This is a genomic window from Pseudomonas sp. MPB26 (assembly GCF_046605355.1).
Taxonomy (GTDB): Bacteria; Pseudomonadota; Gammaproteobacteria; order Pseudomonadales; family Pseudomonadaceae; genus Aquipseudomonas; species Aquipseudomonas cedrina.
Genome location: NZ_CP176793.1, coordinates 4,668,233 through 4,724,356, shown reverse-complemented (window position 1 = coordinate 4,724,356; position 56,124 = coordinate 4,668,233). Strand labels below are relative to the sequence as shown.

General features: G+C 60.5%; 50 protein-coding genes, 8 tRNA genes and 7 pseudogenes (2 of these 65 only partly in view). 28 read left to right on the top strand and 37 right to left on the bottom strand.

Translation table 11 applies throughout. The annotated features are described in order from the left end of the window. From ACLH0H_RS21935 to ACLH0H_RS21920, 4 genes are all read left to right on the top strand, one after another. Positions 1-502, top strand: the 3' portion of a protein-coding gene (locus tag ACLH0H_RS21935) for an ABC transporter ATP-binding protein (RefSeq protein WP_411379594.1). The gene continues 488 nt to the left of window position 1, outside the view; 502 of the gene's 990 nt are visible here — the last part of the coding sequence; its start codon lies beyond the left edge, outside the window; the stop codon is at positions 500-502. A 29-nt stretch (positions 503-531) separates the two neighbouring features. Next, positions 532-1,185, top strand: a complete 654-nt coding sequence (locus tag ACLH0H_RS21930) for an HAD family hydrolase (protein WP_411379593.1) — start codon at positions 532-534, stop codon at positions 1,183-1,185. Positions 1,186-1,535: 350 nt separating this feature from the next. Then, entirely contained in the window at positions 1,536-3,617 is a 2,082-nt protein-coding gene (locus ACLH0H_RS21925; RefSeq protein WP_411379592.1) for a carboxy terminal-processing peptidase, read from the top strand. A gap of 118 nt (positions 3,618-3,735) precedes the next feature. Then, entirely contained in the window at positions 3,736-5,505 is a 1,770-nt protein-coding gene (locus tag ACLH0H_RS21920) for a bifunctional diguanylate cyclase/phosphodiesterase (protein ID WP_411379591.1), read from the top strand. Here the strand turns inward: ACLH0H_RS21920 and ACLH0H_RS21915 are convergent. The 4 genes from ACLH0H_RS21915 to ACLH0H_RS21900 form a co-directional block, all read right to left on the bottom strand. Continuing rightward, positions 5,502-5,873, bottom strand: coding sequence for a hypothetical protein (locus tag ACLH0H_RS21915; RefSeq protein WP_005786715.1), 372 nt, complete (start codon positions 5,871-5,873; stop codon positions 5,502-5,504). The genes ACLH0H_RS21920 and ACLH0H_RS21915 overlap by 4 nt on opposite strands. Beyond that, complete coding sequence (locus ACLH0H_RS21910; RefSeq protein ID WP_411379590.1) at positions 5,870-6,211, bottom strand: helix-turn-helix domain-containing protein; 342 nt, start codon at positions 6,209-6,211, stop codon at positions 5,870-5,872. The genes ACLH0H_RS21915 and ACLH0H_RS21910 overlap by 4 nt, the downstream gene beginning before the upstream one ends. A gap of 106 nt (positions 6,212-6,317) precedes the next feature. Then, positions 6,318-6,776: a YkvA family protein gene (locus ACLH0H_RS21905; protein ID WP_411379589.1), complete on the bottom strand. Its 459-nt coding sequence runs from the start codon at positions 6,774-6,776 to the stop codon at positions 6,318-6,320. Between the two features lie 330 nt (positions 6,777-7,106). Continuing rightward, positions 7,107-7,838 (bottom strand): FKBP-type peptidyl-prolyl cis-trans isomerase, encoded by a 732-nt coding sequence (locus ACLH0H_RS21900; protein WP_076954766.1) that lies wholly within the window; start codon positions 7,836-7,838, stop codon positions 7,107-7,109. Between the two features lie 257 nt (positions 7,839-8,095). Between ACLH0H_RS21900 and ACLH0H_RS21895 the strand changes: the two genes are divergently transcribed. Together ACLH0H_RS21895 and ACLH0H_RS21890 are read left to right on the top strand one after the other, a co-directional pair. Then, positions 8,096-9,904: a di-heme-cytochrome C peroxidase gene (locus tag ACLH0H_RS21895; protein WP_411379588.1), complete on the top strand. Its 1,809-nt coding sequence runs from the start codon at positions 8,096-8,098 to the stop codon at positions 9,902-9,904. Continuing rightward, positions 9,901-11,070: a catalase family protein gene (locus ACLH0H_RS21890; RefSeq protein WP_411379587.1), complete on the top strand. Its 1,170-nt coding sequence runs from the start codon at positions 9,901-9,903 to the stop codon at positions 11,068-11,070. Before ACLH0H_RS21895 ends, ACLH0H_RS21890 begins: the two co-directional genes overlap by 4 nt. 64 nt (positions 11,071-11,134) lie before the next feature. Here ACLH0H_RS21890 and ACLH0H_RS21885 read toward each other — a convergent pair whose 3' ends face one another. Next, positions 11,135-11,290, bottom strand: coding sequence for a hypothetical protein (locus ACLH0H_RS21885; RefSeq protein ID WP_411379586.1), 156 nt, complete (start codon positions 11,288-11,290; stop codon positions 11,135-11,137). Positions 11,291-11,481: 191 nt separating this feature from the next. On the opposite strand from ACLH0H_RS21885, the pseudogene ACLH0H_RS21880 reads away from it, so the two are divergent. The 4 genes and pseudogenes from ACLH0H_RS21880 to ACLH0H_RS21865 all read left to right on the top strand — a co-directional run. Then, positions 11,482-12,504, top strand: a pseudogene (locus ACLH0H_RS21880) (PAS domain-containing protein); the annotation flags it as partial. Between the two features lie 42 nt (positions 12,505-12,546). Beyond that, positions 12,547-12,777: pseudogene (locus tag ACLH0H_RS21875) on the top strand (methyl-accepting chemotaxis protein); the annotation flags it as partial. 50 nt (positions 12,778-12,827) lie between these two features. After that, positions 12,828-14,450, top strand: coding sequence for a methyl-accepting chemotaxis protein (locus tag ACLH0H_RS21870; RefSeq protein ID WP_411379585.1), 1,623 nt, complete (start codon positions 12,828-12,830; stop codon positions 14,448-14,450). Positions 14,451-14,587: 137 nt separating this feature from the next. Further along, positions 14,588-15,469, top strand: coding sequence for an alpha/beta fold hydrolase (locus ACLH0H_RS21865; RefSeq protein WP_411379584.1), 882 nt, complete (start codon positions 14,588-14,590; stop codon positions 15,467-15,469). Between the two features lie 293 nt (positions 15,470-15,762). Here ACLH0H_RS21865 and ACLH0H_RS21860 read toward each other — a convergent pair whose 3' ends face one another. Next, positions 15,763-16,497, bottom strand: a complete 735-nt coding sequence (locus tag ACLH0H_RS21860; protein WP_411379583.1) for an SDR family oxidoreductase — start codon at positions 16,495-16,497, stop codon at positions 15,763-15,765. Positions 16,498-16,790: 293 nt separating this feature from the next. Then, positions 16,791-17,324: pseudogene (locus ACLH0H_RS21855) on the bottom strand (substrate binding domain-containing protein); the annotation flags it as partial. Between the two features lie 9 nt (positions 17,325-17,333). Between ACLH0H_RS21855 and ACLH0H_RS21850 the strand changes: the two are divergent. Then, a complete protein-coding gene (locus ACLH0H_RS21850) occupies positions 17,334-17,762 on the top strand; it encodes a TSUP family transporter (RefSeq protein WP_411379582.1) in 429 nt (142 codons plus the stop codon). Continuing rightward, positions 17,665-18,078: a YbaK/prolyl-tRNA synthetase associated domain-containing protein gene (locus tag ACLH0H_RS21845; protein WP_411379581.1), complete on the top strand. Its 414-nt coding sequence runs from the start codon at positions 17,665-17,667 to the stop codon at positions 18,076-18,078. Before ACLH0H_RS21850 ends, ACLH0H_RS21845 begins: the two co-directional genes overlap by 98 nt. 107 nt (positions 18,079-18,185) lie before the next feature. On the opposite strand, the gene ACLH0H_RS21840 is transcribed toward ACLH0H_RS21845, so the two are convergent. After that, on the bottom strand, positions 18,186-19,091 hold the full coding sequence (locus ACLH0H_RS21840) for a LysR substrate-binding domain-containing protein (RefSeq protein ID WP_411379580.1): 906 nt from the start codon (positions 19,089-19,091) through the stop codon (positions 18,186-18,188). 161 nt (positions 19,092-19,252) lie between these two features. Between ACLH0H_RS21840 and ACLH0H_RS21835 the strand changes: the two genes are divergently transcribed. The 3 genes from ACLH0H_RS21835 to ACLH0H_RS21825 all read left to right on the top strand — a co-directional run bounded on the left by ACLH0H_RS21835 (position 19,253) and on the right by ACLH0H_RS21825 (position 22,002). Then, on the top strand, positions 19,253-20,002 hold the full coding sequence (locus ACLH0H_RS21835; RefSeq protein ID WP_411379579.1) for an SDR family NAD(P)-dependent oxidoreductase: 750 nt from the start codon (positions 19,253-19,255) through the stop codon (positions 20,000-20,002). 110 nt (positions 20,003-20,112) lie between these two features. Then, positions 20,113-21,075, top strand: a complete 963-nt coding sequence (locus ACLH0H_RS21830) for a quinone oxidoreductase family protein (protein ID WP_411379578.1) — start codon at positions 20,113-20,115, stop codon at positions 21,073-21,075. 147 nt (positions 21,076-21,222) lie between these two features. Beyond that, on the top strand, positions 21,223-22,002 hold the full coding sequence (locus tag ACLH0H_RS21825; protein WP_411379577.1) for an SDR family NAD(P)-dependent oxidoreductase: 780 nt from the start codon (positions 21,223-21,225) through the stop codon (positions 22,000-22,002). A gap of 62 nt (positions 22,003-22,064) precedes the next feature. On the opposite strand, the pseudogene ACLH0H_RS21820 reads toward ACLH0H_RS21825, so the two are convergent. From ACLH0H_RS21820 to ACLH0H_RS21795, 6 genes and pseudogenes are all read right to left on the bottom strand, one after another. Then, a pseudogene (locus tag ACLH0H_RS21820) lies at positions 22,065-22,208 on the bottom strand (BCCT family transporter); the annotation flags it as partial. Positions 22,209-22,308: 100 nt separating this feature from the next. Next, positions 22,309-22,385: transfer RNA gene (locus tag ACLH0H_RS21815), tRNA-Asp, on the bottom strand. 19 nt (positions 22,386-22,404) lie between these two features. Beyond that, a tRNA-Val gene (locus ACLH0H_RS21810) sits at positions 22,405-22,480 on the bottom strand. A gap of 212 nt (positions 22,481-22,692) precedes the next feature. Continuing rightward, on the bottom strand, positions 22,693-23,562 hold the full coding sequence (locus tag ACLH0H_RS21805) for a GyrI-like domain-containing protein (protein ID WP_411379576.1): 870 nt from the start codon (positions 23,560-23,562) through the stop codon (positions 22,693-22,695). A 217-nt stretch (positions 23,563-23,779) separates the two neighbouring features. After that, positions 23,780-23,856 (bottom strand) — tRNA-Asp (locus tag ACLH0H_RS21800). Between the two features lie 19 nt (positions 23,857-23,875). Then, positions 23,876-23,951 (bottom strand) — tRNA-Val (locus tag ACLH0H_RS21795). A gap of 159 nt (positions 23,952-24,110) precedes the next feature. On the opposite strand from ACLH0H_RS21795, the gene rdgC reads away from it, so the two are divergent. From rdgC to sugE, 3 genes are all read left to right on the top strand, one after another. Continuing rightward, positions 24,111-25,031, top strand: a complete 921-nt coding sequence (gene rdgC / locus ACLH0H_RS21790) for a recombination-associated protein RdgC (RefSeq protein WP_076954793.1) — start codon at positions 24,111-24,113, stop codon at positions 25,029-25,031. Between the two features lie 183 nt (positions 25,032-25,214). Then, positions 25,215-26,180, top strand: a complete 966-nt coding sequence (locus ACLH0H_RS21785; RefSeq protein ID WP_411379575.1) for a bile acid:sodium symporter family protein — start codon at positions 25,215-25,217, stop codon at positions 26,178-26,180. A gap of 105 nt (positions 26,181-26,285) precedes the next feature. Further along, positions 26,286-26,600 carry a quaternary ammonium compound efflux SMR transporter SugE gene (sugE, locus tag ACLH0H_RS21780; RefSeq protein WP_411379574.1) on the top strand — a complete coding sequence of 105 codons (315 nt, stop codon included), beginning with the start codon at positions 26,286-26,288 and terminating at the stop codon, positions 26,598-26,600. 116 nt (positions 26,601-26,716) lie between these two features. Here the strand turns inward: sugE and ACLH0H_RS21775 are convergent, their stop codons facing one another. The 4 genes from ACLH0H_RS21775 to ACLH0H_RS21760 all read right to left on the bottom strand — a co-directional run bounded on the left by ACLH0H_RS21775 (position 26,717) and on the right by ACLH0H_RS21760 (position 31,455). Next, entirely contained in the window at positions 26,717-28,585 is a 1,869-nt protein-coding gene (locus ACLH0H_RS21775) for an MFS transporter (protein WP_411379573.1), read from the bottom strand. A 66-nt stretch (positions 28,586-28,651) separates the two neighbouring features. Then, on the bottom strand, positions 28,652-29,800 hold the full coding sequence (locus ACLH0H_RS21770) for a TDT family transporter (RefSeq protein WP_411379572.1): 1,149 nt from the start codon (positions 29,798-29,800) through the stop codon (positions 28,652-28,654). Between the two features lie 107 nt (positions 29,801-29,907). Beyond that, the gene (locus tag ACLH0H_RS21765; RefSeq protein WP_411379571.1) at positions 29,908-30,219 is read right to left on the bottom strand and encodes a cupin domain-containing protein; all 312 of its coding nucleotides are present in this window, start codon (positions 30,217-30,219) and stop codon (positions 29,908-29,910) included. Positions 30,220-30,261: 42 nt separating this feature from the next. Further along, positions 30,262-31,455, bottom strand: coding sequence for an MFS transporter (locus ACLH0H_RS21760; protein ID WP_411379570.1), 1,194 nt, complete (start codon positions 31,453-31,455; stop codon positions 30,262-30,264). 91 nt (positions 31,456-31,546) lie between these two features. Here ACLH0H_RS21760 and ACLH0H_RS21755 point away from each other — a divergent pair, with 91 nt between their 5' ends. Continuing rightward, positions 31,547-32,086 carry a TetR/AcrR family transcriptional regulator gene (locus tag ACLH0H_RS21755; RefSeq protein ID WP_411379569.1) on the top strand — a complete coding sequence of 180 codons (540 nt, stop codon included), beginning with the start codon at positions 31,547-31,549 and terminating at the stop codon, positions 32,084-32,086. Positions 32,087-32,200: 114 nt separating this feature from the next. Here the strand turns inward: ACLH0H_RS21755 and ACLH0H_RS21750 are convergent, their stop codons facing one another. From ACLH0H_RS21750 to ACLH0H_RS21735, 4 genes and pseudogenes are all read right to left on the bottom strand, one after another. Next, positions 32,201-32,980, bottom strand: coding sequence for an ABC transporter permease (locus ACLH0H_RS21750; RefSeq protein ID WP_076954801.1), 780 nt, complete (start codon positions 32,978-32,980; stop codon positions 32,201-32,203). After that, positions 32,977-33,909, bottom strand: coding sequence for an ABC transporter ATP-binding protein (locus ACLH0H_RS21745; protein WP_411379568.1), 933 nt, complete (start codon positions 33,907-33,909; stop codon positions 32,977-32,979). Before ACLH0H_RS21745 ends, ACLH0H_RS21750 begins: the two co-directional genes overlap by 4 nt. Positions 33,910-34,044: 135 nt before the next feature. Then, on the bottom strand, positions 34,045-34,662 hold the full coding sequence (locus ACLH0H_RS21740; RefSeq protein WP_411379567.1) for a glutathione S-transferase family protein: 618 nt from the start codon (positions 34,660-34,662) through the stop codon (positions 34,045-34,047). 99 nt (positions 34,663-34,761) lie between these two features. Next, positions 34,762-34,872, bottom strand: a pseudogene (locus tag ACLH0H_RS21735) (cysteine protease); the annotation flags it as partial. A 146-nt stretch (positions 34,873-35,018) separates the two neighbouring features. Here ACLH0H_RS21735 and ACLH0H_RS21730 point away from each other — a divergent pair. Both ACLH0H_RS21730 and ACLH0H_RS21725 read left to right on the top strand, forming a co-directional pair. Next, positions 35,019-37,466, top strand: coding sequence for an acyl-CoA dehydrogenase (locus tag ACLH0H_RS21730; RefSeq protein ID WP_411379566.1), 2,448 nt, complete (start codon positions 35,019-35,021; stop codon positions 37,464-37,466). A gap of 75 nt (positions 37,467-37,541) precedes the next feature. Then, a complete protein-coding gene (locus tag ACLH0H_RS21725) occupies positions 37,542-37,949 on the top strand; it encodes a PA2817 family protein (RefSeq protein ID WP_017846829.1) in 408 nt (135 codons plus the stop codon). Between the two features lie 27 nt (positions 37,950-37,976). Here the strand turns inward: ACLH0H_RS21725 and ACLH0H_RS21720 are convergent, their stop codons facing one another. After that, entirely contained in the window at positions 37,977-38,909 is a 933-nt protein-coding gene (locus ACLH0H_RS21720) for a LysR family transcriptional regulator (RefSeq protein WP_411379565.1), read from the bottom strand. An 89-nt stretch (positions 38,910-38,998) separates the two neighbouring features. Here ACLH0H_RS21720 and ACLH0H_RS21715 point away from each other — a divergent pair, with 89 nt between their 5' ends. Together ACLH0H_RS21715 and ACLH0H_RS21710 are read left to right on the top strand one after the other, a co-directional pair. Beyond that, positions 38,999-39,625, top strand: coding sequence for an alanyl-tRNA editing protein (locus tag ACLH0H_RS21715; RefSeq protein WP_411379564.1), 627 nt, complete (start codon positions 38,999-39,001; stop codon positions 39,623-39,625). Between the two features lie 194 nt (positions 39,626-39,819). Beyond that, positions 39,820-41,559, top strand: coding sequence for a dipeptidase (locus ACLH0H_RS21710; RefSeq protein WP_411379563.1), 1,740 nt, complete (start codon positions 39,820-39,822; stop codon positions 41,557-41,559). A gap of 184 nt (positions 41,560-41,743) precedes the next feature. On the opposite strand, the gene ACLH0H_RS21705 is transcribed toward ACLH0H_RS21710, so the two are convergent. The 6 genes and pseudogenes from ACLH0H_RS21705 to ACLH0H_RS21680 all read right to left on the bottom strand — a co-directional run bounded on the left by ACLH0H_RS21705 (position 41,744) and on the right by ACLH0H_RS21680 (position 43,134). Then, a complete protein-coding gene (locus ACLH0H_RS21705; RefSeq protein WP_411379562.1) occupies positions 41,744-42,298 on the bottom strand; it encodes a hypothetical protein in 555 nt (184 codons plus the stop codon). Between the two features lie 103 nt (positions 42,299-42,401). Further along, a pseudogene (locus tag ACLH0H_RS21700) lies at positions 42,402-42,566 on the bottom strand (Arm DNA-binding domain-containing protein); the annotation flags it as partial. A 153-nt stretch (positions 42,567-42,719) separates the two neighbouring features. After that, positions 42,720-42,795, bottom strand: a tRNA-Gly gene (locus tag ACLH0H_RS21695). A 3-nt stretch (positions 42,796-42,798) separates the two neighbouring features. Further along, positions 42,799-42,874, bottom strand: a tRNA-Glu gene (locus ACLH0H_RS21690). Positions 42,875-42,978: 104 nt separating this feature from the next. Further along, a tRNA-Gly gene (locus tag ACLH0H_RS21685) sits at positions 42,979-43,054 on the bottom strand. A 4-nt stretch (positions 43,055-43,058) separates the two neighbouring features. Further along, positions 43,059-43,134: transfer RNA gene (locus ACLH0H_RS21680), tRNA-Glu, on the bottom strand. Between the two features lie 359 nt (positions 43,135-43,493). Here ACLH0H_RS21680 and ACLH0H_RS21675 point away from each other — a divergent pair. Together ACLH0H_RS21675 and ACLH0H_RS21670 are read left to right on the top strand one after the other, a co-directional pair. Beyond that, complete coding sequence (locus ACLH0H_RS21675) at positions 43,494-44,264, top strand: hypothetical protein (RefSeq protein ID WP_411379561.1); 771 nt, start codon at positions 43,494-43,496, stop codon at positions 44,262-44,264. A gap of 130 nt (positions 44,265-44,394) precedes the next feature. Continuing rightward, the gene (locus tag ACLH0H_RS21670) at positions 44,395-45,207 is read left to right on the top strand and encodes an alpha/beta fold hydrolase (protein WP_411379560.1); all 813 of its coding nucleotides are present in this window, start codon (positions 44,395-44,397) and stop codon (positions 45,205-45,207) included. A gap of 36 nt (positions 45,208-45,243) precedes the next feature. Here the strand turns inward: ACLH0H_RS21670 and ACLH0H_RS21665 are convergent, their stop codons facing one another. From ACLH0H_RS21665 to ACLH0H_RS21650, 4 genes and pseudogenes are all read right to left on the bottom strand, one after another. Next, positions 45,244-45,948, bottom strand: a complete 705-nt coding sequence (locus ACLH0H_RS21665) for a methyl-accepting chemotaxis protein (protein WP_411382444.1) — start codon at positions 45,946-45,948, stop codon at positions 45,244-45,246. 201 nt (positions 45,949-46,149) lie between these two features. Beyond that, positions 46,150-46,302, bottom strand: a pseudogene (locus ACLH0H_RS21660) (HAMP domain-containing protein); the annotation flags it as partial. A 1,022-nt stretch (positions 46,303-47,324) separates the two neighbouring features. Further along, positions 47,325-48,737 (bottom strand): PLP-dependent aminotransferase family protein, encoded by a 1,413-nt coding sequence (locus tag ACLH0H_RS21655; protein ID WP_411379559.1) that lies wholly within the window; start codon positions 48,735-48,737, stop codon positions 47,325-47,327. Positions 48,738-48,941: 204 nt separating this feature from the next. Then, positions 48,942-49,703, bottom strand: coding sequence for an SDR family oxidoreductase (locus tag ACLH0H_RS21650; RefSeq protein WP_411379558.1), 762 nt, complete (start codon positions 49,701-49,703; stop codon positions 48,942-48,944). Between the two features lie 229 nt (positions 49,704-49,932). Between ACLH0H_RS21650 and ACLH0H_RS21645 the strand changes: the two genes are divergently transcribed. Beyond that, a complete protein-coding gene (locus tag ACLH0H_RS21645) occupies positions 49,933-50,940 on the top strand; it encodes an NADP-dependent oxidoreductase (RefSeq protein ID WP_411379557.1) in 1,008 nt (335 codons plus the stop codon). Positions 50,941-50,985: 45 nt separating this feature from the next. Here the strand turns inward: ACLH0H_RS21645 and pyrF are convergent, their stop codons facing one another. Then, on the bottom strand, positions 50,986-51,684 hold the full coding sequence (pyrF, locus tag ACLH0H_RS21640) for an orotidine-5'-phosphate decarboxylase (RefSeq protein WP_307385913.1): 699 nt from the start codon (positions 51,682-51,684) through the stop codon (positions 50,986-50,988). Between the two features lie 258 nt (positions 51,685-51,942). Here pyrF and ACLH0H_RS21635 point away from each other — a divergent pair, with 258 nt between their 5' ends. Both ACLH0H_RS21635 and ACLH0H_RS21630 read left to right on the top strand, forming a co-directional pair. Further along, positions 51,943-52,707: a response regulator gene (locus ACLH0H_RS21635; protein ID WP_411379556.1), complete on the top strand. Its 765-nt coding sequence runs from the start codon at positions 51,943-51,945 to the stop codon at positions 52,705-52,707. Next, the gene (locus ACLH0H_RS21630; RefSeq protein ID WP_411379555.1) at positions 52,707-53,747 is read left to right on the top strand and encodes a sensor histidine kinase; all 1,041 of its coding nucleotides are present in this window, start codon (positions 52,707-52,709) and stop codon (positions 53,745-53,747) included. The genes ACLH0H_RS21635 and ACLH0H_RS21630 overlap by 1 nt, the downstream gene beginning before the upstream one ends. A 160-nt stretch (positions 53,748-53,907) precedes the next feature. Here ACLH0H_RS21630 and ACLH0H_RS21625 read toward each other — a convergent pair whose 3' ends face one another. The 3 genes from ACLH0H_RS21625 to ACLH0H_RS21615 form a co-directional block, all read right to left on the bottom strand. After that, positions 53,908-54,969, bottom strand: a complete 1,062-nt coding sequence (locus ACLH0H_RS21625; protein WP_076954817.1) for an AI-2E family transporter — start codon at positions 54,967-54,969, stop codon at positions 53,908-53,910. Between the two features lie 72 nt (positions 54,970-55,041). Next, the gene (locus ACLH0H_RS21620) at positions 55,042-55,857 is read right to left on the bottom strand and encodes a DUF4892 domain-containing protein (RefSeq protein ID WP_411379554.1); all 816 of its coding nucleotides are present in this window, start codon (positions 55,855-55,857) and stop codon (positions 55,042-55,044) included. 102 nt (positions 55,858-55,959) lie between these two features. After that, a protein-coding gene (locus tag ACLH0H_RS21615; protein WP_411379553.1) for an alpha/beta hydrolase crosses the window boundary here: on the bottom strand, positions 55,960-56,124 show its 3' end. The gene runs 690 nt beyond the window's last position; the window shows 165 of its 855 coding nt (coding positions 691-855); the start codon falls outside the window, past its right edge; the stop codon is at positions 55,960-55,962.

Here is a 56,124-nt window from a genome sequence, read left to right as displayed (position 1 = left end):
GCTGGATGCGCGGATTCGCAAGCACTTGCGCGAGCAGATTCGCCAGATCCAGCGCGAGCTGGGGCTGACCACGATCTTCGTGACCCATGACCAGGAAGAAGCCCTGACCATGTCCGACCGCATCTTTTTGATGAACCAGGGCAAGATCGTGCAGAGCGGCGATGCCGAAACCCTCTATACCGCGCCGGTGGATGTATTTGCCGCCGGGTTTATCGGCAACTACAACCTGCTCGATGCCGACAAGGCCAGTCAGTTGCTGCAACGGCCAATCAAAGGGCGAATTGCCATTCGCCCGGAGGCCATCGAGCTGAGCCGCGAGGGCGAACTGGACGCGCTGGTGCGCAGCCACAGCCTGTTGGGCAACGTGATTCGCTACCGCATCGAAGCGCGCGGCGTTGAACTGGTGGTGGACGTACTCAACCGCTCGGCCGACGACCTGCACCCCAACGGACAGCGCCTGGCACTTTCCATCGACCCGAGCGCCCTGTGTGAAGTAGCCTGACGCAACGTTTATTTCAGAGAGCACGAAGGATGGCATTGGTAATTTTTGACCTGGACGACACCCTGATCCACGGCGACTGCGCGACCCTGTGGAGCGAGCAGATGGGCCGCCTGGGCTGGGTCGACCCGGAATCGTTCATGCGCAGGAACAATGAACTGATGGACGCCTACAGCCAGGGCCAGCTGCGCATGGAGGACTTCATGGACTTCAGCCTGGAGCCGATGATCGGCCGCACGCCGGCAGAAATCGAGCATCTGGTGGAACCGTGGGTCGAGGACGTGATCGAGCCGTTGATCTACAGCGATGCCACCAAAACCATCGCCCGTCACCGCGCAAACGGTGACCGGATCCTGGTGATCTCCGCGTCGGGCACGCACCTGGTCACGCCGATTGCAGCGCGGATCGGCATCGATGAAGTGCTGGGGATCAACCTTGACGTCAGCCATGGCGTTTACAGCGGGCGCACGGCCGGCGTACTGACCTATCGCGAAGGCAAGATCACGCGGTTGCTGGAATGGCTGGAGCAGGAAGGTGAAACGCTGGAAGGGGCGTACTTCTATTCGGACTCGCGCAATGATTTGCCGTTGCTGCTGAAGGTCGATCACCCGCAAGTGGTGAACCCTGACCCGGTGTTGCGCGAGCATGCCGAGAAAGCTGGGTGGCCCATTCACCATTGGGTCTGACTACGCCCTTGAATTGAAAACCCAATCCCTGTGAGAGCTTGCCTGCGATAGCGGCGGTTCAGATGAAATATTCTTCACGGATACACCGCCATCGCAGGCAAGCCCGATCCTACATTGACTGCATTGCAAATCGAACCTGGCCTACAGCGCAGGTAGGACCGGGTTGTTCTAACAACGTCACGTGACCGTCAACGCCTTGCAATGCTCTCACAGTGCCTCCATAGTGAGTCTGGACTGAGCCCGTCGCTGTACCGCCGGGCTTTTTGCATGTATGCGACCGGACCATATGGAACCGGCTCCCTCAAAGACGGCCTAATATGCGTTATCAATTGCCCCCGCGTCGAATCAGCATGAAGCATCTGTTCCCAAGCACCGCCCTCGCTCTTTTCATTGGTCTCGGCTTCGCGTCGATGTCGACCAATACCTTCGCAGCCAATAGCTGGGACAACCTTCAGCCGGATCGCGATGAGGTAATTGCCAGCCTCAACGTCGTCGAGTTGCTCAAGCGTCATCACTACAGCAAGCCGCCGCTGGACGACGCTCGCTCGGTGATCATCTATGACAGCTACCTCAAGCTGCTGGATCCGTCGCGCAGCTACTTCCTGGCCAGCGATATCGCTGAGTTCGACAAGTGGAAGACCCAGTTCGACGACCTCCTCAAGAGCGGCGACCTGCAGCCCGGCTTCACCATCTACAAGCGTTACCTGGACCGCGTCAAAGCGCGTCTGGACTTCGCCCTGGGTGAGCTGAACAAAGGCGTCGACAAGCTCGACTTCACCCAGAAGGAAACCCTCCTGGTGGACCGCAAGGACGCCCCTTGGCTGACCAGCAACGCCGCGCTTGACGACCTGTGGCGCAAACGCGTCAAGGATGAAGTGCTGCGCCTGAAGATCGCCGGCAAAGAGCCCAAGGCCATCCAGGAACTGTTGACCAAGCGCTACAAGAATCAGCTCGCGCGCCTGGACCAGACCCGCGCCGAAGATATCTTCCAGGCCTATATCAACACCTTCGCGATGTCCTACGATCCGCATACCAATTATCTGTCGCCAGATAACGCGGAAAATTTCGATATCAATATGAGTCTGTCGCTGGAAGGCATCGGTGCCGTCCTGCAAAGCGACAATGATCAGGTCAAGATCGTGCGTTTGGTGCCGGCAGGTCCGGCGGACAAGACCAAGCAGGTCGCCCCGGCCGACAAGATCATCGGCGTGGCCCAGGCCGACAAAGAGATGGTCGACGTGGTCGGCTGGCGCCTGGACGAAGTGGTCAAGCTGATCCGCGGGCCGAAAGGCAGCGTGGTGCGCCTGGAAGTTATTCCGCACACCAACGCGCCGAACGACCAGACCAGCAAGATCGTGTCCATCACCCGTGAAGCGGTGAAGCTCGAAGACCAGGCCGTGCAGAAGAAAGTCCTCAACCTCAAGCAGGATGGCAAGGACTACAAGCTGGGCGTGATTGAAATCCCGGCCTTCTACCTGGACTTCAAGGCCTTCCGTGCCGGCGACCCGGACTATAAGTCCACCACCCGCGACGTGAAGAAAATCCTGACCGAGCTGCAAAAGGAAAAAGTCGACGGCGTGGTCATCGACCTGCGCAACAACGGCGGCGGTTCCTTGCAGGAAGCCACCGAGCTGACCAGCCTGTTCATCGACAAGGGCCCGACCGTGCTGGTCCGCAACGCCGACGGTCGTGTCGACGTGCTCGAAGACGAGAACCCGGGCGCCTTCTACAAAGGCCCGATGGCGTTGCTGGTCAACCGCCTCTCGGCATCGGCTTCGGAGATTTTCGCCGGCGCCATGCAGGACTATCACCGCGCGCTGATCATCGGCGGCCAGACCTTCGGCAAAGGCACCGTGCAGACCATCCAGCCGCTGAACCATGGCGAGCTGAAACTGACACTGGCCAAGTTCTACCGGGTTTCCGGGCAGAGCACCCAACATCAGGGCGTATTGCCGGATATCGATTTCCCGTCGATCATCGACACCAAGGAAATCGGCGAAAGCGCCCTGCCCGAAGCCATGCCGTGGGACACCATCCGCCCTGCGATCAAGCCGGCGTCGGACCCGTTCAAGCCATTCCTGGCGCAGTTGAAGGCTGACCATGACGCCCGCTCCGCCAAGGATGCCGAGTTCGTGTTCATCCGCGACAAGCTGGCCCTGGCCAAGAAGCTGATGGAAGAAAAAAACGTCAGCCTCAACGAAGTCGACCGCCGCGCGCAGCACTCCGATATCGAAAACAAGCAACTCGTACTGGAAAACATCCGCCGCAAGGCCAAGGGTGAGGATCCACTCAAGGAGCTGAAGAAAGAAGACGAAGATGCGCTGCCGACCGAAGCGGAAAAAACCAAACCGGAAGATGACGCCTACCTGGCCGAGACGGGCAGGATCCTGCTGGACTACCTGAAGATCACCAAGCAGGTAGCCAAGCAGTAAATGATGGCGATTTAATGTAGTCACTCCCTGGAGTGTCATCATATAGACATCATTCTGTCGTGAAATGAAGGACCGCAGGTTTCCAGCCTGCGGTCCTTTTTTTTCGATCGAGATCGCCATGACCATGACCGAACAGCTGAATGCACTGGGCTCTATCCTGGCTCAAGGCAGTTTGCACAGCCTGTTCCAACCGATCATCTGCCTGTCCGAACGGCGCATTCTCGGCTACGAAGCCCTGAGTCGCGGCCCCTCCAACAGCCCGCTGCACTCGCCCATAGCGCTGTTCGCCGTGGCTCGCCATACCGGGCGCCTCAGCGAACTGGAAATGGCGTGCCGAGAAAGCGCGTGCCGACGCTTCAGCGAACAGAAGCTGCCGGGCAAGCTGTTCCTGAATGTATCGCCGCAATCCCTGATGGACACGGCGCATCAACCGGGCCGCACCCTGCAACTGCTGCGCGACTTCGGTATCCCGCCCAGCCAAGTGGTGATCGAACTCACCGAGCAGACGCCGACCGACGACTTCGACCTGCTGCAAACCGCCCTGCATCATTACCGTGACATGGGTTTCGCCATCGCCCTCGATGACCTTGGCGCCGGATACTCCAGCCTGCGGTTGTGGTCGGAGCTGCGCCCCGACTACGTGAAAATCGACCGGCATTTCATCGATGGCATTCATCAGGATGCGCTCAAGCGCGAGTTCGTCGGCTCCATCCTGCAGATCGCCAAGGCCTCGCGCGCCCAGGTGATTGCCGAAGGCATCGAGTTGCCCGAAGAGTTGGCGGTACTGACGGAAATGGGCGTGGACCTGGTGCAGGGCTACCTGCTTTGCCGCCCGCAAGAGCAGCCGCCGCAAGAAGCGCGCCTGATGTTGCCCAAGCCGGACAGCGCCAACGTGGCACTGAACGACGAAGGCAGTGATCTCAGCGCGCTATTGAACGAACAGCCGGCAGTGGACCAGGACACCGCCACTGCCCAGGTGCTTGAAGCCTTTCGTCGCCAGGCCAACCTCAACTCCCTGGCGGTGCTGGACGCACGTGGGCAACCGATCGGTATCGTGCACCGGCACTCGCTGTCGGATGCGCTGCTCAAGCCGTTCGCGACCGACCTGTTTGCGCGCAAGCCGATCAGCCGTCTGATGAGTATCGACTTTCTCGCCGTCGAGCTGAGCCAGTCCCTGCAACAGGTCAGCCGCCTGCTGACCAGTCGTGCCCGACAGCGCATCGAAGAAGATTTCATCATCACGCTCAACGGCGACTACCTGGGCCTGGGCCGGGTGATCGACGTGCTCAAGCTGATTACCGAGCTGAAAATCCAGCAGGCGCGTTATGCCAACCCGCTGACCCTGCTACCGGGCAATGTGCCGATCCAGCAATGCCTGACACGCCTGCTGCAACAACAGCGCGAGTCGGTGATCTGCTACGTGGACATTGACAGCTTCAAGCCCTTCAACGATATCTACGGCTACGGGCGTGGGGATGAAGTGCTGTTGTGCCTGGCGCAGTGCCTGAACGACCGCGTCGATCCCAGCCGCGACTTTGTCGGGCATATCGGGGGCGATGACTTTTTGCTGGTACTGGGCCCGCAGGATTGGCGCAAGCGGCTCAATCAACTGCTGGATGACTTCCACACCCAATGCCGGCGCTTCTACCGTGCCGAACACCTCGATGCAGGCTGTTTCGTAGCGTTGAACCGCCAGGGCGCGCGCCAGGAGTTTGCGCTGCTGTCGCTGTCCATCGGCGTGGTGCATTTATATCCAGAGGCCTGCGGGCATCTGGACGCCAGCCAACTGGCGGAGTTGGCGTCGCAGGCCAAGCACCATGCCAAGAACGTGACCGGCTACAGCATCCATGTGATCGACAGCATGGATGCTCTACCTCAAGCTATTTAAGCCTCGGCGGATTCCGGGTACTCGTATTCGAACACCCGCACCACCTCCGAGGCGTGCCAGGAGGCCGCGGCCACGCCATCGGACGGCCCGCTGAAACGCCCCAGGCGCTCTACACATTCAAAGAAGCCGGTACGCGGCAGGCGGCTGGCACCCTGGCTGATCACCAGCGAGCTGCGCAGCGGCTGCTCGGCCTTGGCGTCCAGCGCGGCCAAGTGCTCAAGCGCAGCGGCCAGGGTTTGCATGGCCGGCGTGGGGAACTGCAGGCGCTCCAGCAACGCGCGGTAGGTCAGCAGATGGCGCTGGCGGCGCGCCTGGTCCAGCTCGTTGAGCAACCCATCCCAATGTTGACGGCTGATTCGTAGGCTCAAGATTCATCCCTCCACCCTGCAACGCCCAATTCCCAGGCCAGGCTGCGGCGAATCGCGGCATCCGGCTGGCGTTCACCCTTTTCGATCAGTCCGAGATAGGAAGGGCTGATTCCCACGGTGCGCGCCAGGGCCTCGACGGCCAAGCCCTTGGCTTCGCGCAGGTCGCGCAGATCTGCGAGCGGGCGCAGCACCGGTTCGCAGGCAGCTTGGGCAGTCGAAGAAGAAGGAGGCGGCGAATATTGTTGCTGACCGGCAGCCTTTAGCAGCGCCTGGTACTGGTCCCATGGCAGCACCGCGTATTCGGGTGCGCCATCGCGTGTAATTATCTGAATATCCATGACTGCCCCGTAGGATAACTGCACTTGCTTAGTAGGCTTTTTCCTTAAGCTCTTCCTTAGGAGTGTAATCCTAACAGCCACAAAGGTCGCAGGGGGATATGCCGTGTCATCCGTTTTTTTGTGGGTTTTCCTTGGTCAGCAAGGCTGGCGTCGCTGGCAGGCGCTCGACCACGGCGAGCTTTTCCGGACGCTGGGCGTCACGCCACGCGCGAAAAGCGCTCAGTTCGCCGTCCAGCGTCTTCATGACCCACGCCAGCACGGCGATGTCGTCGAGCATGCCAAACATGGGCAGGAAATCCGGGATCGCATCGATCGGGCTCACGAAGTACATCAGCCCCGCTACCACCGAGATCAGCGCCTTGGCACTGATCGCCCGATACTCGCCGCGCCAGTAGGCCAGGCACAGGGCCTGGAGCAGCTTGAGGTCATCCTTGAGCTTGCCCAGGCGATTGCCCTGGCTTGAGCCTTTGGCGGCGACGGCGAACAGCAGCGTCGGCAAACGCCCACGGCCCAGCAGACGTGCGGCCATGGGCAGGAAACGGGTGAAATTGAAGGGTGGTTTCATTTGTCACTCCAGTTCCAGGCGACATAAAAGGTTATCCACACAAATTGTGGATAACCTTGTGAACAGAGCCTGTTTTCCGGGCTGAAAGCCACGGGTTACAAGGCTTGCAGTCAGATCGGGCGTTTTTTGCGCACTGAAAAAAAACCCAAGATTTCATTGACTTGGCGTTGCTGTGCGGATACCCGTGCTCGAGTCTTATATCAGACTGTTGCCCGGTATGGACGTTCGTTTGGATTGTAGTGAGGTGCCCGGCGAACCACATGTGGAGGTAGGCAACGCCAGATACAACAACGCCCCGTCGAGACGGGGCGTTGGGTGTTCAGGCGCCTGTTACTTCTTGGCAGCCGGTGCAGCAGGGGCTTCAGCCTTGGCTGGGTCCTTGATGGCCAGCAGCTCCAGGTCGAATACCAGCACGGAGTTGGCCGGGATCGCCGGGCTCGGGCTCTGTGCGCCATAGGCCAGGTCGGACGGGATGTACAACTCGACCTTCTCGCCCACGTGCATCAGTTGCAGGCCTTCGACCCAACCCGGGATCACGCCGCTGACCGGCAGGTCAATCGGGCTGCCGCGATCCACGGAGCTGTCAAAGGTGGTGCCGTTGGTCAGCTTGCCGGTGTAGTGAACGGTCACCACGTCAGTCGGCTTAGGCTGAGGGCCATCGGCTTTCTTCACGACTTTGTACTGCAGGCCGGAAGCGGTGGTGACGACGCCGTCTTTCTTGGCGTTGTCTTCGAGGAATTTCTTGCCGGCGGTTGCCGACTCTTCGCTCATCTTGGTCATGCGTTCTTCAGCACGCTTTTGCAGTGCGGCAAACGCCTCAACCAGTTCGTCGTCTTTGAGCTTCTGCTCTTTCTTGCCGACGGCATCTTCGATGCCCTGGGCTACTGCTTTGGAATCCAGGTCATCCATGCCTTCTTGGGCAAGGCTCTTGCCCATGTTCAGGCCGATGCCGTAGGAAGCTTTCTGCGCCGGGGTTTTCAGCTCTACGCTGGTCTGCGAATCACAACCCGCAAGTACCAGGCTAACCAGGGCCACCGCCGCCGCCAACCGATGCTGTTTCATGCTATTTCCTTGTTCATGCGCCAAAAGGGCATTCGAATAAAGTCGCGAGCTTATCAGGCGGCCACGACCAATGGCTACCGGCATGTGAGCAGGAAACGTCTGATAAGTTCACGTGTTTAAACGCATTTTCATTCATCATGGAAGCCCGCGACGGATCGCGGACTGCCTGTTGCCAGGCTCATGGCCACTTGCCGCACCTGTGGCGTAGTGGCATAACAACGAGACGACTCGACAAGACCGAGACAAGGATAGCCCTCTTGCGCATTTTTTCCCGTGTTCTGCTGCTGGTATTCACCCTTGTGGCCCTCTTGCTGGCCGTGGTGATCTATTACACCGTCAACCCCAGGCTGCCCGACTACGTGCCGGTGGAGCAGGTGCATTACCAGGAGCAATGGAGTGCAGCCGACCGCCAGACCTACTACTTCACGCCCCAGGGCACGCAAGTAAAAGGTCTGCACTACGACTGGTTCACCGCCCTGGAGCTGCCGTTTTCCGAGCAACGCTTCGCCGCGCCGGACTACCTGGCGCGCTTCGGTTTCCTGGTGGACCCCAAGCAGGTGCCCAGCGCGCAAAACCCCGGCAACCTGCCGGTGGGGTTCGCCCGGCACAAGAACGCCGGCAGCAACGTCGAATACCTGGACATCACCTGCGCCGCCTGCCACACCGGCCAATTGCACTTCCACAACCAGGCCCTGCGCATTGATGGCGGTTCCGCCCAGCACGTGCTGCCTTCCAGCGTGCCAACTCTGCGCGGCGGCAGTTTCGGCCAGGCCCTGGTCGCGAGCCTTGCGGCCACCTACTACAACCCGTGGAAGTTCGAGCGCTTTGCCCGCCAGGTGCTGGGGGATCGCTACGACGCCGAGCACACGAAACTGCGCCAGGACTTCAAAGCCTCGCTGAACCAGTTCCTCAAGGTGGCCTGGAACGACACCCACCGTGGCCTCTACCCTACCGAAGAAGGCCCCGGCCGCACGGACGCCTTTGGCCGTATTGCCAACGCCAGCTTTGGCGATGCCATTTCCCCAGACAATTATCGCGTCGCCAACGCACCGGTGGACTACCCGCAATTGTGGGATATCTGGACCTTCGACTGGGTGCAATGGAACGGCTCCGCCCAGCAGCCCATGGCGCGCAATATCGGTGAGGCTCTGGGCGTCGGCGCGACGCTGGCCTTTTTTGACGCCGCCGGCCAGCCGCTCCAGGGCGATGCGCGCTACCCGTCCAGCGTACGCGTGCGCGACCTCAACCTGATCGAAGAGACCCTGCAGCGTCTCAAGCCGCCGACCTGGCCAGAGGATCTGTTCGGCGCCATCGACAAGCCACTTGCCGCCCAAGGCCGCGCGCTGTTCGCCGAGAACTGCGCCGGCTGCCATGTGCCCCGTGTCACCGAGGACAATGGCCGCCCCGTGCAGCACCTGAACATGCTGCCCGTGGATGACATCGGCACCGACCCCAACACCGCCAGCAACATTGCCGACCAGCGCTACGACCTCAGCGCGCTGCAATGGGACCCCGCGGAGCTGGCCAAGCTCAACGTCGAACTGCACCCCACACCAAGCGAGCCCCTGGACCTGAAGAAGATGTCCGTGGCCAAGGGCCTGGCGTACGTCACCGCATTCGTCGAAGCCCATGCCTACCGTGCCGCCGGCGTGACCCCGGCCGAACGTCCGCGCCTGGACGGTTACGGCCTGCCCATCGGCGTGCGCGAATTGCGCGCCTACAAAGCGCGGCCGCTGGCGGGCGTGTGGGCCACCCCGCCGTTCCTGCACAACGGTTCGGTGCCGACGATCTACCAGTTGCTCTCGCCTCAGGACGAGCGCAGCAGCACATTCTATAAAGGCACCTTCAACTACGACCCGCACCATCTCGGCTTTGAGACCGGCGCGTTCAAGAATGCCTTCCTGTTCGATACCAAAATCACCGGCAACCACAACAGCGGCCACGAATTCCGTGCCGGCAAACGTGGCAATGGCGTCATCGGCCGCGGCTTGGCGCCGCAGGAACGCTGGGCGCTGCTGGAATACCTCAAAGTGCTGGGCGGCCCGCTGGAGCAACAACTGCCATGATTATCCGTTCCCGATACGATCGACCTTCCCTGCTCGCCCGCCTCTGGCTGCGCATCGGCGCGTTTCTTGGCAAGACCTTGCTGTGGCTGGGGGGCCTCGGCCTGCTCGTCTGGCTGGCGGCGACCGCTTGGTACGCCTGGCAGCACAGCGGCCCGGTGTCGGCCGATGAGCAAGTGCCGCCGGGCGAAGCGGCAATGACCCAAGGCATCATCCAGACGGCGGTGCGCATCGTCGACCAGCACCGCGAGGGCACGCGCTACCTGCGCGACGCCCACGCCAAGGCCCATGGTTGCGTGAAAGCCGAAGTCAGCGTGCTGGCCGACCTCGATCCGACGCTGCGCCAGGGCGTGTTCGCCGAGCCTGGCAAGACCTGGCAGGCGCTGATGCGCTTGTCCAACGGCAACGCCTACCCGCAGTTCGACAGTATCCGCGATGCGCGCGGCATGGCGCTCAAGCTGCTGGACGTGCCGGGCAAACAACTGCTGGCCGATCAGCAAACCCGCACGGAGCAGGACTTCGTGATGTTCAGCCACCCGAACTTCTTTGTCAGCGACGTGGCGGAGTACGCGCAGAACATCGGCGCGCAAGCGGATGGCAAGAAGGTGCTGGCGTTCTTCCCCAAGGTCGACCCGCGCAGCTGGCAAGTGCGCCACTTGTTCATCGCCTTGGCGACCCTGGCGCCCGCACCGGCCAGCCCGACGCAGACCACGTACTTTTCGGTCTCGCCCTACAAGTTCGGCCCAGCCAACGCCAAGTTCCGCGTCGCCCCCGACCCGCAGAGTTGCCCGGAGTATCAATTGCCCAGACAGAACCAGGACCTGCCGAACTACCTGCGCGGCGCCTTGAGCCAGCAGTTGTCCACCGACCGCGTGCCTGCCTGTTTCGTGCTGCAGATCCAGCGCCAGAATCCGCAGAAATTCATGCCGATCGAAGACACCAGCATCGAATGGAAAGAGAGCGATGCGCCCTATGAAACCGTGGCCAAGGTGCGTATCCCGGCGCAGGATTTCGACACGCCCGAGCAGAACCTGGCGTGTGACAACCAATCGTTCAACCCCTGGTTCGGCGTGGCGGAACACCGCCCTGTGGGCGGCATCAACCGCTTGCGCAAGGCGGTGTATGAAGCGGTCAGCGATTACCGTCACAGCCGCAACGCGTCACACTGACTATTTACAAACCTGGCGAATCTCTGTGACGAGCCGGCTCGCCACAAGAGCCTGAGCGTTGAGCCTAGGTCCTCAAAAAAGGTGTGCAGATATCACCGGCCTCGGAGCATTGCGCCAGCAGCCATTGCCGAAAACTGTGCGCCGCCGTTGGCGGGTTGCCGTGCAAAGGCTGCATCAAGTGCAAACGCCCCTGGCTGTGCAGGGTATCTGGCAAGGTCATATGCAGGCGCCGGGCGGCCAGGTCATGACGCACCTGCGCAGTTCAAGGCGCACGGGTGCACAATGGACAGGCTTAGGAAGGATAAAATCTGATGCATTACCTGAAAAAATGTACAGTTTTTTTGAAACATGACGATATAAGTAACAAGGTGCCATGGATGAGGCCCGCAACGCTTATTGAGCCCTCACACCATGTCCCTATTTGCCTTCCTGCGTCGTGACCGTCATGCCCTTCAGCAACTGCTGGCCGCCATCCGGCGCGCAGAGGCACCCGAAGTCAAAGGCTGCAAAGAAGCCCCGGCGGTCCTTGATGCCTGGCGCTTTCTAGAATCATCGAACCGTGAAGCCCAATCGCGCATCAGCCAGCTCGAGGATGAACTCGAATCTGCCCGTGAATTGCTGCGCGAGTCGGCCGCTTCCGCGCTGGCCCATGACATAAGGTTCGATCTGGTGAATCGGGCTTCCAGCGAAGGCCTCTGGGATATGGAAGTGGTGGCCGGCGACCCGGTCAATCCAAAGAACCGCTTTTGGTGGTCGCAACAGTTTCGCAACCTCCTCGGGTTCAATGACGAACGCGACTTCCCCAATGTCCTGGCCAGTTGGGCCAATCGCCTTCACCCGCAAGACAAGCAGGCCAGCCTTGACGCCTTTGCTCGCCATCTCAACGACAAAACAGGCAACACGCCATACAGGGTCAAGAATCGGCTTGCGATGAAGGATGGCACCTACCGCTGGTTTCACGCACAAGGTGAAACGCTGCGTGATGAACGCGGCATGCCAATCCGGGTAGCGGGTTCGCTGCGCGATATTCATGACCAATTGGAACGTGACCTGGAACACGACGTCATCATCACCCGCTTTGAACTGGCCAGGGAGATGCTTTCCGATGGTTTGTGGGACATGGAAGTGATTGCCGGAGACCCGGTGAATCCCAAGAACCCCTTCTGGTGGTCGCCTCAGTTCCGACGATTGCTCGGTTTCGAAACGGTTCAAGAGTTTCCTGACGTCCTGGACAGCTGGGCATCCAGGCTGCATCCGGACGATAAAGAACGGAGCCTCAATGCCTTTGGTGCTCACCTGAACGACAAGTCGGGAAAAACGCCTTTTGACATCGAGTACCGCTTGAAGATCAAGAGCGGCGAGTATCGTTGGTTCAGGGCTCGAGGCCAGACGCGACGTGACGCGCATGGCTCGCCACTGCGCGTAGTGGGTGCGCTGGTGGACGTCCATCTGCAGCACGAACAGCAAGCCCTGCGATCGGCGGAGGTGGATCACCAGCGCACGCTGGAAACCAACATCGCCCAGCTGTCGCAGATTGTCGGGACCATCCAGAGCATCGCCAGTCAGACGAACCTTCTGGCGCTCAATGCCGCCATCGAAGCTGCGCGCGCGGGAGAGGCCGGGCGAGGCTTCGCGGTTGTCGCCGACGAGGTTCGCAAACTGGCGACACGAACCACCGAAGCAACCGAACAGGCTGCTGGAATGATTGCTCGATAATACCAATAAGCCGAAAACAGGCACGACTCAGGACGAACATCATGTTCAACAAACTAAGCATCTCGCAGAAACTCTATTTAAGTTTCACGGTAGTCGTTGTATTGATCGGCATGCTGGTGGGGAGTGCTTATAAAGGCTTCGAAGCAGTAGAAGACGCCACGAACAGTAACGTTCACACCTACAAGGTCATCAGGAGCGCCCAGTCGGCGCTGGAACAGTTGATCAATATCGAAACCGGCATGCGGGGTTTCGTGATCTCTTCAAAAGATGCGTTTCTAGAGCCGTTGGTTGTCGGTGAGAAAGTTTTTTCAGAGCAGTTGGATTTGCTCAAACGTTTAACGGCGGATAATCCGGCGCAACAGCAACGATTGGCGTCGTTGGGCGACACGCAAAAACGCTGGCTCGCTGAGGACATCGATCCCATCATCGCCCTTCGCAAAAGCCTGACGGCGCGCAACGTGCCCGACGACGAACTGAACACCCGTATTGCCTCCGGCGCCGATAAAGCCAAGATGGACAGCATGCGCGCGACATTGGCCGAAATCACCGCCAACGAGAACGCGCTATTGGCGACAAGAAGCCAGCAAATGGCCGATTCCAAAGGTTTGGCACTCACCATCCTGTTCCTGGGGGGGGCTTCGGCAGCCATCCTGTCGTTGATATTGGCGACGACACTGGGGCGCAGCACCACCCGGCGCCTGCAATTGGCGATCGATGCCGCCACGGCGATTGCCAATGGCAAACTCGATACCGTCATCGACACCAGCAGCCATGATGAACTGCCCAAAGCGTTCGACCGCATGCAGAAGCGCCTGCGTGAAATGATTCAACAAATCAGCCAGGCCGCGAACCAACTGGTGGTCTCCGTGCAACAAATTTCCGGGGCGTCGGAGCAACTGTCCAGCGCGATCCAGGAGCAATCGACGTCGGCGTCGATGATGGCCGCCACCATCGAAGAACTGACCGTCAGCATCCATCACGTGTCCGAAAATGCCGATGAAGCCCATCAGCTCGCCAGCCGTTCGGGCCAGCAATCCAAAGACGGTGCGCGGGTTATCGAAAACACGCTGACCAGCATGAACGGCATTGCCAGAACCGTGCAGCACTCCTCGACCCAGGTCGCGGGGTTGGGCCAGCATTCCGAACAGATTTCCTCGATCATCAGCGTGATTCAAGGCATTGCCGATCAGACCAATCTGCTGGCGCTCAACGCCGCCATCGAGGCTGCCCGGGCGGGCGAACAAGGTCGCGGGTTTGCCGTGGTGGCCGATGAGGTACGCCTGCTGGCACAGAACACCGGCAAGTCGACGCAAGAGATTTCGACCATGATCGAGAAAATCCAGGCAGGCGTACGGGACACCGTCGAAAGCATGCGCGGTGGCGTTCTGGAAGTGAATCAAGGCGTGGAAACAGCGGGCACCGCAGGGCAAGCCATCATCGAAATCCGTGACAGCTCGGACAAGGTACTGCACGTGGTCGATCAGATCTCGTTCGCCCTGCGCGAGCAAACGGCGGCCAGCCAGGACGTTGCCCGCACCGTTGAGCGTTCGGCGCAAATGGCCGAAATGAACAACGTTTCAGTCCAGGAATTGCTCAAGACCAGCGGTGGGCTGAAGAGCCTCGCCACCAGCCTTCAGCAAGAAGTGAGCAAGTTTCAGTTATAGCCATGAGAGGGCCGGCCAATATCGTTTGGTCCAGCTGAGCGTTGCTGCCTAACGCCGGCAAAAGGTGGTCTATTTATTGAGCATAGGCTTATTTTCTTTATCTAATCCTTCAATCGCTGACGCTATGGGAAGCAAGGATGAAAACTGTTAAAGCCGGTGTTTTGGAAATTGCCTACCTGGAGCTCGGGCCGGTAGATGGCCCTCCCATCGTATTGCTCCACGGCTTCCCTTATGACGTTCATGCCTACAATGAAGTCGCCAGGATCCTGGCTGCGGCTGGAAAGCGATGCCTCACGCCTTACCTGCGTGCTTATGGCCAAACCAAATTTCTGAATGAGCAGACCATGCGCTCCGGAGAGCAGGCGGCAATAGGCGCCGACTTGCTGGCTTTCCTCGACGCCCTGAAGATCGAAAAAGCGGTGCTTGCGGGCTATGACTGGGGTGGAAGAGCGGCCTGTATTGTCGCCGCGCTATGGCCGGAACGGGTAAGCGCTCTGGTCAGCTGCGGCGGCTACAGTATTCAGAATATCGCCGCAGAGCACGCGCCGGTTTCACCCGAAGCCGAGCATCTCCTCTGGTATCAGTACTATCTTCACGGTAGCCGTGGTCGCGCTGGATTGACCGCGAACAGAAAAGAATTCTGCCACTTGCTATGGCGCATGTGGTCCCCCACCTGGGGGTTCGCACAAGAGACGTTTGAGGCGACTGCCGCAGCGTTTGAGAACGACGACTTTGTTGATGTGGTAACACACTCGTACCGTCATCGTTTCGGATTGGTTGAAGGTGACCCGGCCTATCGAGACATAGAATCCCGGCTTGCCGAGCAACCAAAAATCACTGTGCCTTCACTTGTGCTGGAGGGAGGGGCCGATGCGGTCGATCCACCTGCCGCGCACGACCCGTTCGCGCGACATTTTACCGGGCCGTATCGCCGGGAGATCCTGGAAGGCGTTGGCCACAACGTTCCCCAAGAAGCGTCAGAAAAATTTGCCGACGGGATCTTGAGCCTCGGTGGTTGAGGTCATGAAAGTTACACAATAAACCCGTGATATTGATCGATCAGCTCGGGGCAATCCCCCTGAATGTAGTGTTCACGGCCTTCCTCCGTCAGGGCCTGACAAATCCCCCCTGTAGTGAGCGGGATTGGCCCGCGCCGGGTGGCGAAGCCGCCCCAATAAGGACAACGCCGAATTGCAAATAAAATTCGGTCGCCTGGTTTGGGGCGGCTTCGCCACCCAGCGCGGGACAAGCCCGCTCACTACAGATACCGATGCTTGAGGGGCATGCCCGTTCATGCGCGCAGATTGACGACTCAGTATGGGCTGGCAGTCGGACGCACCACAATCTCACTGACATCCACATCGTCGGGCTGTTCGATGGCATAGGCGAGCGCGCGTGCAATGGCGTCTGCGTTGAGCGCCACGCGACGGAAGGCGTTCATTGCCTCGCGCGCCACCTCATCGGAAATCGTATCGGCCAGTTCAGACTCGACGACTCCCGGACACACCACGGTGACCCGAATCTTGTCCGTTTCCTGCCGCAGGCCATCCGAGATAGCCCTGACAGCGAATTTGGTCGTGCAGTACACCGCGGCTGTCGGCGAGACCGCGAGGCCGCCGATCGACGAAATATTGATAACCTGGCCGAACCCTTGCGCCTCCATGCTGGGCAAGACGGCGGCAATACCGTGCAGCACCCCGCGAACGTTGACATCCAGCATCCGGTTCCATTCGTTCACCTTCAACGAGGCCAAGGGAGACAGGGGCATCACGCCCGCGTTGTTGATGATCACATCGACCTTGCCATGGTGTGCCTTGGCGAACGCCACGAACGCATGCATGGACTCCAGCTCCGTAACGTCCAGCGCGCAGGCACTTGCCGAGCCACCTTCAGCCTGGATCTCGCTCACCAGCTTTTCCAGGCGGTCGATACGGCGGGCACCGAGTACCACATGGGCACCTTTGGCGGCGATCAGCCTGGCCGCCGCTTCGCCAATACCACTGCTGGCACCGGTAATCAGTACGACTTTGTGTTTGATGTTCGACATATCCGTGGCTCCTGCTGCAGGCATTGAAGTTCAGCCACGACCGCTGAAGATGCGGATGTAGCTGAGGGGTACGTCGCAAAGGTTAGAGGTATTGGGCAGGTCGACGCTTGCTGGAATCTGCACAACTCTTGCCTATTCGTGCCTGAATGCATCGCTCATGTCGCTGCTCATGCAAACGGCAGTGGCCCACGGAATGTGCCGGCACCCCGTGGGTAGTCAGCCGTATCCCCGCCGCACGTATGCAGATCGAGCCCTACTGGCGCCATGCAGACAGGACTGAACGCCCCGTAACCTCATAGCAGTGCTGAGCCGCGTTTACATTCCAGGCTTTCACCTAAGCCACGGATCATCTCCATCAATGCCTTCACCCGCAGCGGCAAATTTCCGGCCGGGTACACCGCGTGCATCTGTGGGCTCTCACCGCTGCTGGAGGTGAGCTTGTACTCAGGACAAACCCGCAGCAGGCGCCCCGCTTCTACTTCGGGCTGCGCCATCCAATCCGCCAAGCGGGCGATCCCGACGCCCGCCAGGGCTGCCTGGAATACCGCCAGCCCGGAGCTGAAACGAAATTTTGGGTGAACCCGAAAGCTGATGGCCTGCTCCTCACTGCGAAAATTCCACTCCTTGAGAATTCGCGGCGCCGTATGCAGAATCAGCGAATGCGACTCCAGTGCCTCGATGGAGTCGGGTATACCGTTGCGCTCCAGATAGCCGGGGCTGGCATACAAATAACGTGAGTAATTCCAGAGCGCAAAGCCGATCAAGTCGCTGGATTGTGGAAACGCGCCACGAATCGAGAAGTCCAGCTTGCTCTTGGCCGGGTCGAGATTGTTCTGATGGCGATCTACACCTTCTGGAAAAAAGATTTCGGCGCCCTGCATAAACCCATGCACATCGGTACCCAGGAAAAACTGCTGGCGATCGTCATCGGCGGCGCTATCGGTTTCTACGATGGTCTGTTCGGTCCCGGCACTGGCAGCTTCCTGATCTTCCTGTTTATTCGCTGCTTCGCCTTCGACTTTGGCTTTATTCCTGGTGTTATTGGTGATTCTGATCAGCAAACTGTCCTACGACCTGTTCCTGTAAACCAGAGGAAAACTCCATGCATCCCATGTTCGATCGCCTCGTGGCACTGCTCGATGCTCGCTCAGCTCCTACCGGGTGTTGATGCACGATGCCGAGGGCCAGTCGGCGCGCGTCGCCGAAATCCGTGGCACCGAGCCCGGCCAGGGCGCGAAGGCCATGCTTTGCTCCCTCAAGGGTAAGGCCGGACCCTATGCACTGGTGATACTGCCGGGCGACCAGAAGCTGGACATGAAGAAAGTCGGAGCGGCCCTGGGTGGGAAAAAAGCCGAGTTGGTGAAAGCCGAAACCGCCATGGAACTGACCGGGTGCCGGATCGGCGCCATCCCTCCTTTTGTTTTCGATGAGCGGATTCAATTGATCGTCGATCCGGGATTGACCACTGGCTACGCCGAAATAGCCTTCAACGCGGGTCGGCTGGATGCGTCGATGGTGCTCGATACGCAGGATTACCTGGCGATTGCCAGGCCTCGATTGCTGGAGATCAGCCAGGCTTGAGCAGACGTTTTTACATCTTGAAAATAAATGAGTCCCCTTTTTCCAGTGACAAACATAATCCGTCTTGCCGTAGGCCGTTAAACCTGAACTCGTCGCATACGAAGCCCTCAGCGCAATCCCTTCGCCTCAAACAGCTCAACAAGCCATTCAACGAATACCCTCACACGGGTACTCAAATGGCGGTTGGGTGAATAGACGATGTAGATCGGATTCGGCTCCAGCGACCAGTCCTCCAGCAGTTGAACCAACGCGCCGGACTGGAAGTGGGGTTCGGCCATGAACTGCAGCGTTTGCAAGACCCCCATACCGGCCAGCGCGGCCGCGAGCAAGGCATTTGAGTCGTTTACCGAGACGAAGTAAGGCGCATCGACCGTGATGCGCTCATTGCCTCTGACAAACTCTACCGGCAGCCGCTGATTAGTCCCCGCAAAAAAGTAGCGCACCATCTGGTGGCCGACATCCAGATCGCTGGGCTGCAACGGCGTGCCATGGGCAGCGAGGTACTGCGGCGTGGCGCACGTGACAAATTTGAGGCTGCCCAGGCGTCTCGCGATCAACGACGGGTCGTTCAACGTACCGCCGCGAATCACGCAATCCACTCGGTCGCCCAATAGATCGACGGGCCTGTCGCTCACGCCAATGTCAAGTTGCAGTTCGGGGTAGCGCTTCTGGAATGCCGGCAGCGCTGGCAACACCAGCATCGTCGCCATGGTAGAGCCCATGTCTACGCGCAAGCGGCCGTGGGGACGGGTCTGGGCACTGGCCAAATCCGACTCGGCTTCCAGCCATTGATCGACCACCCGCACCATGCGCTCGTAATAAGCGGTTCCATCATTAGTGAGCGAAATGCGTCGCGTGGTGCGGTTCAGCAGCTTTACCCGCAGGTGATTTTCCAGCGTCTGGATGTGCCGGGTGATGGTGTTGCGTGGCAGGTTCATCGTCTGCGCCGCCTTGACGAAGCTGCCCGCTTCTACAACCTGAATAAACGCTTTGACTGCGCTGAAATAGTCCAAGTTATGACACATCCATCAAATGGGGGACTGCGGCAATTATCCCGTATACAGGAACAGTGGTGTCTTTTTTAGCTGGTTTATCCCGCATCCGCTATCTCTTAAATTGATCTCACCGAAACGAAGCCATCCATTCCGGCTGGCTCCAAGTGGAGATCACACACATGGCTCAGCAACTGCAAGGCAAGGTAGCACTGGTAACGGGTGGTTCTCGTGGCATTGGTGCCGCCGTCGCAAAACGTTTGGCCGCCGACGGCGCGCATGTCGCGTTCAGCTATGCTAAATCTCTTGAACAGGCGCAAGCGGTGGTTGCCGACATCGAGCGTCACGGTGTGCAGGCGCTGGCCGTCCAGGCCGATCAAGGCGATACCGCGCAAGTGACTGCACTGGTCAAACGGGTTCATCAACACTTCGGTCGCCTGGACATTCTGATCAACAGCGCTGGCGTGTTTGTCACAGGCCACGTCGCTGACCCTGATGCCGACATCGCAGCGTTCGACCGCCAGCAAGCGGTGAACGTCGGCGGTGTGGTGAGCGCTGTACGGGCGGCGGTCGGCTTGATGAGTGACGGCGGACGCATTATTTCCGTGGGCACGACCGGCGCCGACCACGTGCCGTTCCCGGGTGCTGCCGACTATGTGGCGACCAAAGCCGCAGTGGCGGCTTACAGCCGCGGCTGGGCCCGCGACCTGGGGCCGCGCAACATTACTGTGAATGTCATCCAGCCTGGGGCGATCAATACCGAGATGAACCCTGAGACCGCCGATCACGCGCCATTCCTTGCAGGCCAGACCGCGCTGGGACGTTACGGTCAGCCGCAAGACATTGCAGCTGCCGTGTCCTTCCTTGCAGGCCCCGATGCGTCCTACATCACGGGCGCCACCCTCAACGTCGATGGCGGCCAGAGCGCCTGACAGCCCCCAAGCGCATCGATCCGATTGGCAATGCCGACGTCTCTCAGCGCGGCACTGCTTACCTTCGAGAGTCGATTTCAGGTTTAAAAATTTCCAATTACGAGACGGTCATGACTCAACGCATCCGGATTTACCAGCAAGGAACACCCGACGTTCTGAATCACGAAACGTTCGAACTGGAGCCACTTTCCCATGGGCAGGTGCTGATACGCCACGAAGCAATCGGGGTCAATTTCGTCGATACGATGTTCAGGGATGGCACGTTCAAGGTTGCGCTGCCATTCGCCATGGGCGTAGAGGCAGCGGGTATTGTCGAGGCCATCGGCGATGGCGTGAAGCACCTGAAGGTGGGTGATCGCGTCGCTTACTTCTTCGCGTTCGGCGCCTACGCGGATCGTCGGGTGATCGATGCCAGCGCACTGATCAAACTGCCTGACGACATCTCCACTGATCAGGCTGCCGGACTGCTGTCGAAAGGGTTGACGGCTTGGGCGTTGGTCAAACGGGTTCATGCGGTTCAAGCCGGCGAAACCGTCGTGGTGCACGGCGCATCCGGCGGCGTCGGGAGCTTGCTTGTGCGTTGGGTGAAATCGCTGGGCGCCACCGTCACCGCGACAGTCGGTTCAGCGAGCAAGGCCGCCACCGTCCAGGGCTGGGGGCTCGATCACGTGTTGCGTTCGGACGAGCCCGATCTGGCCAGGCGAATCAAAGCCAAAAACGGCGGTTTTGGCGTCGCCGTGGTGTACGACCTGGTCGGTCGGGACACGCTGGATGCTTCGATCAGCGCGCTGCGCGACGGTGGCGATCTCATTCACGTTGGCAACGCTTCGGGCGGGGTCACGGCAGACGCTGCCTTGCTGGCGGCCCGCGGCATTCGGTATGTCCAGCCATCAACGCCGCAGTACGTCAATGCAAACAATCAGGACATGGCGGCGTCGGAGTTGTTCGAGCGTTTCCGCGAGGGGGCGCTGGGCGGCGTGGAACTCTCCCGTTATCGACTGGAAGACGCCTCGCTGGCCCATCAGGCCATCGCGACGCGCAAGCATATGGGCTCGATTTTGCTGATTCCCTGAGGCTGGGCAAACGCCCTTCATCGCAGTCCAGGTTTTTTGCGCTGGCGCATCTCCAAAACAACTGCTCGATAAGCATTCATTGACAGAATAACGAGGGACTTTGCACGCTCAGGCAGTACATCCTTTGCAACTTCGTGGAGCAGCGCAATGTTCAACAATTTTAGTGGTCAGGTTGCATTGATCAGTGGCGCTGGCAGCGAACAGGGGATTGGCCTGGCTATCGCACGGCGGCTTGGGGACTTGGGTGCAAAGCTGGTCATCAGCGCCAGCAGCGCCCGTATCCATGAGCGAGTCGCGCAACTAAGCGCGGCAGGATATGAGGTGCAGGGACGCGCTGCGGACCTCACTCAGCCGGATCAGGTCGCCGAGCTGGTGACATGGACTGAATCGTTATGGGGACGTATCGATGTACTGGTGAACAACGCCGGCATGGCGATGCAGGGCGACGCCGAAACGTTCGCTGAAGTGGCCACCATGAGCCTCGATGCCTGGAACACTGCGATCACGCGTAACCTGACCACGGCATTTTTGTTGACCCGCGCGGTGTTACCGGGGATGCGGAATCGCCGTTACGGACGCATCGTGCATATCAGCTCGACCACCGGCACCCGCGCCGGCAACCCTGGGGAGGCCGCATATGCGGCGGCGAAAGCGGGAATGGTGGGCATGAACATGAGCCTGGCGCTGGAAGTCGCGCCTTATGGTATTACCGTGAACTCGGTGGCCCCTGGGTGGATCGCGACGCAGTCCAGCACCGCGCAGGAAATGAGTGCGGCGCAGTATGTTCCCGTCGGGCGTGCCGGCAGGCCCGATGAGGTCGCTGCAGCGGTAGCGTTTCTGGCGTCTCCGGAGTCCAGCTACATTACGGGCGAGGTTCTGGTGGTGGATGGCGGCAACTGCCTCTGCGAGAACAAAGGCCCTCGTTGAAAGTACATGGCTGCGCGCCCCATGATTGACAATCACACCATCGTCACCCGCTTGGGATGCCCAATGGTAAGGCCTCGGGAAATCCGCGTGATGAAGGTGCCCACGAACGGAGCCCAGGAGATCCACCAGGCCCAGTAGAAAATGATCCAACTGGCGAGCCACTTGCCATCACTGAAGGCTGCGGTGCGAAACCACATCGCCACCAGGGTGTTCATGATGAACACGCTGTTTGCAGACGAAAAAAAGCCCGCTCAATGAGCGGGCTTCCTGTGGTACCTGGCGTTCAGCGTTCCAGGTAACCGAATATGGCGCAGCGGACGGGACTCGAACCCGCGACCCCCGGCGTGACAGGCCGGTATTCTAACCGACTGAACTACCGCTGCGCGTAACACATCAAGCGAATGGTGGGTGATGACGGGATCGAACCGCCGACCCTCTGCTTGTAAGGCAGATGCTCTCCCAGCTGAGCTAATCACCCTTCACTTTCGGTGTGGGCCGCATCATACAGCAATAATCCGCAATGTCTTGATTTAAATGCAGTTTATTTCAAATATTTTCCCGATCCCGACAACCCCCCTGGAAAACCGGGTTTGGCTCGCGCAAATGCGAGTCATACCACGCGACTATCGCAGCTGACGGCGCAATGGTTCGCCCGTGAGGGACCGCAGCCCTTGCAGTGAGCGGGCTTGGCTATTGCAGCGGAATGAACACATCGGTTTGCCACTGATCCTGCGGCGTCTCGGGATAAGCGCTCAGGTAATGGAAGAACAGAGGATGGTCCCGCAGTTCTTCGCCACTGGCAGGAAGCCAATCGCGATAAACCGGGTAGATCGTTTCGCCAATGTGATCCGGTGATCCCGCGTGTCGCACCACAACGCAACGGCCGGCCGGAATGACAAGCTCACGCACGCCGAACGCATTCGCCGCCACTGGCTCGTGAATTTCGCCGCAGATAGCGAAGCGGAATGCATGTGCTGGCGTCGTGTCGGGGTTGCTGTAGGGAATGCCAAAGGTGCGACTCGACGCCACCGGCGACTGCCCGCTGTGCATACGCCACTCGACGAACGCGCGCACGCTCTCATTGACGAGTCCGGGCGGCCCGCAGTGCTCAAGCGCTGCGACTGTGACTGCCGGGAAATCCACAATGTGTAGTTGCATGATGATCGTCCTGGAAAAGTGTGGGATTGCGAAGACCGCATGCCAGACCTGCCAGTCCGGTCTCTTTCTGAACGCACTCGGCGTCATACCGAACGCCCGCCTGAACGCCCTGCAAAATGCCTCCGGGCTGTCAAAACCGGCACCAAGTGCGGCGTCCAGCACCGAGTGATCAGCACGTTCAGCCAAGCAATGGGCCGCGCGTCGCAGGCGCATCAACTGCACATAACGGGAAACCGGCACGCCAACGAACGCGGTGAACTGGCGATGAAAGTGAAACGCCGAAAAATTCGCCACCTGGCTCAACGCCCGCACCGATAGGTCACCTTCGAGATGGGCATCGATGTAGGCGAGCACGGCGTTGAAGCGTTGGGTGTAAGCGAGATGGGTCGGCGTGTCAGCCACTGGAGAAGCTCCTGGAAATACGGTCGCCACTAGAATCGACGATAACGGCGTTAATACGCCTAGCCGCGCTTGCTGAGTTAACGCACCCAGGAGCTATTGTATTAATCCGCGTCGTGGACGGACATGGACCCAGTAAGATTCTGCAGACGAAAAAAAACCCGCTCAATGAGCGGGCTTCCTGTGGTACCTGACGTTCAGCGTTCCAGGTAACCGAATATGGCGCAGCGGACGGGACTCGAACCCGCGACCCCCGGCGTGACAGGCCGGTATTCTAACCGACTGAACTACCGCTGCGCGTAACACATCAAGCGAATGGTGGGTGATGACGGGATCGAACCGCCGACCCTCTGCTTGTAAGGCAGATGCTCTCCCAGCTGAGCTAATCACCCTTCGTTTCGGTGTGGCGCGCATTCTACGGAGCGACCCTGGGTCTGGCAAGTACTTTCTTAAATCTTTTTTTTGATAGCTTCCAATGGCTTAGGCAGGGTTGGCCTGGGACGTTATCAAGAGAATAATGCCCCCCTTTGTATAAAGGAGAGACTCACCCCATGTGGTTCAAGAACCTGCTTATCTATCGCCTGACCCAAGATCTGCCTGTTGATGCCGAGGCGTTGGAAGCGGCCATGGCCACCAAACTGGCGCGCCCTTGCGCAAGCCAGGAACTGACCACTTACGGCTTCGTCGCGCCTTTTGGTAAAGGTGAAGACGCGCCGTTGGTACACGTCAGCGGAGATTTCTTGCTGATCGCCGCGCGCAAGGAAGAACGCATCCTGCCGGGCAGCGTGGTACGTGACGCGCTCAAGGAAAAGGTCGAAGAGATCGAGGCCGAGCAGATGCGCAAGGTCTACAAGAAGGAGCGCGACCAGATCAAGGATGAAATCATCCAGGCTTTCCTGCCGCGTGCGTTTATCCGTCGCTCGTCGACCTTCGCCGCTATCGCGCCGAAACAGGGCCTGATCCTGGTGAACTCGGCGAGCCCGAAACGCGCCGAAGACTTGCTGTCGACCCTGCGTGAAGTGATCGGCACCCTGCCGGTTCGCCCACTGACGGTGAAAACCGCGCCAACCGCGATCATGACCGACTGGGTCACCACCCAGAAGCCGGCCGATGACTTCTTCGTCCTTGATGAATGCGAGCTGCGCGATACCCACGAAGACGGCGGCATCGTGCGTTGCAAGCGCCAGGACCTGACCGGCGAAGAGATCCAGCTGCACCTGACCACCGGCAAGGTCGTGACCCAACTGTCCCTGGCCTGGCAGGACAAGCTGTCCTTCATGCTCGACGACAAGATGACCGTCAAGCGCCTGAAGTTCGAAGACCTGCTGCAGGACCAGGCGGAACAGGACGGTGGTGAAGAAGCCCTGGGCCAGTTGGACGCAAGCTTTACCCTGATGATGCTGACGTTTGGTGAGTTCCTGCCGGCGTTGGTTGAAGCGCTGGGTGGTGAAGAGACTCCGCAGGGTATCTAAAGATAACACAGGCCGTAAGTGGGCACGGTCCCGTGTAGGAGCCGGGCTTGCCCGCGATGCAGGCACCTCGGTCCTGATTTAGATCGAGTTGATGCTATCGCAGGCAAGCCAGCTCCCACACAAGCCTGCTCACACATTCGATCGGGTTTGCACTTCAAGCACTCTAAAAACAAGGACATCCCCATGCGCGCACTCGCCGCCTTGAGCCGTTTCGTCGGCAATACCTTCGCCTACTGGGTGTTGATCTTCGCCGTCGTCGCCTTCCTGGAACCCGACTGGTTCATTGGCCTTAAAAGCGCCATCGTCCCACTGTTGGGCCTGGTGATGTTCGGCATGGGGCTGACCCTCAAGATGGATGACTTCGCCGAGGTCGCCCGCCATCCGTGGCGCGTGGCCCTGGGCGTGGTCGCGCATTTTGTGATCATGCCGGGCGTGGCCTGGCTGCTGTGCCAGGCTTTTCACCTGCCGCCGGAAATTGCCGTCGGCGTGATCCTGGTCGGGTGCTGCCCAAGCGGCACTTCGTCCAACGTGATGACCTGGCTGGCGCGGGGCGACCTGGCGTTGTCGGTGGCCATCGCCGCCGTCACCACCCTCCTCGCCCCGCTGCTCACGCCGGCGCTGATCTGGCTGCTGGCCTCGGCCTGGCTGCCGGTGTCGTTCATGGAGTTGTTCTGGTCGATCCTGCAGGTGGTGCTGCTGCCGATCGTGCTGGGGGTATTGGCGCAACGTGTGCTTGGTGACCGGGTTCGTCATGCGGTGGATGTGTTGCCGCTGGTCTCGGTGGTCAGCATCGTGATCATCGTCGCGGCGGTGGTCGCGGCGAGCCAGGCGAAGATTGCCGAGTCGGGCCTGTTGATCATGGCGGTGGTGATGCTGCACAACAGCTTCGGTTACCTGCTGGGCTATTTCACCGGCCGCGTGTTCAAGTTGCCGTTGGCGCAGCGCAAGTCGCTGGCGCTGGAAGTGGGCATGCAGAACTCAGGGCTGGGCGCCGCGCTGGCCAGTGCGCATTTTTCGCCGCTGGCGGCGGTGCCGAGTGCATTGTTCAGCGTCTGGCACAATATTTCCGGGGCACTGCTGTCGACCTACTTCCGTCGCATGAGCGAAAAGGAAGACCGTCGCATCTTGGAGAACACCTCGAAAACTTGATCGCCTGATCCATTTTCGTCACTCTACGCGCTTCGCGGGGACGACCTCGCGGCGCCAACGAGCGTTGAATCCGGGGACGACCCCGCCTGAAAAAGCGAGGTCTTCATGTCCTGGATCATTCTGTTTTTTGCCGGTTTGTTTGAAGTCGGCTGGGCCGTTGGCCTGAAGTACACCGATGGTTTCAGCAAGCCGCTGCCTACTGTCCTGACGATTGTTGCCATGGCGGTCAGCCTCGGCCTGCTGGGCCTGGCCATGAAGGAGCTGCCCTTGGGCACCGCCTACGCGATCTGGACCGGCGTGGGTGCCGTGGGCACGGTGATCGCCGGGATTGTCCTGTTTGGGGAATCCATGGCGTTGTTTCGGTTGGCCAGTGTGGCGTTGATCATCTGCGGGCTTATTGGTCTCAAGATCAGCATTTAGGCCATTACCGCCTTCGCAGGCAAGCCAGCTCCCACATTGGACCGAGTTGTTCATGTGAATACGGTCTACTGGGAGCTGGCTTGCCTGCGATGAGGCCGGTAGATCCAACACAAAAACTACCTGACATTCCCCCGCAGCAACCCCACCACTTCCTGCAACCGCCCCGGTGTCGGACCGTCCACCGGCTCACCCGCCACCAACACCACCCGTGACCAAATCCGACGCAAAAACCCCTTGTTCGGGTCGCGGCTGAAGAAACTCCCCCACAACCCCTGCAACGCCATCGGAATCACCGGCACCGCCGTCTCCTCCAGAATGCGCGTCACGCCACCGCGAAACTCGTTCATCTCGCCATCGGCGGTTAACTTGCCTTCGGGAAAGATGCACACCAACTCCCCTTCCTTCAGGTACTGCGCAATCCGCGTGAAGGCCTTTTCGTAGATCTGGATATCTTCATTGCGCCCGGCAATCGGAATCGCCCCAGCCGTGCGGAAGATAAAGTTGAGCACCGGCAAGCGGTAGATCTTGTAGTACATGACAAAGCGAATCGGTCGACGCACCGCGCCGCCAATCAGTAGCGCATCAACAAACGAAACGTGATTGCACACCAGCAACGCCGCGCCCTCATCCGGAATGGCGGCAAGGTTGCGGTGTTCCACGCGGTACATGGAATGGCTGAGCAGCCAGATCATGAAACGCATGGTGAACTCGGGGACGATCCTGAAGATATAGGTGTTGACCGCGATGTTGAGCAGCGACACCACCAGGAACAACTCGGGGATCGACAGCTTGGCTACGCTCAGCAGCAGGATCGACACGACCGCCGAGACCACCATGAACAAGGCATTGAGAATGTTGTTGGCGGCAATCACGCGTGCACGCTCGTGCTCGGCGGTGCGCGACTGGATCAGCGCATACAGCGGCACGATATAAAAGCCGCCGAACACGCCCAGGCCGAGAATATCAAACAGCACCCACCACGCCTGGCCATAACCGAGCACGGCGAGCCAATCGTTGGCCTGCACGTTCTGCGGGAAACCGCCGGAGTGCCACCACAGCAACAAGCCGAACACGGTCAGGCCGAATGAACCGAACGGCACCAGGCCGATTTCCACCTTACGCCCAGAGAGCTTTTCGCAGAGCATCGAACCCAGCGCGATACCCACCGAGAATACGGTGAGGATCAGCGTCACCACGGTTTCGTCGCCGTACAACCATTCCTTGGCGTAGGCCGGGATCTGCGTCAGGTAGATCGCACCGACGAACCAGAACCACGAGTTACCGACGATGGAGCGCGAAACGGCCGGCGTCTGCCCCAGGCCCAGGCGCAACGTGGCCCAGGATTGGCTGAAAATGTTCCAGTTCAAGCGCAACCCAGGAGTCGACGCGGCCGCCCGCGGAATGCTGCGGCTGGCCAGGTAACCCAACACCGCCACGGCGATTATCGCCACCGCCACCACCGGCGCGTAATGGGTGGACGACATCATGATCCCGGCGCCAATGGTGCCCGCCAGGATGGCCAGGAACGTGCCCATTTCCACCAGGCCGTTGCCGCCCACCAGCTCATCGTCGTGCAGGGCCTGGGGCATGATCGAGTACTTGACCGGCCCGAACAGCGCCGAATGGGTGCCCATGGCAAACAGTGCCAGCAGCATCAATTCCAGGTGGTTGGTCAGGAAACCGGCGGCGCCCACGGCCATGATCACGATCTCGCCGATCTTGATCGCGCGGATCAAGGCGTCCTTGTTGAATTTCTCGCCAAACTGCCCGGCCAGCGCCGAGAACAGGAAGAACGGCAGGATGAACAGCAACGCGCACAGGTTGATCCAGATGGAGCGGTCGCCCTCGATACTGAGCTTGTAGAGAATGGCCAGGATCAGCGATTGCTTGAAGATGTTGTCGTTGAATGCGCCCAGCAACTGGGTGATGAAAAACGGCAGGAAGCGCCGTGTGCGCAGCAAGGTGAATTGCGAGGGGTGGCTCATCGTCCGTGTTCCTGGGTGGCCTATTTTTTGTAAAAGCATTCAGGCCACGACTTTACCTAATCCCGCTTACTTATTCCCTAGTCCCGCAATACACGGAGAAACAAAAAGCTCACCTTTGTACGCGCCCTGCACGGTGCGCCTGGCGACGATCAGCCACATCAGCGCCAAGGCCATCACCAGCACACTGCCGAATACGCTGAAGAACCCCAGGTGCAACAGGCTCGCCAGCTTCAACGTCGCCAGCGCATACACACCCAACGGGAAGGTAAACCCCCACCAGCCCAGGTTGAACGGGATGCCGGCGCGCAGATAACGCAGGGTGATCAGTACCGCGATAAGCATCCACCAGAGGCCGAAGCCCCACAGCGTGATGCCCGCCACCAGGCCGAGGCCGTTGGCCATTTCACCGACACCCGGCAAACCGTTGGCCGCGAAGATCGCCGGCGCATCGCCGCCCAGCAGCAACATACCGAGCGCACCCGTGCCGATCGGGCCCAGCGCCAGCCAGCTCGAGGCCGCCATATTGGCGTGGGGCAATTTGTGCAAGGCCATGCGCAGCATCAGGATGGTCAGGATGCTGAACGCCACCGGCAGAGAAAACGCCCACAGCACGTAGCTGGTGACCAGCATCACCAGTTGCGCAGGGGCGTCAGCCAGGTGCGGCGCGAGCAAGCCACCGCTGGCGGCGGCGACTTCAGCGGCAACCACCGGCAGCAGCCATACGGCCGTCATCTGGTCGATGCTGTGTTCCTGGCGGGTGAACATCATGAACGGGATAAGCACGCCGCAGGCCAGCGCCATGGCCACGTCCAGCCACCACAGCGCCTCGGCCAGCGGTATCACGTCGCTGCCCCAGCGCGGCAGGCCGAACAACAGCAAGCCATTGAGGATAGTCGCAAGGCCCATGGGAATCGTGCCGAAGAACATTGAGACCGTGGAATGCCCGAAAATCCGCCGAGCCTCGTGGAAAAACATCAGCCAACGCGCCGCGTAGAGTGCGCTGAACAGTACGAACAGGCCGATGGTGAACAGCCACAGCCCTTCGGCCATGGTGTACAGGCCGGGCCAATCGACGGGCAGTTGCGCCAGGGCCAGCGCCAGCACGCCGGTACCCATGGTCGCAGCAAACCAGTTCGGGGTGAACTGGCGGATCACTTCCCGGGGACGGGACAGATGACTGAAGGGTTTGTAGCTGAGGGTAGTCGAGCAGGTCATGATGGCAATCCTCTTCCTCGTATGAGGGTGAGGCCATGGTAGAACCTGATCGAATATCTATATAACGGGTAATATCTCTATCTGTTATCTATTCTACCTATATAGCTTCAAACGCTGCCTTCGCTTTCAATTACCAGGATACGCGCCGGTCCCTGTGGATGAGCCACGTGCTCGGTGCCAATGCTGGCGTAAAAAATATCGCCGACTTGCAGCTCAGCAACCTGTTCGAAGCCATTGTCGCGATAGTGCATCTGCACCCGGCCGTCCAGCACCACGAACACTTCTTCACCGTCGTTGATGTGCCAGCGATACGGTTGGTCCGTCCAGTGCAACCGCGTGGTGATGCCATTCATGTTGGCAATGTCCAACGCTTCCCAGGCACGGCTGCCAGTGAAGTCCTTGCTGCGAATGATCTTCATGCTTGAATCTCGGCCAGGCAATAGGTGCACCGATTATACCCATCAGCCGCCCGTCGTCGCCCTGGCCCGCGCCGAATCCTGCAGCAGCAGACCGATCAGGGCACCGACGGACAACAGAATGAGCACCGCGCCGTAGCCATCAGTGGTGGCGATCAGGCCGAAGCTGCGAATCAGGTTGCCCGCCAGCAGGGACGGCAAACAGAACGCCAGATAGCTCAACACATAGAACGCCGACATCAGCCCCGCGCGCTCGTGGGGCAAGGCCAGCGGCACCACGCTGCGCAAGGCACCGAGAAAGCCCGCGCCAAAACCACTGCCGGCGATCAGGGTGGCGACGAAAAACAGCGGCAGGCTGGCGCTGTGTACGGCCGCGAGGATCAAGGTCACCCCCACCGCCAGCAACCCGGCGCCGAGGCGCAGCACCTTGTCGGCCGGGCGGTTGCGCAACGTGAAAATCATCAGTGCACCGCTGAGCGTCAGCACCGCCACCAGGCCACCGCCGATCAGGTTGGAAGTCGAACCGGTCGCCGCTCGCACCAGCGAGGGCGCCAGGGACAAATAGAACCCGCCCATCGCCCACACCGCCACATCCACCGGCAGCGACAACCACAAGGCGCGGCGCGCTTGAGGCGGTACGTGCAAGGTCGGGCGCAGTGACGCCAGCGCACCGGGGATACGGCTGACGGTTTCCGGCAGGCGCCAGACATAAAGGGCCTGCAACAGCATCAGTATCAGCAAGACCCAGTAAATCAACTGGGTCGGCAACGGCGCGAACTCCATCAGCACACTGCTGCCCATCGCACCGCACGCCATACCCAGCAACGGTGCCACGCTGTTGACCAGCGGGCCTTGCTGGCGATCGGTATCGAGCAGTGCCGCACCCAATACGGCGGTGGCCATGCCAGTGGCAAACCCCTGCAGTATCCGCGCGGCGATCAGCCAGGCCACACTGCTTTCATTGATAAACAAGAGCATCGCCACCATCTCCAGGATCAGCGCGGCAAAAATCACCGGCCTGCGCCCCAGGTGGTCCGACAACGAGCCCACGGTCAGCAACGCCGCCAGCAGGCTCAAGGCATACACGCCAAAGATCAGCGTGAGCATGCCCGCTGAAAAATGCAGGCCTTCCTGATACAGGTGATACAGCGGCGTCGGCGCACTGGAGGCCGCGAGAAACGTCAGCAAGGTGATCGCGAGAAACACCAGGCTGGAACGGTGAGCAATCTGACTGGACATGGGCACACTCCGCTAAAGCTAATATTTTGCTTTTGTGGAGTGTGCTACCCGAGAGCGCTTAAAGCAAATTCTTTGTGTTAAGGTTTTACGTATGGCAATTAAAGAAGGCCTTCGCCCGGGGGGCCGCAGTGCCCGGGTCCAGGAATCAGTGCATACCGCCACGCGTGAACTGCTGGAAGCCCATGAGCGCTCCAGTGTCACCGTGCCGATGATCGCCGCGCGCGCAGGGGTGACGCCTTCGACCATTTACCGGCGCTGGGGCGACCTCTCGGCGTTGCTCGCGGACGTAGCCCTGGCACGCATGCGCCCGGACAGCGAGCCTGCCAACACCGGCAGCCTGCGCGGCGACTTGCGGGCCTGGGCCGAGCAGTACCTGGATGAAATGAGTTCGCAGCCGGGGCGCAACATGTTGCGTGACGTGCAATGCAGCGTGACGCCGGGGTATTGCGTGAGCATCCTGAGCGGGCAACTGCAGACGATTGTCGATCGCTATCCGAATGATTTGCGACCCAGCGTGGACCACCTGATCAACCTGTTGGCGGCGCCGACGGTGTTTCGCATCCTGTTCTCGACTGCGCCGCCGACGGTCGAGGAACTGCATGCACTGATCGAACTGGCCCTGAAAAACTAAAGGCCGTACGCCGATCAAACTCTGGGAGCTGGCAAGCCAGCGCCCAGAGTTGTTCTGTGTTCATGCAATAAAAAATGGCCTCACAGGGAGGCCATTTTCATAGAGTGTCAGCGCTCAGGTACGCATCCCACGCCCGCTCACCAGCAACTTCGTGCAACCGATATACAACACCACCGTCGCCACCAGCATGAAGGTGATCGCCACGCTGATCTTGATATCCGACACCCCCAGGATGCCATAGCGGAAGGCATTGACCATGTGCAGCACCGGGTTGGCCAGCGACACGGTTTGCCAGAACGGTGGCAACAATGTGATGGAGTAGAACACCCCGCCCAGGTAAGTCAGCGGCGTCAGCACGAAGGTCGGGATGATCGAGATGTCGTCGAAGTTGCGCGCGAACACCGCATTGATAAAGCCCAGCAGCGAAAAGATCGTCGCCGTCAGTACCACCACCAGAATGGTGACCCCGAGGTGATGCACTTGCAGGTGGGTGAAGAACAGTGACAACAAGGTCACGATCACGCCGACCATCAGGCCACGCAGCACGCCACCCAGGGTATAGCCGATCAGGATGGTGTGCGGCGAAACCGGCGACACCATCAGTTCTTCGATGGAACGCTGGAACTTGCTGCCGAAGAAGCTTGAGACCACGTTGCCGTAGGAGTTGGTGATCACCGACATCATGATCAGGCCCGGCACGATGTACTCCATGTAGGTGAAACCACCCATGTCGCCGATCTGCCGACCGATCAGGTTACCGAAGATCACGAAGTACAAGACCATGGTGATCGCCGGCGGCAGCAGGGTCTGCGGCCAGATCCGGGTAAAGCGCTTCACTTCGCGATAGACAATGGTTTGCAGCGCGACGAGGTTGGGTTGCAGTTCGGAACTCATACCGCCACCTTCGCCAGATTTTTCTCCACCAGGGACACGAACAACTCCTCAAGGCGATTGGTTTTATTACGCAGGCTCAACACTTCGATGTTCTGGGCCGCCAACTGCGTGAACAGCGCGGTGATGCCCATGGCTTTGTCCACCTGCACTTCCAGGGTGTGGCTGTCGACCAGACGGCTCGGGTAGCCGAGCAATTGCGGTGGTACCGACAGGTTATTCTTCAGGTCGAGCAAGAAGGTCTCCACGTGTAACTGGCCCAGCAGGTTACGCATGCTGGTGTTCTCGACGATGGTGCCGTGGTCGATGATGCCGATGTTGCGGCACAGCTGCTCAGCCTCTTCAAGGTAGTGAGTGGTGAGGATGATGGTGATGCCCTTCTCGTTCAGCTCGGTGAGAAAGGTCCACATCGAGCGACGCAACTCGATATCCACGCCGGCGGTGGGCTCGTCCAGAATCAGCAGGCGCGGTTCGTGCACCAGCGCGCGGGCGATCATCAGGCGGCGCTTCATGCCGCCGGACAACGAACGCGAGGGCACATCACGCTTGTCCCACAGGCCCAGCTGGGTCAGGTATTGCTCGGCGCGTTCCTTGGCGACTTTCATCGGAATGCCGTAGTAGCCGGCCTGAGTCACGACGATATCGAAGGTCTTTTCAAACTGGTTGAAGTTGAATTCCTGGGGCACCACGCCGATGGAGCGCTTGAGCGCCGCCGGGGATTTGTCCAGGTCATGGCCGAAGATATTCACCATGCCGCTGGTCTTGTTGACCAGCGTCGAGAGGATGCCGATGGTGGTGGATTTGCCGGCGCCGTTGGGGCCGAGCAAGGCGAAGAAGTCACCTTCGGCAACGTCCAGATCGATACCACTCAGGGCCTGGAAACCGTTGCCGTAGGTTTTGGTTAGCTGCCGGATGGACAGAGCGGAACTCATATCGGATTACGCACCAAAGAAGGGAATAGAAAGAGTAGATGAGGGCGAACCGCAGGTAGTTCAACCTGCGGTGCATGGCGGGCATGGTGCTTGCCCGCGCGGCACAAGTACAGTCACCTGCATTAATAGTCAGTATCAGGTCAACGCGGTCATGACGGCTTTGCGGTAGGCCGCACGTTGTTGCAGGCGCTGGTACCAGGCCTCCAGATGGGGCATTGCAGGCCGTTCGATAGGCATTTCAAACCAGGCATAGATAAAACAGCCCAGCGGGATATCGCCCATGCCGAACGCTTGGCCGGACAGGTAAGGCTGCTCGGCGAGGGCCTGGTCGACGGTGGTGAGCGCATCGATACAGGCTTGGCGCCCGGCGTTGATGGTGTCCCAGTTCTGCTTGTCGGCCGGGGTACGCAGGATGCCCCAGAACACCGCCTTGAACGGATCGGCGAGCGTGGACGTGGTCCAGTCCATCCATTTTTCGGCGCTGGCCCGCGCTTGCAGGTCACTTGGGTAAAAATCCGACGCGTGCTTGGCACAGAGGTAGCGCACGATGGTGTTGGATTCCCACAACACAAAGTCACCGTCCTCGATCATCGGTACCCGCCCGTTAGGGTTCAGAGCCCGGTACTGCGGCGTGTCGACCACCCCAAACGCTCCACCCGCATCAATGGCCTCATAGTCCAGGCCGAGTTCCTCTGCGCACCACAGTGCCTTCCTGACGTTTGATGAATTTTTACGACCCCAGATCTTCAGCATGACCGCGCCTTTAGTATTGATGAACATAGCTGGATGAACGCAGCAGCATACGCCGGTTTACAGACGGCTTGAATCGATTCCCCACACCCCGTCAACCCTGACTGGCGGGTCACTTGAATACCTGCGGGTTCCATGGGGTTTCCCGGCGAACTCCACCACCGCAGGGTGGTCACTATCGATGAAGCGGCTGGGATGCAAGCACGTGTCCAAAGCCCACATCACCCCGATTCGGCCCAATCTCGGCGCCTATTGCCAGGTGCTTGCAGTACAACTTGTAACACCCTGATCACCCCGCTTGTTCGGATGCCGACTAAGCTCCCTGGTGGTTTCGCCCCTGGTTTCACGGAGGATTGAATATGCTGTTGTTGTGGATACTGGTTCTGGTGGTCGGCATCGCCTACCTCGCACACCGCCGCGTCGCGCCCCTGCCCGCCCTGGGCGTGGTCGCCGTCTACCTGCTGGCGATGGGCGCCTGGAGCCACGCACCGGGCTGGTTGCTGCTGGTTTTCTGGGTGCTGATCGCGGTGGTGGCTGCGCCGCTGCTGCTGCCTGACCTGCGCCGCCAATACTTCACCAAGCCGCTGTTCAGCTGGTTCCAGAAAGTCCTACCCCCGATGTCCGAGACCGAGCGCGATGCCATCGACGCCGGCACCGTATGGTGGGACGGCGAACTGTTCAGCGGTCGCCCCGACTGGGACAAACTGCTGGCCTACCCCAAGGTGCAGCTGACCGAAGAGGAACAGGCCTTCATCGACGGCCCTACCGAAGAACTCTGCGCCATGGTCAGCGACTGGGAGATCGGCCAGGCCATGGACCTGCCGCCCGCCGCCTGGGAGCACATCAAGACCCATGGCTTCTTTGCCCTGATCATTCCCAAGGAATATGGCGGCAAGGGTTTCTCCGCCTATGCCCACTCCCAGGTCGCGATGAAACTCGCCACCCGCAGCGGTGACCTGGCGTCCACTGTGATGGTGCCCAACTCACTGGGCCCGGCCGAACTGCTGCTGCACTACGGCACCGACGAACAACGCAACCACTACCTGCCGCGCCTGGCGCGCGGCGATGACATCCCGTGCTTCGCATTGACCGGCCCGCTGGCGGGTTCCGATGCGGGCGCGATGCCCGATACCGGCGTGATCTGCAAAGGCGAATGGGAAGGCAAGGAAACCCTGGGCCTGCGTTTAAACTGGGAAAAACGCTACATCACCCTCGGCCCTGTCGCGACGCTGCTGGGGCTGGCGTTCAAGGCCTACGACCCGGACCACCTGCTGGGTGAAGAGGAAGACCTGGGCATCAGCCTGGCATTGATCCCGACCGACACTCCAGGCGTGGAAATCGGCCGCCGTCATCTGCCCCTGGGCGCGGCATTCATGAACGGCCCCAATTCCGGCAAGGATGTGTTCATCCCGCTGGAATACCTGATCGGCGGCCAGGAGATGCTCGGCAAAGGCTGGATGATGCTGATGAACTGCCTTTCCGTCGGCCGTTCGATTTCCCTGCCCGCCGTGGGCACCGGCGCAGCCAAGTTCACCAGCCTGGTCACCGGCCAGTACGCCCAGGTGCGCGAACAGTTCAACGTGCCACTGTCCGCCTTTGAAGGTATCCAGGAGGCCCTGGCCCGCATCGGCGGCAACGCCTGGCTGATGGACAGCGCGCGCATGCTCACCGCCAATGCCGTGGACCTGGGGGAAAAGCCTTCAGTGCTGTCGGCGATCCTCAAGTACCACCTCACCGAGCGTGGCCGCGAGTGCATCAGCCATGCCATGGACGTGCACGGTGGCAAGGGCATCATCATGGGCCCCAACAACTACCTGGGTCGCAGCTGGCAAGGCGCGCCGATCTTCATCACGGTGGAAGGCGCGAACATCCTCTCGCGCAACCTGATGATCTTCGGCCAGGGCGCCATTCGTTGCCATCCTTTCGTGCTCAAGGAAATGGCCCTGGCCGGTCGCGAAGACCACGACCAGGCGCTGAAGGAGTTCGATGGCCTGTTGATGCAACATATCGGGTTTGCCGTGAGCAACGCCGCCAGCACACTGGTGCTGAACCTTGGCGTGGGTCGCTTCGAAAAAGCCCCGGGCAACCGCTTGAGCCAGGGATACTTCCGCGCGCTCAACCGCCAGGCTGCCGCCTTTGCGCTATTGGCCGACCTGAGCATGATGCTGCTGGGCGGCGAGCTGAAGCGCCGCGAACGCCTGTCGGCACGCCTGGGCGATGTGCTGAGCCACATGTACCTGGCGTCGGCCGCACTCAAGCGTTATCACGACCTCGATTCGCCGGATCACCTGGAGCCACTGTTCGCCTGGGCGATGGAAGAAAGCCTCGGTCAATCGGAACGTGCGCTGGATGAACTGCTGAGCAACTTCCCGAACAAAATCCTGGGCTGCCTGTTGCGGGTCATCGTGTTCCCGTTCGGCCGTCGCCACACCGGGCCGTCCGACGCACTGGATGCCGAAGTCGCCGCAGTGATCGGCCGCGCCAAAGGCGACCCGACCCTGGAAGAGTTGCTGGCCGGCTGCTACCGCCCACAATCGGCGCAAGATCCGGTTGGCGCCCTGCAACAGGCCTACGACCTGCTCGGCGCCAGCCATCCCCTGCAGAAAAAACTGCACGCCGCGCTCAAGAGCGGCCAGGTCAAACCGACTGCCGGGGAGCACGCCATCGATGCCGCGCTGCACGCCGGGGTACTGCAACCGGCCGAGGCGCAAACCCTGCGTGATGCCGAAGCCGCACGCCGCAAGGTCATTGATGTGGACGACTTCAGCAAGGAAGAGCTGACCCAGGCCGGGGGTAAAGTCCGCTGATCCCGGCGGTCATATAAAAACGGGCGCGAGAGCTATATACTCTCGCGCCCGTTTTTGCTTTAGAGGACTTATCTCGTGTCCAACGTCGTTGCCGATCATCTCGTCTTGCTCGACCACTTGCGCAGCATCCTGGTTGCCGTCGGCGAAGCCGAACAGGTACCCGAGGAAAGCCATCTGCTGTTTCTGGAACGTTTCGACGAATTGCGCGCCCTGCTGCCGATCGATCCGATCGAAAGCCAGTACCTGGGCCAGGACATGATGAGCCAGGTCATCCTGCGCTACCCGCAAATTGCCCATCTGGTGCCGCGCGACCTGCTGTGGTTCTTTGGCGGTGACTGCCTGCACTTCATGCCGGACGAAGAACTGGACCTGTACCAGGCCCTGGAAGAGCGTCGCTTCGAAGCCGAACAGAACGACGAACCGTTCGACTGGAACCAGGAAAAACAACTGCTGGCCATGCCGCAAGACCAGAGCAAGCACTGATACCCGTGGGAGCTGGCTCCCACACACCTACCGACGGCGCAGTGTCGGTTCAGTAGCCATGCACCCCACCAGATAATCAATAAACACCCGCAACTTCGGCGGCAAATAGCGCGTGGGCGAATGCAGCAACCACGCCTCGCCATGGTAGGACGCAATAAAGTCCCACTCGGGCAACACCTGCACCAACCGCCCCTCCTCCAGCGCATGACGCGCCGTGAAATACGGCAAGCTGGCAATTCCCACATGCTGCAACACCGCATCCAGTCGCACGCCGGTGTGGTTCGCCGCATACCGCCCGCGCACGGCCACTGTCACCGACTTGCCGGCCTGGCGAAATTTCCAGCGCGAGTCGCCGGGCGTTTCCCCCAAGTAGATGCAACTGTGCTCCAACAGATCATGGGGATGGCCCGGCGTACCGTGCTCGGCCAGATACTCCGGCGTCGCACACAGCAAGTGCTCGATGGGCAATAACTGGCGACCGACCAACCCTGGCGGCGGGCTGTCGGTGATACGGATACTCAGGTCGACATTGTCATCGATCAGGTCCACCTGCCGATCCTCAAGAATCAACTGCACATCCACCTTGGGATAGCGCCGCAGGAACTCCGGCATATGTGGATGCACCACAAACCGCCCCACCGCCTTGGGCACGCTGACCCGCACCAGCCCTTCGGCTTCATGGGCGAACTGGCCGCTGATCTCCATCACCGAGCGCGCCGCGTTGACCATTTCCCGGCAACGCATGAATACCTCTTCACCGCCTTCGCCCAAGCGCAACTTGCGCGTCGTGCGCTGCAGCAAACGCATCGCAAGGGCTTTTTCCAGGCGCGAGATGCTGCGGCTCACCGAAGAAGGCGAAGCGCCCATCTGCCGCGCAGCTTCGGAAAAACTGCCGGTTTCCACCACCTTGACGAAAATCGCCATTTCGCCCAGCAGTGGTAACGGTAGATTGATGCTCATGGTGCACAGGTCCATTGATAGATAGGCAGATTATCACTCATCCACGCACAACTTATACTGCCCGCAGAACCCTGATGCGGATGTACATAATGACCGAACGCCTGTTTTTCACCCACGACCACCTGACGGCCGAGCTTGAGGTGCTGAGTTGCACACCTCACGAGCAGCAGTTTGCGGTCATCCTGCAGTCGACGATTTTCCACCCGCAGGGCGGTGGGCAACCCTTCGACACCGGTTGGCTCGGTGCAAGCACCGTACTGCGCGTCGTCCAGGAAGCCGATCGGGTGGTGCACTACGTTGACCGGCCACTGGCGCCGGGCCCCGTCACCGCGCAGGTCGATGAACAGCGCCGCGCGTTGCACACCCGGCTGCATTCGGCCGGCCATTTGATCGGCAACGCCGGCGAGTGCCTGGGTTGGATGCCGATCAAGGCCCATCACTGGCCAGGCGAAGGCAAGATCACCTTTATCCGTGGCGAGGCGGCGCAAGCCATGGAGGCCGAGGCGCTCCAGCAACAGCTCGACCAATGGATCGCTGTGGACTATCCACGCCATATGAACCTGGAAGACGGCACCCGCGAAGTCGGCTTTGGCCCATTGCCCGTGTATGCCTGCGGCGGCACCCATGTGCAGAGATTGGGCGAGCTGGGCCAGGTGACCATCCTGGCGCTGTCGGAGAAAAAGGGCACGTTGTCGGTGCGCTACGAGATAGCCTGAGCAACACATTGCATGGAGGGCACTTGTGCGATCGAGCCCCACGCTAGAGCCTTGGAAATCGCTGAGGAATACCCCGGACACACCCTGGCCAGCATTGACCCAGGGCACCTGAGCAATGGTAGTGTGTGGAAATGTTTCTGACACATCGATCAGAAACCTCCCACTGACTTACCTGCAAAGGAATGCGACCCTCCATGCACTTTCCATTCAAACAACTGGCGGCTGCGACTCTGTTCACAGTGAGCCTTTCGGCCATCACCAGCCCCGCTTTCGCCAACATCACCCCGGACCAGAGCACGGCGATCCTCAAGCAATTCAACGAAACCTCCGTCGCCGATTTTCGCGGTTTTCTCGGCGCCTTGGCCAAGGGAGACTTGGGCAAGACCAGCGATGTCGGCCCGGCGATCAGTACCTTCCTCGCCGACAAAACCCTGAGTGCCGACCAGCAGAACGAGATCAATCGTCTACTGGGCATCTATACCCGAGTGAAGTACGGCAAGGCGGCCACCGACACCCTGCGCGAGCTGGTGGAAATCCCGACATTTAACGTCGACGGCGTGCCGCAGTACAAGAATCCAGAATTCATCAAGATCGCAGGCAAAATCCAGGACCTGGCAAAGGCCTTCAACCTGAATTTCCGCAACATTGATAACCGTGTGTACGAAATCACCCTGGAAGGCAGCGGCGACGAAGTGGTCGGTATCCACGCCCATGCTGACGTGGTACCGGTGACACCGGAGAACTGGGTGCTGAAAGATGGCACCAAGCTCGATCCGTTCAAGGTCACGCTGATCGGCGATCGCATGTATGGCCGTGGTACCGAAGATGACAAAAACGGCATCGTAGTGGCCATGTATGCCATGAAGGTGATCAAGGAAGAAAAGCTGCCGCTGGCGCGCAACTTCAAGCTGCTGGTGGACACCACCGAAGAAACCTCCGGCGACGCGATTCCCTATTACTTCGAAAAGAACCCCACGCCGCAGTACAACCTTGCGCTGGATGGCGGCTACCCGGTGGTGATTGCCGAAAAAGGCTACGGCACAGTGATGGCCACCTTCCCGCGGCGCCAGGGTGAAGGCAAAGGCGCCGAAATCATCTCGATGACGGGCGGCATGGCGACCAACCAGATTCCTTCGGCGTCGGTGGCTACGTTCGTGAGCGACCAGCCTGCGCAGTTGGCCGCCAGCCTGCAAAAAGCCGGTACCGAATACGCCAAACGCAACGGTGGCGATTTTCAAGTCGCGGCCAAAGTCGACGGCCAAGACGTCAAGCTGACGGTCACCGGCGTGTCCGCTCACTCGTCGGAACCCGAATCCGGGGTAAATCCGGTCGCGCGCATGCTGGAGCTGATCCACAGCGTCGACGGCAAGATCGCCCTCAAGCACAACCACATTACCGACGCCGCGCGTTATGCGTCGGACAATTGGGGCCTGGATTACCTGGGCGGTAAACTGGGCGTGGGCTTCTCCGATGCGTTCATGGGGCCACTGACCACCTCGTTGACCTTTGTCGGCCTGGATGACAAAGCCTTCAAGCTGGCAGTGAACCTGCGCGTGCCGAAGGGCAAGTCGCCGGAACAACTCAAGACCGAAATTGCCGACAAGCTGAGCGCCTGGGATCGGCAAGCCAAGGTCAACGTGGACTTCACCTACTCCGTGGCCGAGCCGATGTACCGCAACCCGGAAGGTGAATGGGTCAAGGCCCTGTTGGCGGTGGCCAGCGAAAACCTGGGCATGGAGCACACGTTCGGCACTTCGGCCGGCGCAACCTCGGTGCATGAACTGCCCAACGGCGTGCAATTCGGCCTTGCACGGCCGGAAGTGAAATACACCGGGCACACCGACAACGAGTTCAAGACCGTCGACCAATTCCTGCTGGACTTGCAGATCGTCACTGAAATGATGGGACGCATCGGGCAGCTGCCGAAGCTCTGATAGCCAAAGAGCCCGCCGTGATGGCGGGCTTTTTTCAGCTTGCATAAATCGCACGCAAACAAAAACGCCGATCATCTCTGATCGGCGTTTTTGTTGAATATGGAACGGGAAACGAGGCACGCATCAATTCCTATCGCCTGACTGAGGACTCTTCAATGCAGCCTACCCTGCGCAAACCCACGGTTTACTTGCCCAGAATGTTCTTCAACGCAGCGGTATGGCCGGCCGGGTCGTTAACACTGGACATCACTTCGATGACGGTGATCTTCTGATCGTTCATCGTCATCAGCGAGGCCACCAGTAGTTCCAGGCCGTTGAAATCGTCGGTACCGTCCAGGCGGTACATCTTCAAGCCGTTCACCTGAATGGTCTTCTCGCCAGTCATGCGAAAGTTGGGTGACGCAGCCTGCTGCTTTTCCTTCAAGGTATCTACGGCAAGGCGAAACGCAGCGTCCGGGGCGGTGCCCGCGGTCGGCACCGGGCCTTCGGTAACGATGATTCCCCGCTCGCTTTTCGGATCGAAGTACATCGTGCCGCCGTTCTCGCTGTTCAAGGTACGGGCCTCGACGCCTTTGAGCACGAACTTTAGCTTGCCGCCTGCCAGGGACACCGATTGCGTGTCCGATGCCGCCATAGCGGTTTGTTCAGGCGTGGCAGCAACTGCCATGGTGGCCGCGACGCTCAAGGCTACAAGCACGCACAAGGAACGGGTCCAGCCCAACAGCAAATGCTTCGACATTGATAGCGCCTTTGTTTTCAGGCCGTCGAATACCGACGGCCTGTCGTGCGAACAGCCTAGCTTACTTGCTTGCTCACTTGCGCAGGATGTTGTTCACAGCCGCAGCGTGTCGCTTATATTTGCGGTCAGCATGGGGATTGATTCCCTCCGCCAGGAGCGCCCGCGCTTCATCACGCAAGGTGCGTGCTTCACGCAGACCGATCTTTGAATAGGTGCCCAGGGAAATGCGCTTTTGCTTGCGGAGCCAGTAGTAGCGCAGATGCCACGATTACCGGCACCACCCGCATTCCTTGGCCTCGATTGGCCTCAAAAACGCTGGCTGTCGGTGGATGTCCGTGGCTTTGGCTGGAATGAAAAAAGGAGCCGAAGCTCCTTTTTTCAACGACCTACAGACGCCAGTGGAAGTCTGTAGATTAATATTTGGAGCGGGAAACGAGACTCGAACTCGCGACCCCGACCTTGGCAAGGTCGTGCTCTACCAACTGAGCTATTCCCGCAAATGGCGTCCCCTAGGGGACTCGAACCCCTGTTACCGCCGTGAAAGGGCGGTGTCCTAGGCCACTAGACGAAGGGGACACGCTACTGAAATACATGGTGTGTATTCCAGTGCCCAAGGATTGAATCCGAAGATTCTGCCCTGGTTTCACTCAGTGCCGCCCGAGAGCCACACTGCTTAAACTTGGAGCGGGAAACGAGACTCGAACTCGCGACCCCGACCTTGGCAAGGTCGTGCTCTACCAACTGAGCTATTCCCGCATATTGGCGTCCCCTAGGGGACTCGAACCCCTGTTACCGCCGTGAAAGGGCGGTGTCCTAGGCCACTAGACGAAGGGGACACACGTACAACATTCACTCCCTACCGCGTTTCGCTGTGTGCTTTACGCTGTAAGTGGCGCGCATTCTATGGATGGATTGAAAGGTCGTCAACCCCCAAGGATAAATTTATTTAAATCAATGACTTCGCCCCGCTTTGCGGGCTTGCGAGGCGATTGTGCCTGTCCGGGTCTTGACGCCTATATTCTGGCACCCGACAAGACGCTATAGTTCGCTGCGGCAAATGATGGCAATGTGCATCCATCCGAGAGATCCGACTATATAGAAGCAAACTACCTGGGCAACTGGTCGATCTGTTCTATCCGCCGGGTCGCCCAGTCACTACACTCCACACTGTAAACCCTATAAAGAGGTCGCACCGGTGACACCACTCATGATCACCCTGCTGGTAATAGCCGGGATCGCAATACTGATCGCCATTGGCTATATGAACCACGTGGTGGAAAACAACAAGCTGGAAAAGAAGCGCACCGAGATCGAGCTTAACGATCGCCTGCGCCGTTGCGGTGAAATCACCGAGACCTTCCCTGGCCAGTTGATGACCCCGGGGCTCAAACTGTTGCTGACCCGCCTTGAGCTCAACGTCAATCAGCGCCTGTTGAACCTCAACAAGAACAGTGCAACGATCAAGGCCCGCATCGCCGAGCTGAGTGCGCTGGTCGCCCAGGGCGAATCGATCCCGGTGAGTAACCCGCCCGCCCCGATCCAGACCGAAGCCAAGGCCAAGGACGTGCGCTTCCTGCTCGAAGCCCTGCATGGCCAGGTCACACGTGCCGCCCAGGACGGTTTCCTGCCTGCCAACGAGGCCAAGCACTGGATCAAGGAAATTCGCCATATCCTGGTGTTGCTGCATATCGAGTTTTTCAACAATCTCGGCCAGCACGCCCTGCAACAAGGTCAGCCAGGCCAGGCGCGCCTGGCCTTCGAACGCGGCGCGCAGTACCTGCGCAAACAACCGGAGCCCGTGCTCTACAGCGCACAGCTGCAGCAGCTGGAAGCCCAACTGGCCCGCGCCAACTCCACGGTGCTGGCCAACAGCAAGCAGACCGCCGAAGAGGTCAACGAACTGAACGAGGGCATGAAGGAAGTCAACGCAGACGCCGAATGGAAAAAGAAAGTCATCTACGACTGATGCAATGGGCGGGCGGTGTCGAAGACTCGACAAGCCCGCTCACTACAAGTGCCATCAATTTGGATCTATCCCTCTGCCGACGACTCGCGTAAAAAAGGTGCCCCTACTCCCACGAAGTCAGAGGCCCGCCATGCCTGTCGCCATCATTGCTGGACAACCGCTGCACTACCTCGACCAGGGTTCCGGCCCCGTCGTCCTGCTGGGCTCGAGCTACTTGTGGGACAGTGGCATGTGGGCGCCGCAGATCGAAGCCCTGTCGCAGCAGTACCGCGTGATCGTTCCCGAGCTGTGGGGCCACGGCGAATCAGGTCCGCTGCCCACGCAAACCCGCTCCCTCGATGACCTTGCGCGCCAGGCCCTGGTGCTGCTGGATCAGTTGGACATCGCGCAGGTCAACCTGGTTGGCTTGTCGGTCGGCGGCATGTGGGGCGCGCGGCTGGCATTGATGGCGCCCGAGCGGGTCAACAGCCTGGTGCTGATGGACACTTACCTCGGCGCCGAGCCCGAGGCCACGCGCCAGTACTATTTCTCGCTGTTCAAGATGATCGAGGATGCCGGCGCCATTCCCGAGCCGTTGCTGGATGTGGTCGCGCCGATCTTCTTCCGCCCGGATATCGACCGCGAGTCGGCGCTGTACCAGGATTTCCGTCAGGCGCTGCAGAACTTTTCCCGGGATCGCCTGGTACACAGCGTGGTGCCGTTGGGGCGGCTGATCTTTAGTCGAGAGGATGTGCTGGACCATCTGCCGCGCCTGGACGCCGACACCACGCTGGTGCTGTGCGGGGATCAGGACAAACCACGCCCGCCGGCCGAATCCCAGGAAATGGCCGACTTGATCGGGTGCAGCCTGATCCAGATCCCGCAAGCTGGCCATATCAGCGCACTGGAAAACCCCGACTTCGTCAATGAAGCGCTGCTGACCTTCCTCGCCAACCACGCCTGACCGCCCTGCCCTGTGATCGCTGCGTGCGCGCGGCGATCACAGCCGGAAGTGTCCCACCATGCCCTTGAGTTCCGCCCCCAACTGCGCCAGCTGAATACTCGACGCGGCGTTGCCTTGCATGCTCAGCGCCGACTGATCGGCACTGGCGCGGATACTGGTGACGCTGCGGTTGATCTCCTCGGCCACCGAGCTTTGCTCCTCGGCCGCCGCCGCAATCTGCTGGTTCATCTGCTGGATCAACGACACCGCCGCCGCGATGCTGCCCAGGGCACTTTCAGTTTCCAGTGCGTCACTCACCGCCAGTTTCACCAGCTCGCCGCTTTGCTGGATCTGCTGCACCGAGGACTGCGCCGCACTGCGCAGGGTAGCGACAAGGCGCTCGATTTCTTCGGTCGATTGCTGGGTGCGCTTGGCCAAGGCGCGCACCTCATCGGCCACCACCGCAAAGCCGCGGCCCTGTTCGCCGGCACGCGCGGCTTCGATGGCGGCATTGAGGGCCAGCAGGTTGGTCTGTTCGGCCACGCTTTTGATCACGCTCAATACGGTGCCGATATGCTGGATCTCCGCGCTCAGGCTCTCGATGCTGGCGCTGGCATGGGTGCTGGAGGTGGCCAGCAATTCGATGCGCTGCAAACTCTGGCGCACCACCTGCTGGCCGCTGTCGACTTTGTCGTCCGCCGTCTGCGCTGCTTGCGCGGCCTCTTCGGCGTTGCGCGCCACGTCGTGCACGGTGGCGGTCATCTGGTTCATCGCCGTGGCAACCTGTTCGGTTTCTTCTTTCTGGTTGCTGACTTCGGCATTGGTCTGCTCGGTGACGCTGGACAGTGACTGCGCCGAACTGGCCAATTGTTCGATGCCGGCCTGCAGGCCGCTGACCATCTGGCTCAAGCCATTGCCCATCTGCTGCATCGCCTGCATCAATTGGCCGATTTCATCGCGGCGGCTGACGTCCATGCGCCCGCTCAAGTCGCCGGCGGCGATCTGCCGGGCCACGGCAATCACACTGCGCAGCGGCGCGACAATCAATCGCGTAATCAACCATGCCGCGATCAACCCCACCAGCAGCGCCAGGGCCGAAGAACCGATGATCAGCATCGCGCTTTTCTTCAACTGTCCCTGCATCGACTGGTCTTCGGCGTCGTAAGCCAGGTTGACCCGGCTGACGACCTGGTCGGCACGCTCATGCAGCTGTTTGTAGACCACCTTCTCCTGCGCCAGCAGGTCGGTGTACTCGCCCAGCTTTTCGCTGAACGCGGCGATATGCCCGGAGACTTCGTTGAGCACGGTCTGATAGCCCGAGTCCTTGACCGTGGTTTTCAGTTGCTCGACCTGGGCCAGGGCTTGATCGGCCTGCTCGATCTTGCCCTGCGCCGCGTCTTCCTCGCTCACCTTGCGGCTCTGGTCCAAACGGACATGGGCCTCGTTCATGGCTTGCAACATCAAGCGTGATACCTGACTGATCTGCCCTGCCTGTTCGATGAATTCGGCACCCTCCTTGCCCTGGCTTTCCTTCAGGCCGTAGGCGCCGTCATCGGCCAGCCCGGCCTGCAAGACGTCGAGGTTGTTGGCGACGCTGGACACTGACCAACTGGCCATTTCCAGCGCCAGGTCCTTGGTCTGGGTCAGTTCGACGAACTCATCGAACGCTTTGCGGTAGGCGGCCAGGGCGAGTTCAACGTCGGTCATCACCGGCACGTTGGCCGCCGATTGGGCCTTGAGGCTGGCCGCGAGGGCGGCCAGGGCATCGACACTTTCATGCAGGGCATCGACGGCCTTGGGGTCGGCATGCAGCGCATAGTCCTGTTCGATCAGGCGCACCTTGAGCAAGCCACTGTTGAGCGATGACATGGCCTTGAGGCCCTCAAACCGTTGCCCGACGGTTTGCAGGGACCACACGCCGATGGCCGCGACCAGGGCCGTCAACAGCAATACCAGGGTAAAACCCAAGCCCAGCTTTTTTGCCATACCGAGGTTGGCGAATTGTCGTTGCACGCCTGAAATCATTGCCTTGTATCCTCTCGCAATGGCAGAAGCCACCAAGCCCGGTTTACATAGGCCAGATTCGCAACCACAGGGCATCGAACACAAGTCGCCGGCACCACAATAATGGCAAAAAGCTACACACTCGTCGTTTTCAGGATGGTCGAGGTCGATCTGGCGGGCCCCATTGCGCGGAACAACGCCAAGGCCCGTTGATCGCCGGCGTACGCCACATTGATGCGCAGCCACTCACTGGGTTCGCCCGTCGGATTGAACAGCGCGCCCGGCGACAACAAAACCCCGAGCCGCCGCGCGCACGCTTGTAGCCGCGAACGATCCCCCAGCCCTGGTCGGGCCCACAGGAACATGCCGCCGGAGGGGGCGACGAACACGTCCCACTCTTCATCTTCCAGCACCTGCAACGTCGCAGCCATTTGCGTATTCAGCCGCTTGCGCAGGCGCTGCACCCACTTGCGATAGGTGCCGTTGGCCAGCAGCGTCGCCACCACCGCCTCGGCAAACCGCGAGGTGCCGAACCCGGTCAAGGTCTTGAGGCTGGCCAATTGCGCAATGATCGCCGTGCTCGCACTCAGGTAGCCCACGCGCAGGGCAGAGCTCAGGGTCTTGGAAAAGCTCGCGACGTAGATCACCCGATCATCGTGGGATAATGCCGAAAGCCGCGTGCAACTGGTGTGTTGCAAGTCGCCGAACACATCCTCTTCAATGATCAGGAAGTTTTCGCGCCGCGCCAGCGCCAGCAAATGCTCGGCCACGGTACGGCACAGGCTCGAGCCCGTGGGGTTGTGATACAGGCTGTTGATGAACAGACACTTGGGGCGATGGCGCTGCAACAGGGCTTCGAGCGCCGCAATGTCCGGGCCGCCGCGGGTGCGCGGCACTTGCAACAGGTGTACGCCATGGAAGGCCAATTGCTGGTAGAGGTTGCCGTACCCCGGCGTTTCCACCACCACGCAGTCGCCGGGCTTGAGTAATGTGCGTATCAGCAAGTCCTGGGCGTGGCTGGCGCCTGCGGTCGTGAGGATACGATCAAGGTCGGTGGCGATATGGGCCTGGGTCAGGCGCTTGAGCAGTTGCTCGCGCAGCGTCGGCAGACCCAAGGGTGTGCTGTAGTTGAACAGGCCGGCGGTGTCGGTACGGCTGACTTCGCGAATCGCGTAGCTGATGTCATCGCTTTCTCGCCAGGCATCCGGCAACCAACCGCAGCCCAGTTTCAGCTCACCCAACGGATTGTCGACGAACGCTCCCCAATCCCGCTCCGCGCCTTCGTACCACTGGCCCTCCTGCGACGGCGGCGACTCGGCCACCCAGAAACCCGTGCCCTGCTTCGACACCAGCAAACCCTGGGCGACCATCCGCTCGAACGCCTCGATCACGCTGGACTGGCTCAGCAAATTATCGAGGGCCACCTGCCGGATGGACGGCAAGCGGGTGCCGGGGCTCGCTCCACTGTTGCGAATCCATTGCGCCACCGCGCTGATGATTTGCTGCACCACCGGTACAAGGGCTTGTCGATCGATCCCTAAATCCATGCGCTACTCACTTCAACTGTTTGTTATTCAACCCTGAACAGTTAAGCACAGAAGCCCTCGGCAACCGGTTGCCAAGTTTTACTAAAGTATTGATTTTATTGAGTTATTTACTTGATGATACACATTCTGACAAAGCGCACCGCCAGTCATGGAAACGCCCCACAACCCCGCCAAACCTTTTCGAAGGGAGGGCGACGCGAGGTCCTAGATCGCCGTTGCACCACCGTCCACCGCCAAGGCCTGGCCTGTGGTAAATGCCGCGCCGTCGCTGCACAGATACAGCACCGCGCTGGCAATTTCCTCGACCTTGCCGATGCGCCCGACCGGGTGCATGGCGGCGGCAAAATCGGCTTTGCGCGGATCGGCTTCATAGGCGCGCCGGAACATATCGGTATCGATCACGGCCGGGCACACCGCATTGACGCGGATTTTCTTCTTCGCATATTCAATGGCTGCCGATTTGGTCAGGCCGATCACCGCATGTTTTGACGCTGCATAAATGCTCATCTTCGGCGCCGCGCCCAAACCCGCGACCGACGCGGTGTTGACAATGGCCCCGCCGCCCTGGGCCAGCAGCAGCGGCAACTGGTACTTCATGCACAACCACACGCCCTTGACGTTGACGCCCATGATCGCGTCGAACTCATCCAGGCTGCCGTCGGCCAGCTTGCCTTTCTCGATCTCGATCCCGGCATTATTAAAGGCGTAGTCCAGGCGGCCATAGGCGGCGACAGTCTGAGCCATCAACTGCTGCACATCGGCCTCAAGCGTGACGTCGCAGCGTACAAACAGGGCTTCGCCGCCGGTCTGCCGGATCAGGGCGACGGTGCCCTCGCCGCCCGCCGCATCCAGATCCGCGACCACCACTTTCAGGCCTTCAGCGGCAAACGCCAGCGCGGTCGCGCGGCCAATACCGGCGGCGGCGCCGGTCACCAGGGCAACCTGGCCGGAAAACGTCATGCTCATAGGAGGAGGTCCTGTAGGAAATGTAACCGGGGGCCGAGTCTAGCCAACGCCGCGCCGGACGCGTCAGCACTATCAGAAGGCCGGTTAAGGCTGCATGGATCACAGTGATAAAGCACACGGGCGGACTATCAGCAACGCCTATCGACCAGCATTCGCAGCGTCGGTGAACCTTGCCCCTGAAGCGTTCAGGGTCTATCACTTCAGGTTCATTTCCAGAAGAGTCCCTGCCATGACCGCCCAGACCAACCGCCAATTCCTCCTCGCCAAGCGCCCGGTCGGCGCGGCCACCCGGGAAACCTTCACTTACCAGGAAGTCCCGGTGGGCACGCCTCAGGACGGCCAGGTGCTGGTGCGCAATGAATACCTGTCCCTCGATCCGGCCATGCGCGGCTGGATGAATGAAGGCAAGTCGTACATTCCGCCGGTCGGCATTGGTGAAGTGATGCGTGCGCTGGGCGTGGGAAAAGTGATCGCGTCGAACAACCCGAAATTCGCCGTCGGTGACTACGTCAATGGCGCCTTGGGCGTTCAGGACTACTTCCTGGGCGAGCCGCGTGGTTTCTACAAGGTCGACCCTGCATTGGCGCCTTTACCGCGCTACTTGTCTGCCCTGGGCATGACCGGCATGACCGCCTATTTCGCACTGCTTGAGACCGGCGCGCCCAAGGCCGGTGAAACCGTGGTGATCTCCGGCGCGGCCGGCGCCGTGGGCAGCATTGCCGGGCAGATCGCCAAGATCAAAGACTGCCGCGTGGTAGGTATTGCCGGCGGTGCCGACAAGTGCAAGTTCCTGGTCGACGATCTGGGCTTTGATGCCGCCATCGACTACAAAAGCGAAGACGTGCCCGCCGCTCTCAAGCGCGAGTGCCCCAAGGGCGTGGATGTGTATTTCGACAACGTCGGCGGCGACATTCTGGACGCGGTGCTCAGCCGCTTGGCGCTGAAGGCCCGCGTGGTGATTTGCGGCGCCATCAGCCAGTACAACAACAAGGAGGCGGTGAAGGGGCCGGCCAACTATCTGTCACTGCTGGTCAACCGCGCGCGCATGGAGGGGTTTGTGGTGATGGATCACGCCGCTCACTTCGCCGCCGCCGGCCAGGAAATGGCCGGCTGGATGGCGCAGGGCAAGCTCAAGAGCAAGGAAGATATCGTGGAGGGGCTGGAGACGTTCCCGGAAACGCTGATGAAGCTGTTCAATGGGGAAAACTTTGGGAAGTTGGTGCTGAAGGTCAGCTGACACGGCACCGCCGCTCCCACATTTTTACAGTGTACACCTCAGATTTCAGGCGATCTCGGCGACCACTGCCGCCAACGCCGCTGCCGGATCCGCCGCCTGGCTGATCGGGCGACCGATCACCAGGTAATCCGAGCCCGCGTCCAGTGCCTGGCGTGGGGTCAGGATGCGGCGTTGGTCATCCAGCGCGCTACCCGCCGGGCGAATCCCTGGGGTCACCAGTTGCAGCGACGGGTGCGCAGTTTTCAGCGCCTGGGCTTCCAGCGCCGAGCACACCAGGCCATCGAGGCCGGCTTTCTGCGCCAGGGCGGCGAGGCGCAATACTTGCTCCTGGGGCTCGATGTCCAGGCCGATACCGGCCAAGTCTTCACGCTCCATGCTGGTCAGCACGGTCACGCCGATCAGCAACGGCTTGGGACCGCTGCGCTGTTCCAGCACTTCACGGCACGCGGTCATCATGCGCAGGCCGCCGGAGCAGTGCACGTTGACCATCCACACGCCCATTTCGGCGGCGGCCTTGACCGCCATGGCGGTGGTGTTGGGGATATCGTGGAATTTCAGGTCGAGGAACACCTCGAAGCCTTTGTCACGCAGGGTGCCGACGATTTCCGCGGCGCAGCTGGTGAACAGTTCCTTGCCGACCTTGACCCGGCAAAGCGTGGGGTCCAACTGGTCAGCCAGCTTCAGTGCGGCGTCACGGGTGGGGTAATCCAGGGCGACGATGATAGGCGTCTGGCAGACGGACATTGGCGTGGGCTCTCAGGCAAGTCGAAATCGGCGCGGATTGTAGCGCAAGCAGCGCCGTTGCGGGATCCGATGATCGGTAAATACTGACCAAGCGCCGTCCGGCGGTCTGCTCAAGTAATTGTTTCAGAGCTGATACATTCACGACATGCCCACAACACGCGCCACACCTAGGCTCCGCGCACGACCCACCCGCCAGCACTTCCAGCCATGGGGCTGGGCGCCTATGCTGACCGCAACCCCACGGCAGACGATCGCATCATGCAGACCCCTTCCCCTTCTTTGAACGACGCGCAAAAAGGCGCCGTGATCGCCGATGACAAGCGCTGGAACACCCGTGCGCTGATCGTCGACGACGATGTGCCGATCCGCGAGTTGCTGATCGATTACCTGGCCCGCTTCGGCATCCTGGCCACCGGCGTTACCGACGGCACCACGATGCGCAAGGCCATGCAAGCCGAAACCTTCGACGTTGTCGTGCTTGACTTGATGCTGCCGGGCGAAGACGGCCTGTCGCTGTGCCGCTGGCTGCGCGCGGAGTCGGACATCCCGATCCTGATGCTCACCGCCCGCTGCGAACCCACCGACCGCATCATCGGCCTGGAGCTGGGTGCCGACGACTACATGTCCAAGCCATTCGAGCCCCGCGAGCTGGTCGCGCGGATCCAGACGATCCTGCGCCGCGTGCGCGATGACCGCAGTGAACAGCGTGCCAATATCCGCTTCGACAACTGGCGGCTCAACAGCGTGCTGCGCCAGCTGGTGGCCGACAGTGGCCTGGTGGTGCCGTTGTCCAACGCCGAGTTCCGGCTGCTGTGGGTGTTTATCGAACGCCCGCGCCGGGTGCTGAGCCGCGAGCAATTGCTGGATGCCGCCCGTGGCCGCTCCATCGAAGCCTTTGATCGCAGCATCGACCTGCTGGTGTCGCGCCTGCGGCAAAAACTCGGTGACGACCCCAAGGCACCGCAGTTGATCAAGACCGTGCGTGGCGAAGGCTACCTGTTCGACGCCAGGGATATTGGCTGATGCGCAACACGTTCAACACGCTGTTCGGGCGGCTGTTCGGTGTGTTGCTGGTGGCGATTGTGCTGGCCCATGTGTTGGCATTCATCTGGTTTCACCATTACGGCCCACCGCCGCCACCGCCCCAGGAAGCCTATGTGGAGCAACCGGACGGGTCCATGGCGGCCCTGCCCAAGGCACATCGCCGCCCCTGGTTCGGTGGCCCGCTGGTGCCGCTGACGTTTCAGTTCGTCTCGCTGATCATCGCTGCCTGGTACGGCGCCAAGCTGCTGAGCCGGCCGATCCAGCGCCTCAGTGAAGCCGCCGAGCGCTTGAGCCTGGACCTGGACAGCCCGCCCCTCGACGAGTCGGGGCCGCGCGAGGCCCAGCGGGCGGCGTCGACCTTCAACCTGATGCAACGGCGCATTCGCGAGCAAGTCAGCCAACGCGCGCGCATGCTCGGCGCAGTGTCCCATGACCTGCGCACCCCGCTGTCACGCCTCAAGCTGCGCCTGGAACAGATCGAAGACACCCGGCTGCAAGGCCAGATGCGCCAGGACCTGGACGACATGATCGGCATGCTCGATGCCACCCTGAGCTATCTGCACGAACAACGCACCAGCGAAACCCGGCATTGGCTGGATGTGCAGGCGCTGGTGGAGTCGATGAGCGAAAACGCCCAGGACCAGGGCTGCGATGTGCAATTTTCCGGCAGCTGCGCGCCGCTGCAAGTGCAACCGATGGCGTTGCGTTCATGCCTCAATAACCTGATCGACAACGCCTTGCGGTATGCCGGCACGGCGCGCATCGAACTGGTGGACAGCCGCGATGCGCTGATCATCCGCGTGATCGACCATGGCCCCGGCATCGCCGCCGACAAGCGTGAAGCGGTGTTCGAGCCGTTCTACCGGCTGGAAGGGTCACGCAACCGCAACTCCGGTGGAGTGGGCCTGGGCATGACGATTTCCAAGGAAGCGGCCGAACGCCTCGGCGGTCGGTTGGACCTTGAGGAAACGCCAGGGGGTGGCTTGACGGCGGTCATGTGGCTGCCGCGTAGCTTGTAGTGAGCGGGCTTGCCCCGCGCTGGGTGGCGAAGCCGCCCTAATACAGTCACCACCGGTTTACAGAAAAACCGAGTCGCCTGGTTTGGGGCGGCTTCGCCACCCAGCGCGGGGCAAGCCCGCTCACTACAGTTATATGTAGATACTTACCGCCAGTGATCAGTTACAACGGTTTATCCTCCCGGCGCCCCTGAGCCTGGGTGGCGCTCCAATCCGTCAACAGGCTATAGGCCACCGCCAACAAGGTCGGGCCGATGAACAGGCCGATGAAGCCAAAGGCGATCAAACCGCCGAACACGCCGAGCAGCACAATCACCAACGGCAGGTTGCCGCCGCGGCTGATCAGGTAGGGCTTGAGCACGTTGTCCACGCCACTGATGATGAAGGTGCCCCATACGCCGAGGAACACCGCATAGGTGTAATCACCTTTCCAGGCCAGCCATGCCGTGGCGGGGATCCACACCAGCGGCGGGCCCATGGGGATCAGGCTGAGCAGGAAAGTGACGATGCCCAGCACCAGCGCGCCCGGTACGCCGGCAATCAGGAAGCCGATCAGCGCCAGCACGGCCTGGGCGGCGGCGGTGCCGATCACGCCGTTGACGACGCGCTGTACCGTGCCGGCCACCAGTTCGATGTAGTAACCGGCACGATCGCCGATCAGGCGCTCCAACAAACGGTGCACGAACATCGCCAGGCGCGGCCCGTCGCGATAGAAAAAGAACACGAACACCAGGCTCAGGGTCAGCTCAAGGATGCCGCCACCGATCTGCGCACTGCGCGCCAGCAACCAGTTGCCGACCTGCCCCAGGTATGGCTTGAGGCTGACCATGAGGGCCGCGCCCTGTTGGTCGACGCTGTCCCACATCGCCACCAGGCGCTCGCCGACCAAGGGGATAGAACCGAGCCAGGTCGGTGCCGCCGGCAAGCCATCGACCTGGATATCCTTGATCAACGCCACGGCATCGCGCACATGGTCCGCAAGGTTGAAGCCCAGCCACACCAGCGGCGCCGCCACCAGCAGCATCCAACCCAAGGTCAGGATGCCGGCTGCCAGGGACTCGCGTCCGCCCAGCCCACGGGTGAGCAGGACCATCAATGGCCAACTGGCAAACGCCAGCACTGCGCCCCAGAACAGCGCCGACCAGAACGGCGCCATGACCCAGAAGCTGGCGCCAAACAGCACCAGCAGCAGGATTTGCACCAGCAGGCGATCATTATTGAGCATGGGGTATCTCTAGAAGAAGACGGTAGGAACACAGCTTAGGCGAACGGCACGGGGCCGTTCGCCTTGGCCCGCCTAGCGTATCAGATGCAGATGCAGGCCTTTGGCGTCAACCTCGTTGCCGGTTTCCAGGCGAGCAGCGCGCACGCCTTTGTCGATCAGGGCCAGGCGCCAGGTCTCGGCATTCGGGCCGGTCAAACTCACGCGCAAGGTGGTATCGAGGTTCAGCCCACGGGAAATCAGGGTCAGCCAGGTGTCATCCGGTTCGGCTCCCAATGCGGGGAAGTCCAGCTCGCCGGTGCTTTTCAGCTCGCGCAACAGGGTGGCCGAGGTGGGCAATAGCTCGCCCAGCGGCGCGCTGGCGTCCAGTTGTTCCACATGCAGATAGGCGCGGCGATTACCGCGGGTGATGCTGTAGAGGGCGACCAGGGAATCGGTCTCGGCCAGGCGCAGCAACAGGTATTCCTGCTGGCTGTCGGCACCGACCAGCTTGGCGTTGCCGAAGATCTCATTGGCCCACAGGCTGCTTTCGCCGCAATCGCGGGCCTTGCACCAGAACAACAACTGCGCGCCCTTTTCCTGCAACGCTTCGCGCGTGGCGGTAAACGCGGCGCTGGCGCTGTGTTCGGCGGGCAACTCATAGGTGATGGCGGTGGCTTGGCCGCGCGCGGTGGCCTGGCCTTCATAGCGCAACTGGCCGCTGATCTTGCGGATCGCGCCCATGGGGTAGATGCGTTCTTTGTCTTCGGCGGGGCGGTAATCAACGATCTGCGAATCGACCTGACGGGCCACGGCGGGCAAGTCCTGGCTACCCGGTATGTCGGCGGCGAATACCAAAGGGCTCAGAAGGCTCAAGCCCAGGATACGGAAACATCCGTTACGCACGCTCATAAGATCAACGAGCCCTGGCCAACGTTGGTCATAGCGATGTTGAAGTTGTTCATGGTTGACTCCCTTTCGATCCGCCCAGCCTCGGCAGTTGACCGCCCCAAGTCAAGGCGCACGGAAGAACCGATTGAAACAGTCTGCAACAAGGACCGCGCCAGATTCATCATTCACGTGCAAATGATGGCCGCCTGGCAGCGTGGTGACGGTAAAGGGCAGCCTTGAAAGCAATTCGGGATGTTTCGCCAGCATGCCGTCGGCAGCGACCACCAA

Bases quoted from the DNA above. Each gene is read 5' to 3' on its own strand.
- ACLH0H_RS21930 (WP_411379593.1), top strand. From the start codon at position 532: ATGGCATTGGTAATTTTTGACCTGGACGACACCCTGATCCACGGCGAC.
- ACLH0H_RS21925 (WP_411379592.1), top strand. From the start codon at position 1,536: ATGAAGCATCTGTTCCCAAGCACCGCCCTCGCTCTTTTCATTGGTCTC.
- ACLH0H_RS21920 (WP_411379591.1), top strand. From the start codon at position 3,736: ATGACCATGACCGAACAGCTGAATGCACTGGGCTCTATCCTGGCTCAA.
- ACLH0H_RS21910 (WP_411379590.1), bottom strand. From the start codon at position 6,211: ATGGATATTCAGATAATTACACGCGATGGCGCACCCGAATACGCGGTG.
- ACLH0H_RS21905 (WP_411379589.1), bottom strand. From the start codon at position 6,776: ATGAAACCACCCTTCAATTTCACCCGTTTCCTGCCCATGGCCGCACGT.
- ACLH0H_RS21900 (WP_076954766.1), bottom strand. From the start codon at position 7,838: ATGAAACAGCATCGGTTGGCGGCGGCGGTGGCCCTGGTTAGCCTGGTA.
- ACLH0H_RS21890 (WP_411379587.1), top strand. From the start codon at position 9,901: ATGATTATCCGTTCCCGATACGATCGACCTTCCCTGCTCGCCCGCCTC.
- ACLH0H_RS21885 (WP_411379586.1), bottom strand. From the start codon at position 11,290: ATGACCTTGCCAGATACCCTGCACAGCCAGGGGCGTTTGCACTTGATG.
- ACLH0H_RS21870 (WP_411379585.1), top strand. From the start codon at position 12,828: ATGTTCAACAAACTAAGCATCTCGCAGAAACTCTATTTAAGTTTCACG.
- ACLH0H_RS21865 (WP_411379584.1), top strand. From the start codon at position 14,588: ATGAAAACTGTTAAAGCCGGTGTTTTGGAAATTGCCTACCTGGAGCTC.
- ACLH0H_RS21860 (WP_411379583.1), bottom strand. From the start codon at position 16,497: ATGTCGAACATCAAACACAAAGTCGTACTGATTACCGGTGCCAGCAGT.
- ACLH0H_RS21850 (WP_411379582.1), top strand. From the start codon at position 17,334: ATGGCGATCTACACCTTCTGGAAAAAAGATTTCGGCGCCCTGCATAAA.
- ACLH0H_RS21845 (WP_411379581.1), top strand. From the start codon at position 17,665: ATGCACGATGCCGAGGGCCAGTCGGCGCGCGTCGCCGAAATCCGTGGC.
- ACLH0H_RS21835 (WP_411379579.1), top strand. From the start codon at position 19,253: ATGGCTCAGCAACTGCAAGGCAAGGTAGCACTGGTAACGGGTGGTTCT.
- ACLH0H_RS21830 (WP_411379578.1), top strand. From the start codon at position 20,113: ATGACTCAACGCATCCGGATTTACCAGCAAGGAACACCCGACGTTCTG.
- ACLH0H_RS21825 (WP_411379577.1), top strand. From the start codon at position 21,223: ATGTTCAACAATTTTAGTGGTCAGGTTGCATTGATCAGTGGCGCTGGC.
- rdgC (WP_076954793.1), top strand. From the start codon at position 24,111: ATGTGGTTCAAGAACCTGCTTATCTATCGCCTGACCCAAGATCTGCCT.
- ACLH0H_RS21785 (WP_411379575.1), top strand. From the start codon at position 25,215: ATGCGCGCACTCGCCGCCTTGAGCCGTTTCGTCGGCAATACCTTCGCC.
- sugE (WP_411379574.1), top strand. From the start codon at position 26,286: ATGTCCTGGATCATTCTGTTTTTTGCCGGTTTGTTTGAAGTCGGCTGG.
- ACLH0H_RS21775 (WP_411379573.1), bottom strand. From the start codon at position 28,585: ATGAGCCACCCCTCGCAATTCACCTTGCTGCGCACACGGCGCTTCCTG.
- ACLH0H_RS21770 (WP_411379572.1), bottom strand. From the start codon at position 29,800: ATGACCTGCTCGACTACCCTCAGCTACAAACCCTTCAGTCATCTGTCC.
- ACLH0H_RS21765 (WP_411379571.1), bottom strand. From the start codon at position 30,219: ATGAAGATCATTCGCAGCAAGGACTTCACTGGCAGCCGTGCCTGGGAA.
- ACLH0H_RS21760 (WP_411379570.1), bottom strand. From the start codon at position 31,455: ATGTCCAGTCAGATTGCTCACCGTTCCAGCCTGGTGTTTCTCGCGATC.
- ACLH0H_RS21755 (WP_411379569.1), top strand. From the start codon at position 31,547: ATGGCAATTAAAGAAGGCCTTCGCCCGGGGGGCCGCAGTGCCCGGGTC.
- ACLH0H_RS21750 (WP_076954801.1), bottom strand. From the start codon at position 32,980: ATGAGTTCCGAACTGCAACCCAACCTCGTCGCGCTGCAAACCATTGTC.
- ACLH0H_RS21745 (WP_411379568.1), bottom strand. From the start codon at position 33,909: ATGAGTTCCGCTCTGTCCATCCGGCAGCTAACCAAAACCTACGGCAAC.
- ACLH0H_RS21740 (WP_411379567.1), bottom strand. From the start codon at position 34,662: ATGCTGAAGATCTGGGGTCGTAAAAATTCATCAAACGTCAGGAAGGCA.
- ACLH0H_RS21730 (WP_411379566.1), top strand. From the start codon at position 35,019: ATGCTGTTGTTGTGGATACTGGTTCTGGTGGTCGGCATCGCCTACCTC.
- ACLH0H_RS21720 (WP_411379565.1), bottom strand. From the start codon at position 38,909: ATGAGCATCAATCTACCGTTACCACTGCTGGGCGAAATGGCGATTTTC.
- ACLH0H_RS21715 (WP_411379564.1), top strand. From the start codon at position 38,999: ATGACCGAACGCCTGTTTTTCACCCACGACCACCTGACGGCCGAGCTT.
- ACLH0H_RS21710 (WP_411379563.1), top strand. From the start codon at position 39,820: ATGCACTTTCCATTCAAACAACTGGCGGCTGCGACTCTGTTCACAGTG.
- ACLH0H_RS21705 (WP_411379562.1), bottom strand. From the start codon at position 42,298: ATGTCGAAGCATTTGCTGTTGGGCTGGACCCGTTCCTTGTGCGTGCTT.
- ACLH0H_RS21670 (WP_411379560.1), top strand. From the start codon at position 44,395: ATGCCTGTCGCCATCATTGCTGGACAACCGCTGCACTACCTCGACCAG.
- ACLH0H_RS21665 (WP_411382444.1), bottom strand. From the start codon at position 45,948: ATGACCGCCACCGTGCACGACGTGGCGCGCAACGCCGAAGAGGCCGCG.
- ACLH0H_RS21655 (WP_411379559.1), bottom strand. From the start codon at position 48,737: ATGGATTTAGGGATCGATCGACAAGCCCTTGTACCGGTGGTGCAGCAA.
- ACLH0H_RS21650 (WP_411379558.1), bottom strand. From the start codon at position 49,703: ATGAGCATGACGTTTTCCGGCCAGGTTGCCCTGGTGACCGGCGCCGCC.
- ACLH0H_RS21645 (WP_411379557.1), top strand. From the start codon at position 49,933: ATGACCGCCCAGACCAACCGCCAATTCCTCCTCGCCAAGCGCCCGGTC.
- pyrF (WP_307385913.1), bottom strand. From the start codon at position 51,684: ATGTCCGTCTGCCAGACGCCTATCATCGTCGCCCTGGATTACCCCACC.
- ACLH0H_RS21635 (WP_411379556.1), top strand. From the start codon at position 51,943: ATGCAGACCCCTTCCCCTTCTTTGAACGACGCGCAAAAAGGCGCCGTG.
- ACLH0H_RS21630 (WP_411379555.1), top strand. From the start codon at position 52,707: ATGCGCAACACGTTCAACACGCTGTTCGGGCGGCTGTTCGGTGTGTTG.
- ACLH0H_RS21625 (WP_076954817.1), bottom strand. From the start codon at position 54,969: ATGCTCAATAATGATCGCCTGCTGGTGCAAATCCTGCTGCTGGTGCTG.
- ACLH0H_RS21620 (WP_411379554.1), bottom strand. From the start codon at position 55,857: ATGAGCGTGCGTAACGGATGTTTCCGTATCCTGGGCTTGAGCCTTCTG.